The organism is Gemmatimonadota bacterium (assembly GCA_009841265.1).
In the GTDB taxonomy this organism is placed as follows: Bacteria; JAAXHH01; JAAXHH01; order JAAXHH01; family JAAXHH01; genus JAAXHH01.
In genome coordinates this window covers 749,730-807,400 of sequence record VXMB01000009.1, presented here as the reverse complement: position 1 = coordinate 807,400, position 57,671 = coordinate 749,730, and the positions used below count along the sequence as shown (strand labels likewise).

Sequence of the window (57,671 nt, the reverse complement as noted above, 5' to 3'; positions counted from 1 at the left end):
TTGCGGATACCTCGGCGACCCGGGCCGCGAATGCACCTGTCCGCCGCCCCGGATACACCAGTACATGTCCCGGATCTCGGGTCCGCTGCTCGACCGGATCGATTTACACGTCGAGGTGCCGCCGGTACCATACGGGGACCTCAGCGGCCGTTCCGGCGGTGAACCTTCCCGCCGCGTCAGAGACCGGATCAACCGGGCCAGGGAACGACAGTTGCCGCGTTTTGCCAACCATCCCGGCGCTTTTGGAAACGCACACATGACACCCCGCGAACTGCGTCAATACTGTGGATTGGACGGCAGGGCCCACGACCTGTTGCGAAACGCCATTGCCCGTCTGGGTCTTTCCGCCAGGGCCTACGATCGCGTCCTGAAAGTCGCCCGGACCATCAGCGACCTGGCCGGCGGGGAATCGATAAATGCCGAGCATGTGGCCGAAGCCATACAGTACCGGTCCCTGGACCGCGGCAAATGGATGGATCACTGAGCGGGTTTCTTCGTCCACAAACAACTTTGAATCCACCGTGACCTGTGCTATAGTAGATAAGATTTGTGAGACCTGAATGACGAGTCGACAATCCACCGAAATATCCAGGGAAAGGAATCCATGCTCAGAACCGGAACGGGGTTGGCCGGCCTTGCCGTCATGCTCCTTCTGATCGCGGGTTGTGGCGGTGCCGGGCAGGCGGACTCCACCGTGTCCTTTTCTCCGGAACGCTATGCGACCCTTGTGGATACCCTTTCGGAGCCCGGCGGGTTTTTCGACAGCGACAACCTCGTCTCCAATGAGGCCGGCTATCTCCACGTAAAGCATACGCTTAAGCGGCTCGGTGTCGAGGGCGGTGTCTACATCGGCGTGGGGCCGGACCAGAATTTCACCTACATCGCGCAGGTTCGCCCGCGGTACGCGTTCATTCTCGACATCCGCCGGGACAACCTCATCGAGCACCTGCTTTACAAGGCTATTTTCGCCCTGGCGGAATCACGGGCGGAATTCCTTTCCATCCTCTTCAGCAAACCCATATCGCGTGCCGGATTCACTGACGCCCAGCCCACGATCGAAGCGTTGGTGACATATTTCGATCGAACGGACGGAGACGAAGATCTGTTCCGCCGCAACCTGGAGCGCATCCGGGATTGGATTAACACTTTCGAGGTGTTGTCGGGAGATCGTGATGCCCGGCGCGTGTCCGAGCTGTACCGTTCATTCTTCGAGCGGCATCTGGACCTGAGGTGGGAGTACCGGTCGGACGGGGACCGGGGCATATCCTTCATTACCTACAGGACGTTCCTTCTGGGCCGGGACCTAAAGGGTGCTTACGGCAATTTCCTGGCTTCGGACGAAGACTACCGGTTCATCCGCGATATGCAGGCCCGCAACGCCATCATTCCCGTCACGGGAGACTTCGCGGGCGGCCATGCCCTCAGGGCCATTGGGGATTTCGTTCGGGGAAGGGGGGACCGCATCTCCGCGTTCTATCTTTCGAACGTAGAGTACTACCTCCAGCCCGAGGGCCGTCTCGACGAGTTCGCGGCAAACGTCCGGTATCTGCCCACGGACGGTCGAAGCGTATTGATTCGCGCCTACGTCAACCTGAGGCAGCGCGCCCATCCGCTGCGGGTGGAACGGGACCTGATGACCACCGTACTCCAGTACACGCGCTCGTTCAGCCAGCTTTTTGCCGACGGAGCCTACCGGTCCTACCTGGACCTGGGCGTAAAGAACTACATACAATAGGGGCGGGGCGTGCCAGGGTCAGAGCGTCCGCTCGACCGCTTCCACTGCTTCACCGAGCACCGTAGCGATCCGGACCACCTCGTCTTCGTTGACGGTGTAGGGCGGACTGATCGCGACGTGATCGCCGTAGACGCCGTCCACGGGTCCCGGCGCGCCCGGCATGATCAGTACGCCCCGATCGAAGGCTTCCCGGACCACCCGGCCCGTCACGCCCAGCGACGGATCGAAAAGCGCGCCCCGCGCCTTATCCGCCGCAAACTCGACTCCGCAGAGCAGGCCCTTCCCGCGCACCGTGCTCACCATGGGCAGTTCGGTCAGCGGCTGCAGGTGATCCAGCATCATCTCACCCATTTCGGCGCAACGCGCGACGAGATCATGACGTTCGACGTATTCCTGCACGGCCAGCGCGGTGGCGCAGGAAAGGGGATTGCCGCCGTAGGTATGGCCATGTACGAAGGCCGGCGCGGTTTCATAGATGGTCTCGTAAATCTCGTCCCGCGCTATCGTCGCGGCGATGGGCGTGTATCCGCTGCTCAGGCCCTTCCCGGTAGCCATCAGGTCCGGGACGACACCCCAGTGGTCGATCCCGAAGTCAACCCCGGTCCTTCCGTACCCGGTGACGACCTCATCGATGATCAAGAGAATCCGGTAGTGATCGCAGAGGTCCCTTACCTTGCTGAAGTAATCGTCCGGCGGCGCCAGTCCGGCCGCGGAGGTTCCCAGGATGGGCTCGACGATAAAGGCGGAAATGTACTCTGCGCCGACCTGGCGGATCACGCGTTCCAGTTCGTCGGTGCTGTGTTGCGCTATGTGAGGGAAATCAAGCAGGTACGGCGTGTAGTCTTTCCGCCAGGCCGACCGGCCCGACATGGACAGGGCGCCGATCGTATTGCCGTGCCAGCTCTGCCAGCATGAAATGACCTGGTACTTGGACGGGTTGCCGGACTCCAGATGGTATTTCCGTGCGATCTTCAGCGCCGCTTCCGTGGCCTCCGACCCGCCGGACACGAAAAACACCCGGCCCAATCCCTCCGGGGCCATATCGGTGATCTTCCGGGCCAGGTCGATCTGCGGCTGACTGATGAACTGGCCGTAGGCGAAGGCGACCTTCCGGGCCTGACCGGCCATGGCCTCCGCGATTTCCTCCACTCCGTGGCCTATGCTGACCACATGCACGCCGGCACAGGCATCCAGGTAGGCTCTGCCGTCGGTATCATAAAGGTAGCATCCGGTGCCGTGTGAAATCCTCGGCCAGTGGTCCTTCCGCGCACGGTGGAAGATTCGCTCCGTCGGTTCGCTTCGACCGTCCATGTACGCTCCAGGAACGCGCGTGCTTCCCGTAATTGGTGTGGGCGATCCGGACCGCCTACCTCAGGATGCGCTGGTCGCTGAGGTCCTTGCCCCCGACGGTCTCCATGATACTTGCGCCCGGGAAGGCGATTTTCTCCAGATCCGCCAGGGCGTTCACGATATGGTACTGCGTGGGCAGGTCCCGCCAATCCGCCCGGTGGAACCGCACCCTTCCCCGGACTGTTCGCTGCGCAGTCACCCTGCGGTTCGGAGTGGCGGACGGGGTCAGTACGGCGTATTCCGCGTCGACCTCGTCCCAATCTCCGGTCCGTGGTATATATTTGTAGTGCAGGGTTCCGGTTAGCTCGGTGTCCTCCGTCCCTGTCGCGACTGCCTCGGCTGGCTCCGCGGGTGCTTCGGCCGCTGCCGCGGGCGGCGTTTCCACTTCCGACAGGTTCATTTCCATGAAGCGGAATCCGAGCCAGTCCGCCGTGCAACGCGTCTCGCCGTTCAGCACGGATGGCGGCGGGATCGCGCAATATATCTTCGAGAAACCGAGCTGTTCCCTCCCGGTGAGAATCGGATCGGCCAGGTTCTCCCACAATACCGCGAGGAAAGGGCCGCGCGCCCGGTCCCGTTCCCCCCTGTACTCGGCCGGAAAACTCACGCCGAGGGTGTTGTAACCCCTCCCGGCCAGCCACTCGATTTCGGTCATATAAGAAACCGTCACAGTCACCACGGGATCACCGGCCAGCCGGAACCCAATCGGCAGCAGGGCTTCCAGCTGTTCCGGCCGGGTCAGGAAACTCACGGAATACGAGGTGGTCCGCGGCGAGTCCACACCGTCGAACCGGCGTCCATCGGGCCCCTGCCGTGGACCGGCGGCAGGTCCGAAATGGGTCGGCATCATGTGCATCCGGCCGGGCTGAAGCTTGTAGGGCATCGAAGTTCTCTCACTGAAACCGACGGTCCGCCGTCCGGTCCAGGTACGTACCGAGACGGATAAACACACGCCGGTCTATCTAATATGTGCTGGCGTTGCGATGGTCGGACTATATACAATCCATTCCAGGCCTGTCAAGAAGAGGTAATCGGCACACGGAGGCTGTCATGCGACACAGGATCCTGGGGAAGACCGGCATACGGGTCAGCGAGATCGGCATGGGCGGTCTGTTCGTTTCATCCCATGGCTCGGACCGGGCCGAGGGCATTCGGGCGGTGCGGCGGAGACTGGAACTCGGAATAAACTTCGTGGACACGGCGCCTTCGTACCGCGATTCAGAGGAAGTGATGGGGCTGGCTCTGGATGGGGTGACGCAACCCTTCATCCTTTCCACCAAGCTCGGCGGGCGGCCTCAACCCTTCGATCCCAGGGACCCGGTCCAGTTGCGCCGGTCCGTGGAGACCAGCCTGGAACTGTTGAAGAGAGACGCGATCGACATACTCATGATCCACGAACCGGACCGCCCCGGCCAGTATGACTGGTTTACGGACTGGGAACGGTTTCACGGTCCCGTTTGCGAGCTGATCGATGCGCTGAAGTCCGAAGGCGTGATCCGGTACACCGGTCTGGGCGGCACCACTGCGTATACGCTGCCCGCCATCATGGCGACCGGCGCGTATGACATCGTGCTTACGGCATTCAACTACAGCCTGCTCTGGCAGGAAGCGATCCACGCTGTGCTTCCCGAAGCCTTGAAGCAGCACATGGGGGTTGTCGTGGGATCTCCCTTGCAGCAGGGGGCGCTATCCGCGTGTTTCACGGAGCAGGTGGAGCGCGGGGCGCCCTGGTTGTCACCGCCCCGGCGCGAGCAGTTCAGACGGCTGTACGCCCTGGTGGAGGAGCTGGATATGCCGCTTCCGGAACTCGCGATCCGCTGGGTGTTGTCCAATCCCGCCGTCTCTACGGTCCTGTCGGGATCGAGGTCGGTCGAGGAGGTCGAGCAGAACGTCGGTTACGTGGCGTCGGGGCCGCTCCCGGTGGCAGTCCTGGACCGGGTGCAGGAGATCGCGGACCTGGTGCCCTTCCGGCCCTTCGAGGAACCCTTCGGCCTGCCTTTCACACGCGCTTACCGGGGGCCCGGCATGGCGCGGTAGACCGCAACGAACCGGTTGCGTTACCGGTCATCGGATCGATCGTCCATCATGCCCAGGACATTCCGCAGGTTCGCAGCAGCCGTGGCGTAGTCGTACTTCGCCGTAACGTGATCGGTCTCGGCCTGCTTCAGGACGAACTGGGCGTCGATGAGCTCGAGTTGGGTGCTGACGCCGCCCTCGTACTGTACCCGCGCGATGGACAGGCCGCGGCTGGCCAGTTCGACGGCCTCCTCGCCCGCCCTTACGCGTTCCGACGCCTCCAACACATTGAGCACGGCCTCGGTGGCGTCCACCTCGATCTGCTTCCCGAGCTGGCGTTCGACGTAACGCGACAGCTCATAGTCCGCCTGGGCCTGCATGATACGGCCCGAGTTCTGCCTCCCGTCGAAGACCGGAATCGATACGTTAATGAGCGTGTTCCAGCTTCGGGAGAAGTCGTTGAACCCGATCGACTTGAAACCGGGGTCGTTCACCTGGGCCTGCATCAGGTATCCCGCGGAAAGCGATACGTCGAGCCCGTTTTCTCCCCGGGCAAGCCGGATCGCCGCATCGTTCATCGTGGTCTGCAACCGGGCGGCTTTCAGGTCCGATCGGTTTGAAAGCGCCTGGTCCACGGCGGTTTCGATGTCCTCCGGCAAGCCGGATACATCAACGTCGAGGCTGCCGGTACACCGTATACGCGCCTGCCGGGGCAGCCCGATGAGGCGCTTGAGGTCCGCTTTTGCGATCGCGAGCCGGTTCCTGGCCTGGGTGACCGGCGGGAGGGCGTTGGTCACTTCCACCCGGGCCCTGAGTACGTCATAGTCCGATACCGTCCCGGCTTCGTAAAAACGTTGTACGCCTTCGTACTGGGCCTCGGCACGGTCATAGGCCGCCGTGGAGACCTCCAGCGTGGCTTCGGCCAATAGGACATCGTAGTACCCGTCGTGGATCTGGTGCACGATGTTTCCTCGCATCCGGTCCGTGTTGGATGCCGAAATCCGCTGGTAGTAACGCGCGATTCTCAGGCCGACGCCGACCTGTCCGCCCCGATAGATGGTCTGGGAAAGATCGAGTCCGAAGTTGATTACGTTGTCGGTACCGACTTTGAAGGTCTGGCCGCCGAAATTAAACTCCGGAAGGGCCCAGTTCCGTGTAATGGAACTGCTGAAGTCGAGCTTAGGCAGCGCTTCGGAATAGGCTTCCCTCACGCGCGCCCGGGCACGGTCTTCCTCCACCCTGGTACTCAACAGGGATTCGTTATTCCTGAGCGCAAGCTCGACGGCCCGGTCAAGCGTAAGCACGATCTCGTCGTCTTGCTGGGCGGACAACGGAAGTGCGACGCCGACCGCAATAGCGATCGACACCACTGCATTTATCACGGTGCGAATCATGCTATCCTCCAGCTTTACTCTCCGGCTTACGTTCATACCGCTGGTACGGGCTGATCAACGGCGACACCGCTATCCCGCCCGTTTTCTTCTTCTGCCTTCGCTGCCTTGTCACCCCGCTCGGCCCATCCCGACACGAAGTCGTACATGACGGGCACCACGATCAGGGTCAACACCGTGGCTATGGCCAGTCCGAAGATCACGGCTACGCCCATGGGACCCCACCACTGCGAGCTTTCTCCGCCGATCTCGAGCGAGAGCGTCATAAAATTGAAGCTGAACCCGGTGGTCAGGGGAATGAGGCCGAGGATGGTCGTGATCGCCGTCAAAAGGACCGGCCGTAGCCGGGTCACCCCGCCCTGGACGATCGCTTCCCTCCGCCGCAGACCGCGGTTTCGTAGTTTTCTGATGTAATCGATCAGCACGATGGCATTGTTTACGACGACACCGGCCAGGCTGATGACCCCGATTCCAGTCATAATGATGCCGAAGGGCGTGGCCGTCACGATCAGTCCCAACAGGACGCCGATCAGCGACAGCACCACGGACATCATGATGATGAAGGGCATGGTGACGGAATTGAACTGCGTGACGAGCACGAGCGTAATCATGATCAGGGCGATGAAAAAAGCCCTGGACAGGAATTCGGTCGCTTCGTCCTGTTCCACGTTCTCACCAGCGTACCGCAGGGCGTATCCCTCGGGCAGGTCGAGGTCCGCCAGGGTGGCCTGCACATCCGCGAGCACGTCGTTGGCGAGCCGGCCTTCCACGTCGCCTTCGATGGTCAGCACGCGTTCCTGGTCCTTCCGCCTGATGGACCCCACGCCGCCGTCCACACGGGTCCGCGCCAGGGTGCTCAACGAGACCAGTTCGTCTTCATGAATGATGTGTATGCGTTCCAGGTCGGCGAACGTGGCCCGCTCCGGTTCGGCGAACCGGACCACAATGTCGTATTCTTCCTCTCCGACCCGGTACTTGGAGGCTTCCGTGCCGTTGATGGCGGTGCGCACCGCCCGCGCGATCTCGGCGGTATTCATTTCCAGCAGGGCGGCCTGTTCACGGTCGATTTCGACTTTCAGCTCAGGTTTGCCCGAATCGTAGTCGTCCTTGAGATCCACCAGGCCCGGGATATTCTCGATGCGCAGCATCACCTGGTCGGCCAGCCGGCCGAGCACGGCGAAATCGTCCCCCACGATTTCGATATTGACGGGTGCCGCGGTGGGCGGACCGACATCGGGCGTTACGATTTCCACGTCGGCGCCGATGAGACGTTCCATCCGCCGCCGGATCATTTCCACCGTTTCGAAGGAAGACTGTTCCCTGTCCTGCCGTTCCAGCAGGTCGACGATGATCCGTGACCTGTGGGGCGTCCCGCCGCCGCCGCCCGATCCGGGATTCTGGGAGTCCGAGGCTGCCCCCACGCTGGCGACGTACTGGTTCATGTCGGGCACGTCCTGTATGAAATCTTCCGCCTGCCGGACCACGCCGTCGGAGACGTCCAGCTGGGTGCCGATCGCCGTGTTGACGTCGATGTAAGCCTGATTGGGTTCGGTCTCGGGGAAGAACTCCACGCCCTTGCCGATCAACCCGTAAAGCACGATCATCCCGAAGAGCACACCGCAGGTGACGAACATGACCGGCGCCCGGTGAGCCAGCGCCCACATGAGAAACCGGCTGTACCGCCCGCGCAGGGCTATCAGCCACTTCTGTTCCTTCCGGGCCGTGTTCACGTTGAGCAATACGGAGCAGACCGTGGGATTGATGATGAGGGCGACGAACAGCGAGGCCGACAGGGTGATGATCAGCGTGGCCGGGAGATAGCTCATGAAGTCGCCGATGATGCCCGGCCAGAACAGCATGGGGGCGAATGCGCACAGGGTGGTGAGGGTGGATGTGCAGACCGGCACGGCCACCTCGCCCACCCCTTCGCGGGCGGCGCGGACCAGGGGCCTGCCTTCCTCGCGGTGGCGGTAGATGTTCTCGACGATGACGATGGCGTTGTCCACCAGCATGCCGAGCGCCAGGATCAGGCTGAAGAGCACGATCATATTCAGTGTGTAGCCCAGGATATCGAGCACGATGAAGGAGATCAGCATGGACAGCGGAATCGCTATGGCCACGAAAAGGGCGTTGCGCACGCCCATGAACATGAACAGTACGCAGACGACGAGGATCAGGCCCGATATGATATTGTTCTCCAGGTCGCTGACCATGGAACGGATGTCCTTGGACTGGTCCGCCAGGACCGCCAGGTTTACTGTCTGCGGCAACCGCTCCCTTTCTTCGTCCAGCAGTCCCTTTACGGCGTCGGCGATCTGAATCAGGTTCTCACCGCTGCGTTTCTGCACGTTCAGGGTAACACAGGGCAGGCCGTCCAGCCTGGCGTAGGAAGTTTCTTCTTTGAATCCGAACCGGACCTCCGCCACGTCCGTGATGGCGATGGGTTGCCGGTTGCGGGTCTCGACCACCAGCGTCCCGATCTCCTCCGGCGTCGTGAATTCGCCCGGTACTCTGACGGCGTACCGCAGGGTACCGGTTTTGATCGATCCACCGGGCATGTTCAGGTTTTCCTGGCGTATGGTCTCGATGATATCATCAAGCTCCAGGCCGTAGTACACCAGCCGGTCCGGATCGACATTGACCTGGACTTCCCGTTCCAGCCCTCCCGCGACCGTTACGTCCAGCACACCCGGGATCTGCTCGATGCGCTGTTCCAGGTCTTCCGCGATGTCTTTCAGCGTTACAAGGCTGTGGGTCCCCGCAACGTTGATCACCAGGATGGGGATGTCGTCGAAGTTGATCTCCTGGATGGTGGATTCCTCCGCGTCTTCCGGGATTTCGGCCCGCGCGAGGTCTACCTCTTCACGAACCTTCTGGAGCGCATTGTTGATGTCGACGTCGGTTTCGAATTCGATGACCACCGTCGAGATCCCCTCGCTGGAGGTAGAGGAGATTTCTTTCACATTGGACAGTTCTTCGAGATGCTTCTCGATCGGCTGGGTAACGAGGTTCTCGATGTCCGCGGGCGCCACACCGAAATAAGGGGTGGCGACAAAGACGATCGGTATGGTGATCGATGGGGTTGATTCGCGCGGGAGGGACAGGTAGGACATGAAGCCGAGGAGTATGACGGCCCCGGTCAAGACGAAGATGCTGATTCGGTTTTTGATCGCCAGGTCAGAGACTTTCAAATGGAAATACTCCCGTGGACGCTCTCGGCAAACGCGGTCACCGTGCTACATCCCTTCGTTTCTGACCTGAATGGTTTCACCGTTTACCAGGTTCCGGTGGCCGACGACAATGAGGGTATCGCCCGTCGCAAGCCCATTCGTTACCAGCACCTGGTCGCCGGAAGTCGAACCGAGTTCAACCGGTACGGAACGGGCGACGTTCTGGTCTGCCAAAAACACGATCCGGCCCTGATCGGTGTCGATAACGGCGTCCTGGGGGATGACGATGCCTGCCGGTATGTTGTCTTTGACCACGCGGATGGTGACGGCCATTTCGGGCTTGAGCCGGTGCGCCGGATTGTCCAGCGTGATTTCCACGGGTACGGTTCGGCTGTCCGGGTCCAGCGTCGTTCCGATATAGGAGATGTCCGCTTCCAGGGTAACGTCCGGATAAGCGGGAAACGTCAGGGTAGCCCGCGTGCCGTCGGTGACGTGTTTCAAATGACGTTCAGGGACACCGGCCACGATCTTGACCCGGTCGATCTCCACAAGGTCCATGAACTCCCTTCCGGGCGTTGCCAGTTCGCCCACCTCGAGATTGCGGCTGTCCACCACCCCGGAGATCGGGGCCCGGATAACGGTCTTGCTGAGGTAGGTCTGGGCCTGTTGATGCCTTGCGAGATTTATGTCGTGGCGGTACTTGGTGTCGAGGTAAACGGACTCGGCCAGCGCTTTCTGCTCCAATAGCCGCTCCTGGTTGCGCAGGGTCAGGCCGCTGGCGTTTACGGCCGCTTCGGCCTCGTCCGCGGCCGCCTTGAGCAGCTCGTCGTCAAGCCTGGCCAGCACGGCGTTCTGCCGCACAGACTCGCCTTTCTCGACCTCAATGCGCCTTACCAGTCCGGTTGCTTCAATACTCACCACGACGCGCCGGACCGGCTTGACCTCGCCCACCAGTCTGAGATGATTGATGAATTCCCGGGGCTCGACCACCCGGGTCACCACGTTTACAGACCGCGTTTCCTCCACGGCGGACGCTTCGTTGGCGGCGCTGCCGCTTTCACTGCAGCCCGCGGCCGCCAGTATGCCGACCATGCATGCGGCCGAACCCACCCAGTGCCTGGCGCGGTTGATCATCGATGCCCGCTCCTTGTATATCTTTTGTATATCTAAGCATGTACCGTTTCCGACGGCCAACGTCGACTTGCCGGGACGGCCGAAATAACGTAATATCAGGACATCCTGTCAAGTACATCTATACAAAAGGGGACGGGGCATCATTCAATAAAACAGCGGTCCGCAGCGAGGTCGATACCATGGCCGGCGAACCACGCCGTGCACCGTCGACATGTTATGTGGAAAACGATCAACAACATCGCGTACCGGCTCTACTTCGCGTACCGGAACCGGATATCGCGCCGTGAAAACAGGCACTGGACGGTCCGGGTTGCACCAACGCGGGACCCGGAACCCAGACCCGTGCTATACGTGGCATGGGGACGGATCGGAGACGTGGTCCTGGCCACCGGGCATCTCAAGCGGATGCGGCGGTGGTTTCACCCCAGTCCGGTCTGGTTCCTGGGAAGGTCGCGCGTGAGGCCGCTCGTCGAGCCGCACGTGGACGCCTTCCTGCCGTTCCCCGAACCGGCCGCGCGCCTGACCGGGTCCGAAGGCGAACCGGCCGCACACCCGACCGGATCCGAAGGCGCCCCGGCCGCGTCGCTCGAAGGGATCGCAAACCGGTCGTTCCGGTGCGTCATCGCGGACATCCACACCTTCTACGGCGGGCTTTTCACCCTGGATGCCGTGCTTTCCGAGGTGCGGGCGGACCGCAAATTCGTCTACGAAGGATACCATCTCGGCGAAGACCTGGCGCCGGAACGGCCCTATCCGGCCGGGTACGAGGTCGTGCCGAAGTACGAGGACGGTGATGGCGGCGGAGAGGACAGCGCCCCAAGTCATTTACTGCATCACAACGCCCATTACCTCCGTCGCGTGCTGGGGCATTGTGGCGTGGAAACGGACGGCAGGGAAGCGTGGCGGCCGGATCTGGATCATGTCAGATCGGGCGCCGACGCATGCCATCGGTTCGGGGTCGAACCCGGGGAGTACGTGGCGTGGCAACCCCGCAGCGACAATCGGAGGAAGGACTACCCGCCGGCGCTATGGGCGGAGACGATCCGCGCATTCCCTGAATTGCAGTTTGTCGCGTTGGTCGAGCCCGGCAGGGCCGACGAAATGAGCCGGACTGCGTCGCAAGGCGTTCGCGTGATCGAAACAGATATATCCGGGGCGATGAAGTTGATACGGGAAGCACGCCTGTTTGTCGGGCTGGACTCGGGACTGAGCCATATCTCGACGGTCATGGGAACACCCACGGTATGTGTCTGTCCGGACAGCCACCTCGGATACTTCTTTCCCTATCCGGACAGCTACGGTTACAGGAACCTGCACACCGTCGTACATCCGGACTACCTGCCGTGCCGGGGTTGTTTCATGACCTGCCGGCACGAACCCCTCACGTCGACGGTCACCCGGGGCGCCCTCTGCCTTCGCACGTTGCCTTCCCGGCTGGTCATTGAGGCTATCCGGTCCGCATTGTAGTCCAGTCCACAATGTAGTTGCATGCCGCATTACAGCTCGGTGGACGATTTGAGTTCGACCCGGGCGGGGCGGACCAGTGCGATGAGATCCTCGATATCGAACTCGGCCAGCAGTCCGAAGCAGAAGAGAGGCGAGAGAGATTCGTATCGTCCGGGCTCATCGATCAGCCGGTGCAGGCTGGCAAGGCCGCGATGCAGTATGATTTCATCGACCGCTTGGCCGCAAAGGGACGCTGCCATCAGGGCGATCACCGAAGACACGGGACCTTGCGCCGCAAGCCCCAGCGGGGCCGCCACGCCCGGACGGGCCGGGTCCGGACGGGCCCGGCTCATGTGATGCATGACCGCCGCGAGCTGGGCGACCTGGAGACCCAGCATCCTGCCTCCGCTCGACGCCATCATCATCGTCCACTGATGTGGCGCCTTGCCCAGTCCGCAGGCGCCCTGCATGACCACTTCCACCTCCGTGGCCGTGACCTGGTCCCGCAGGGCTTCCTCTGCCAGGGCTTCCGTTCCCTGCCGCCCTTCATCCGCCAGGATCAGACGCTTCTTTCCGGTACCTTGGCCCGTGGGTACGGTGGTCACGGCGGGTAGTTCCCATCCGTCCCGCAAATGGTAACAGGCGTATTCCGGCCGGCGGCCGTTTCCTGTGCGCGAAGCCTGACCGGTCACGCGTTCAACGGTCAGGGGCCGGTAACGCAGCAAGGACGTCAGCCGTTCCCTGCCCGCCGCCTGCCACCGGGAGAACGCGGCGGGATCCTCCGGCGGCTTCCGGCGTTTCAGTCCACGGGCCAGGGACCGGGCCAGGGAGACGAAATCGGCGTTATCCGCCGGCGTTCCGACCCACAGTGCTTCTTCGGTGCGGACTTCGTCTTCCGAGGGAATCTCTACGTCGCGGGACAGCGCGCCAGGCCGGCCGTCCAGGAAATGCCGGTTCAAGAACCCGTAGAAGCGCTCCCGGTGTTCCCGCTCGTAGTTGTGGGTGCCCGGATCCAGGTTGTTATGGAATGCAAAGGCGTCCGGTCTTCCGAGCGAAGCGTACAGCGGCTGAACCGGTTCATAGACCGAGGGACGCGCCCTGGCGGTCTGGAAGCAACAATCGTCATATTCGTTATACATCAGCAGGGCCGGACGGGGCGCAAGCAGGGCCGTTAGCATGGGATAGTCGGCCGTCGCGGCGAGGTCCGATGCGTTCTGTTCGATGTCACCCCGGTCGGCCCGGTGGTTGACGCGGCTGTCCAGGCCAATGTAACCGGCATTGGGCGCGGCGAGGCGCACCCTCGTGTCCAGGGCGGCGAGCACGATCGTCTGCCAGCCTCCGCCGGACAGTCCGGTCACGGCGACACGCTCCGGGTCGACCTGCTCCAGGGCCAGCAGCACCTCCAGCGCGCGGCACATGACCAGGTAGAACACGGCAATGCCGGCCACACCACACAGATCCAGGTAGCTCGCGTTGTTGTGCTGGTAGCCCGGGCCCTGCAGTTCTCCGAAGCTCAGCCACTCCGGATTCAGCGCAAATACGCCCCGGCGGGCCAGGTTGACGCAACGTATCTGCTTGTAGTCTACCGCCTTGCCCGGCGGGCCCACATGCCCGTTCAGGTTCAACACGCCCGGCGCCGAATCCGTCGGTTCATCCGGTTCGTAAAGCAGAGCCGGGATGACCAGGCCGGGCTGACCGGACTGACCGGGCTGATCGGACTGACCGGGCAGCGCGCGGTAGGTCAGCTTGCGAATCCGGTACCCATTGCCCGTTTCGATCACGTCGCTCCACTCGACGTCGGGCGTGCCGTTTCGCCACGCATCGGGCACGCCCTTGAAAATCACTTCTTCCAGCACGGTCTGTCGCAACTTACCGGCCTCTTCCTCCCAGGTCGCAGCATCGGGAAGGTCAAATCGAGGGATACGGCTCAGCAAGTAAGCCTTCAGCGTGTCCACCGCGTGCGACGGCCGGTCCAGGTCATTCATCGTTGCGGCTCCTCGTGCATCGAATTGGATGAATCGGCAAGGTTTTCCGGTATTGTATCCATACTCACCTCCACTTCAAGCTCGATATCGCCCCCTCCGAACAGTACGCCTCGCGTGGGGGACACGTCCTGGTAATCCCGCCCCACCGCCACCCGTACGTGGCGTTCGTCGGCCAGCGTCGCATTCGTGGGATCGAATCCCGTCCAGCCGGGTCCGGGCAGCCGGCACTCCACCCAGGCGTGCGAGGTCGTTCCCCCGCCAGCCGCGGACTCGTCATGGAGATAACCGGATATGTATCGGGCGGGAATACCCCAGGTCCGCGCGACAGCGATCATGACGTGGGCGTAATCCTGGCATACGCCACGGCCGGTATCCAGGATGTGTTCGATCGTGGAAGAGATCGTGGTGCTCCCAGGCACGTACTCGAAGCGCTCGTAGAGTGCACCGGACAGCTGTTTCAGCGCGGCCAGCGGGTCGCCTGCGGGTGTTATGCCGCTCTGTTGCACGAACCTCTCCAGTGCGGGCGAAGGAAGGGCCAGGCCGCTGTGATCCATAAAGTCCCGTTGGTGGAACGAGTCGCGCCAGCCCCGGATGATCTCCCAGGCGCCTTCTTCGCACTCCTCGGGCGGTGCGTCCCGTGGCGTAACCTCCACCGTGGAGCGCGCGGTGATGGACAGCGACTGGTGAATGCGGTTCAGGTGAAGCTGGTGTCGCGTATTGCCGAAGGCGTCCGAGATCGGAAAAACCGAGCCTTCCGGTTCCGTCCCGATCCGGAATGCGGTGACACGCTGCCTGCGGTCCTCGAGCGGTCTGAGCGCCAGGGACATGGCGCAGTTTCGCACGGGGAAGCAATAGCGGTACTTCGTGACATGCTCGATCCGGTATCGCACGTTTTCGGCCATGGCGTCAGCGTACAGACAGGGATTCCAGGGGATAGGCGATGTAGACGTCCATAATTTGCTGATGAAGCTTCCGGCTGTCGCCGTTCACCTGTTCCAGCGTGGTGCGCCATGCCGAAACGTCGTTCCTGCCGTCCCGGACGACCGCGCAAAGGGAGGCACTGAGCGCCGCCGCTTCCCTGCCCGCACCGGGCGACGGACCCGGACCAATGGCGTCCAGCACGGAGGCGATCCCGTCGAGGGACCGGCGTACCGAACCCGGAAGCAGTTCGTCCGTTACGATCAGGTCGAGCACCTGTCCGGGCTGAACCACTACGCTGTAGGAATGCACGTAGGCGTCGAAGGCGCGGAACACGTGCAGCAGGTTCGCCCAGTCCGCGTCGAACGATTCGTCCTGCCCGTCCTGCGCCGCAATCTGCGACAACAGGATCGACGCGGAAAGCTGCACCCGTTCCATGTATCTGCCCAGCTGGATGAAATGCCACCCTTCATCGCGGTACATGGTCGCCTCGGCCACGCCGGTGAAGGTGGCTATATCCTTTGCCGTTCCCGCGTAGAAAGACTCCGGGGCCGTCTTCCATATCTCCTGGATAGTCAATCCCTGCAGGCGCAGGAAGGTCATGTTCAGCGACAGCCACATCTCGGCGCTGATGTAATTGCGGACCTGCCGCGCGTTTTCCCGGGCGTACGCGAAGCAGTTCCATATGGAATCCGGATTCGTGGATTCGAAAGTAAGGTGATCGGCCAGGGTATAGGAGTCGGCCAGCGCGTAGTCGTCGCTCCCGAAGGCTTCCAGCGTACCGGCGGGTGGGAACTGGTTCATGCTGTTGTACACGCGGTTCCATCCGAAGTGGATCTCGCGCAGCGGACGGTCCACCAGCGTTTCCACCTGCAGTTGCATCAGCCGGCTGAGGTGCGCGGCGCGTTCGAGATACCGGCCCATCCAGTACAGGCCCTGTGCGCTTCTGGACAGCATTCAGTCCCCCAGTACCCAGACGTCCTTGCCTCCGCCACCCTGGCTGGAGTTCACGACCAGGCTGCCCTCACGCAGCGCGACCCGGCAGAATGCACCCGGCACGATACGCGTCTCGCGGCCATGGAGCACGAAGGGCCGCAGGTCCACGTGCCGCGCCGCGGCACGGCCCCCGATCAGGCAGGGCGCGCGCGAAAGGTCCAGTACGGGCTGCGAAATGAAGTCCGCGGGGTTTTCCCGCAAATCACGGGCGCAGGCTTCCCGTTCATCAGGCGTCGATTCCGGCCCGACCAGCATGCCGTATCCCCCCGACTCGCCCACCCGCTTCACGACGAGGTCATGAAGGTTGTCCAGGGTGAATTCCAGGTCCTCCGGCCGGCGGCAGATATAGGTCTTCACGTTTTGCAGCAGCGGTTCTTCGGCCAGGTAATAGCGGATCATGTCGGGAACGTATGCGTATACGCTCTTGTCGTCCGCGACGCCCGTGCCCGGCGCGTTCACCAGGGTGACGTTCCCGGCCCGGTAGACGCCCATGAGGCCCGGGAGGCCCAGCAGGGAATCCGGCCGGAATACGAGCGGGTCCAGGAAATCGTCGTCCACCCGGCGGTAGATGACGTCAACCCGTTGGAGCCCCGAGGTGGTGCGCATGTACACATAACCGCCGTCGACCAGCAGATCCCGGCCCTCGACCAGGGTCGCCCCGATCTCGTGCGCCAGGTAGATGTGCTCGTAAAACGCCGCATTGTATACGCCGGGCGTCATCAGCACCACGCAAGGATCGTCGTCCCCGCGAGGCGCGAGTTCCTTCAGTGTTTCGCGGAGCATTCGCCCGTATTGCTCGACTTCCCGCACCCGGCAGCTGCGGTAGAGCCGGCGCAGGTTGGCCTTGACCGCTTTCCGGTTGGCGACCATGTAGGATACGCCGGAAGGCACGCGCAGGTTGTCCTCGAGCACGTGGAATCCTTCATTCGTGCGGACCAGGTCGGTGCCGCAGATCGCGACATGCGTCCCGTGCGGAACGGGCACCCCCCGCATTTCGACGCGGTACTGGGGACAGCCGCGCACCAGGTCGACCGGAACGACCCCGTCTTCGACAATGCGGGCGGGACCGTAAACGTCGCCGAGAAACCGGTTCAACGCCTTCAGCCGCTGGCCAAGTCCGGATTCGAGCTGCCGCCATTCTTCGGCGGGCAGGATCCGGGGCAGGCAGTCGACAGGCATGATGCGCTCGCCGGCTTCATCTCCGCCGTATACCGTAAACGTGATGCCTTCGCTGGAAAAGGAATGGGTGACCCGTTCCTGCATGCGAACGAGCTCTTCAACGGGAAGCCGGAGCAGTGATTCGTGCAGACTGCGGCAGTGAGCGCGCGGCGTACCGTCAGGGAGGAACATCTCGTCGTAGAAAGCGCTGTCCAGGTCGTATGCGTCGAAATCCATAACGAGGGTCTCCGATCATCGGACCAGCTCATGCTTTCCACCGGCTAATATGTTATATTGGACAATACGGCAGATCAAGGGGAAGTCTCACCGTGTGTTAAGCGTCCGGACGGCCTGGGCGCAACACTCGGCCGGATCGAACACGAATCTGTTTTCCGATCCAAACATTTCCTTTGCGCTTGTAAGTTCTCTCGGTATAATCACCTTATATGCGTATCTTCCGCGCGTATATCTTTTCACCGATACCCGTTGCTTCAGTCTGATCGTCCTGCATTCATGACCTGAGAAATAAGAACCCGAGGTTTCCGCGTCAGTCATAACAGCGGGAGATGTATTGATGGGCGTTACGCTGGTTAATTCCCTTACCGCGTATTTCGACTTCATCTGGATGTCCTTCCTGTTGCTGGGGCCGATGCTGATCCTGGGTCTGCTGCTTTCCGGGCTGATCCACGTGTTCATCTCCCGGGAAGCGATCCTCAAATGGCTTCAGGACGACAGCCTCCGGTCGGTCTCCGTCAGTTCCGCGGTCGGCGTGCCGGTCCCTCTCTGCAGCTGTTCCGTCGTCCCCGTCGTGGCCGAAATGCGCCGGAAGGGCGCTTCCCGGTCGTCCTGCATGGCCTTCCTGATCACCGCGCCGGAAACCGGAGCGGACTCCATCCTCGTCACCAACGCGTTTTTCGGGTTCATCGCCGCCGTGGTACGCCCCGCCATCAGTTTCATAACGGCCGTCGTGGCGGGCATTTTCTGCATCGGCCTGATCCGGGACGACAGCGGCGAAGTCAAGCCGGGCGAAGAAGATCACGAACACCATGACCACGATCATCATGACCACGATCATCACGGCCACGATCATCACGGCCACGACCACGACCATGACCACGCGGTCCACGATCCGTTGATATCGGACAAGGACGACTGCTACGTCAGTCCCGCCGCCATGAAGGTCCTGATGACGCGGTGGATCAAGAGTATCACCACCGTGGCCTCCACCTGGAAGTTCGGATCGTGGATAAAACCCGAATTCTACCGCGAAATAGTCGGGGAACAGGCGAAAAAGTCCAGCAAGACCGTCGAAGTGGACCGGGTAGCGGAGGAATACCCCGGTCTCGATTTCAAGAAGATCGTCAAACACATCATGCACTACGGCTTCGTGGAGATCGCCGACGATATCCTCTTCGCGCTGCTCGTTGGCATCGCACTGGGCGGCGTGCTCTTTCTCGTCATTCCGGCCGACCTGATGTCGAACGAGTATGCACGCTGGCTGTCCTACCCCGTCATGATCATCGTCGGCGTGCCCCTCTACATCTGCGCTTCGGCCAGCACCCCGATAGCAGCTGCGCTGGTGGCCCGAGGCGTGAGCCCCGGCGCCGCGCTGATTTTCCTGATGACCGGACCGGCTACTAACACGAGCACCATCGCCATCATCATGAGCCAGTTTGGTGCGCGTTTCGCGGCCATCTACGTGACCACCGTCATCGTGGTTACCGCCGTGATCGGCATCGCCATCGATTTCGTGCTGCTGGCGACGGGCTTCACGATTTCGGTCAACCTGCTCCCTTCCGAGTCCCCCGCGATCCAGTTCATACAGTGGGGCGGCGCGATCATATTAATCGCACTGATCCTCTGGCGGTACCGCGCGGGCGCCATGCGCAGAGGGTACGAAGACATGATGGTCAACGTCCGTCCGTTGTCCAGGCCCTGGCGCAACGCCTGGAAGCGGCTGACGCGGGACCGGTCCTTCCGGGGTACGGTCTCGCCCGCCACGCCGCTGGGCATGATGCTCTGGGGCCTGCTGCTGGTCCTGTTCCTCGGCAGCGGGTTCACGACCGTGCCGCCCGGGCACGTCGGATACGGCCTGTTGTTCGGACAGGTATACTGGAAAGACTTGCAGCCCGGGCTGCATTACCTGGCACCCCGCCCCCTGGTGTGGGTGGACAAGTGGCCGGTCAAGGAAGTGAAGTCCATCATGTCCGATACGCCGTACGAGTACGTGTCGGGCGACCTGAACATGCTCACGCTCACCCTGGACGTCCAGTACCGCGTGAAAGACCCGTACACTTACCATTACCGTACGGTCGACCCGGAAGAGATCATTGAAGACGCGGTCCGCGAGCACCTGCGCACTTTCATCAATGCCCGCGACCTTGATCGCCTGCTTACCGCATACCGGGCGGACATGGTCGACGAACTTACGAATCTCTTCGCCGTGGACGCCGAAATGCATGGAGACAGGACGATTCTCAGCACCATCGATCTCGTAAAGGTAAGCCTGCTGGACATCACTCCGGTCGCGGAAGCGATGAACTCGTTCCGGGAGATCTCCAGCGCCCAGGAAGACCGGGAGCGGATCATCGTCAACGCGCAGAGGTTCATGGTCTCCCTGGTGCCGCGTGCCTACGGCAACGCCGAGTATGAAAGAGAACAGGCCGATGGAGAGGCTTTCAGGAAGGTGGCGACCTCCGCGGCGGAAGCGGATGCCATCCTGGTCATTTCATCGGCGATGCAGACGGCGCCGGAAGTCCTCAGGAACATGCTCTGGCGCGAGAAGCTGGAAACCGCACTCGCGGGGAACCCCAAGATCATCGTGCCCAACCGACAGAGTTTCAACAAGGTCGCGATCTGGAAGAAGAGAACGGCGGAGGCCGCCGCCCCGGACGGCCACGACAGGAGGTAAAGGCAAATGACCGGTAAAGGACGTGGTATCCGGAGGGCCATTGTCGCGCTCGTGCTGGCGGCGATCGTCTACGACTGTTTCTACGTGATCAACGAGACCCAGCAAGGGGTCCTGACGAACTTCGGCCGGATTTCTCCTCCGGTGAAGCAGCCGGGACTGCACGTCAAGTGGCCCCGCCCGATCTCGAAAGTCTACAAGGTAGACCGAAGGCTGCAGACGTTGACCGATGTGTCCCATGAACTGATTACCGAAGACCAGAAGAATATCCTGATCAGCGGCTACCTGCTCTGGCGCATCGTGGATCCCATTCTCTACGTGGAGGCGATTCGTACCGGCGAAAACGCCACTGAAAGACTGCGGGACCTCTATCTGTCGAGCAGCGGGATCGTAATCAGCAACAAGGCCCGGGACGCCTTCATCAGCCTCGGGCTGGAACACGAAGACCTGCATGAAGCAGCCCGTGACATACTCGGCAACGTCGCGCCGATCGCCAGTGCGAACTACGGCATCGAGGTACTGAAAGCCGGGATCATCGAGTATACGCTTCCCGTGGAGAACCGCCCGGCCGTGATTCAGCGCATGATCTCGGAGCGCGCGCGCATCGCGGCCCGCTACCGGAGCGAGGGCGAAGAGATGGCCATACGCATCGAAGCGCTGGCGATCAACGAACACGAGAAGCTCATGGCGGAAGCCCACGCGGAAGCCACGGCCATTCTCGGCGAGGCCGAAGCGGAAGCGATGGCGCTGCTCGGCAGGGCCTATCGGAATGACCCGGCTTTCTACCGGTTCATCCGTGCACTCGACAGTTACGACCTGATCATCGACAAGAACACGACCCTCATGCTGCCGGCCGACAATGAGCTGTTCAGGTACCTGGACAGCCGAACGGTTCCCCGGTAAAACGAGCGCTTAAGTCCATGGCAAACGAAAACCGGCCACTACCCTATAGTACGCGCGTCATCTACGCCCTGTTCGACGCGGCCCGGACCTTCGGCTGGAACCGGCTGTTCTGGAGCCTGACCGCCCTGGCCGTCGCCGGCGTGCTGGCGAGCGGGTTCTACGTCGTCAAAAAAGAAGAACAGGGCGTCCTCGTGCGGTTCGGCAAGGTAGTGGACGTAAACATCGGCCCCGGTATCCACTATTGCGTGCCGTTCATCTACAAAACCCACATCCGCAAGGTAAAGCGCATCGTCCGCGTGCCCATCGTCAGCGAAGCAACGATGGGGGATACGCACGTCACGTTGTTGTCCGGCGACACGAACCTGGTCGAGTTGGACGTCGCCGTGCAGTACAAGATCGATAACCTGCGAAGTTACCTCTTCGCTGTTACGGACCCGACGATGCTGATGACCATGATCGTACGGGAGGAAATGGTCAACATCGTGGGACAGAACTTCATCGACCTGATCCTGACGTCCAACCGGAGTATCATCGAGCGCCACCTCCATGACTACCTTGCAGGACGCCTGGAGGCGATCGACATCGGCATCGAGCTGGTCGACCTGAACATCGTGGACATCCGTCCCATCGAGGAGACCGTGGAAGCGTTCCGGGACGTCAACGACGCCATTTCAGAACGCATGCAGTCCATCAGCAACGCCAATCAGCGCAGGGAGAAGCTCATCGCCCGGACGAAAGGACAGACGGAAGCGATCATCATGGATGCCCGGGCCACTGCGCGGGAACGGGTCCTCCAGGCCGAGAGCAGTGCCGGCGCATTCACCAGGCTGCTGGCCGAATACCGACGGCAGCCGGCCCAGGTCGGTATAACCCGGTACTGGCAGCGCATGCGCACGATCTTCGCCGAGGCGAACCTGGCGGCGGTCAATCCCGGCAACGACGCGAATATCGAGGTTAATCTCATCGACGACGGATCGGGACTGACGCCCGCCGACCTGGCTTTCGACTCACCGGGCGCGCTGGCCGCTACCGGCCCCGATTCCCTGGACCGGCCGGTTTTCTCGACGCTTCCACCGGATATCCACCGGTATGAGAACATCGACCGGGATGGATTCCTCATCGATGGAAGGTTCCACAGCCGCAACACGGAGCGGGATCATTTACCGGTGGCCGCGCCGCGATCGCTCATTTTCGACACGCCGTCTATTTTCAGCCACGGTCACGTGACGACCAGCAGCATAGACGAGGCGAGTCAGACCGGTGAGAAAGCGCTGGCCGAGACCATGCACGAGGAAGAAAGCGAAGAAGAAAAAACGGGTACCGAAGGGAGCCAAAGTGATCCACAGCAATAGCGTGATCTCTGGCAACAGACTGTACGGCCTTGTATCGGTGGCGGCCGCGCTCGTCATCGCTACGCTGGCGCACACATCGCAGGTCCGGGCGGAGACCGGCGTAACGTCCGATGCCATCGTGTTCGGCCAAAGCGCGTGCTTCACCGGTCCCAACCGCAACCTGGGCCTGTACTACCGGGCGGGCATCCTGTCGGCATTCGAAGAACTGAACCGCGCAGGCGGCATCAACGGAAGAACGCTCAGGCTGCTTTCGCTGGACGATGGGTATGAACCCGAGCAGGCCGCCGCCAACGCCGAGCGGTTTGCGGCGGAGAACGACGTGTTCGCGGTGATCGGCGGCGTGGGAACGCCGACCGCCAAGCGGATCGCTCCCCTGCTGCGCAGTGCCGACATCCCCTTTGTCGGACCCTTCACCGGTGCGGATTTTCTCCGCAATTTCGACCGGTTCCCCAACGTCGTCAACCTGCGGGCGGCGTACCTGGACGAAGTCGTGACCATGGTCGATTACATCGTAAACGACTTGGGCAAGAACCGGTTCGGCGTGATTTACCAGGACGATTCCTTCGGCCGATCGGTACTGAAGAACTTACAGATCGCCCTCGAAGCCCATGACCTCCCGATACTCGCCAAGACCGCCCATTCACGGAATACCCACGCGGTCCACGCGGGCCTGTTCATGATCTCAAAGGCAGACCTCGATGCCATATTGATCGTGGGGTCGTACGCCGCGAACTCCGAGATCATCAACCTGTCCCACTCGCTGGGTCACGACTACATCGTGGCGAATCTCTCATTCGTTCTTTCCCAGGAACTGAAAAAGATGGTGGAAAACCGCAGTGAAAGGATCCTGGTGACCGAGGTGATTCCGGATCCGAACAGCAACAGCAGCCGGATCGCACGACGGTTCAGAAACGCGTTGCGGCCGGAATACGGCCAGGCTGAATCCGTGGCGACACTGGTGAACGAGGTGGCCTTCGAAGGCTACATCCTGGGAAGATACGTCATCGACGTGCTCGAACGCATGGGCGGCGAATTGACAAGGGAGCATTTCCTGAGTGTCGCGCTGTCGCCCGAAAGAGTCATGCTGGACGACTGGAGCCTGGAATTTCCGCCGGGTACGAATGCCGGATCCACCTATATCCGGCTCACCAACCTGGGCGAATAACAAACTGCAAGCGAGGTACGGCCATTGAAGAAGGTAGATGAGTTCACCGTCGAGGAAATCGGCGAGGAGTGGCTGCGCGAGCTATACAAGGTCGTTGCGCTCCGACGCGGCACCATGTTCAGGATGATCACCGAATCGGCCCGCCTCCTTCTGTTCGGCAATGCGGGCGGCGCCGCGCTGATCATCGGCTTCATGAGCACGGCGACGGGCGACCAGGGATCCTCCTACCACTGGTTCAGCCTGTTTTCGCTGCTCGCCTTCGCCCTGGGCACCCTCGCCTCCGCCATGACGATGATCCTGGTGGCCGTGGTTTCCGTGAAGGAAGCCCACGGCGCCGAGAAAGGGCTGAAGCGATTCGTCGACGGTGAGATAAACCGGTCGCAGGTCATGTTTACCATCGAAGAACAGACCTTCCGCCTCGCGGATTCGGCCACCGTTTCCGGGGTCGTAAGCGCGTTGGGGTTCATGGTCGGCGGCCTGATCACCATTGCCCTGCTCATGATTTTCTTCTAGATGAACGATATCCCGTTGCTCCTCCTCGTATATTCGGCGGCGATCTTCGCCGTGTCCCTCCTCGGCGGCAAGCTCTCGGCCATCCTCACCATGACCCATACCCGGACGCAACTGGTCATGAGTCTCGTGGCGGGGTTTCTCCTGGGCGTCGCCATGTATCATCTCCTGTTGCACAGCCTGGAGGACATCCCCGGTCCGTATGCCGGTGAAATCGCCGTGGGTTGCGCGGTGCTGGGCGTCATCATGATCATCGTACTGCTGCGGATCTTCCGGTTTCATCATCACGAATTCGACCAGGAAGCGGTCCCGGGTACGGAGAACCAGGGCCATCACGAACACCCCGGCCACCACGACCACCAGGGCGCGATGGAGGTCAACCCCCGAAGCGTGTTCGGCGTCGCCACGGGCCTCGGCCTGCATACCATCACCGAGGGGATCGCCCTCGGCGCCAGCATGCGCGTCGGCTTGATGCACGACGGGGGCACGATGCTCGCGGGACTGGGCGTGTTTCTGGCCATCATGATGCATAAGCCCCTGGACGCGTACTCCATCATCGGGCTGATGCGGGTGTCCGGTTACGAGAACCGGGCCTGCACGCTGACCAACATCGGATTCGCCCTGCTCTGTCCGCTCGTCACCGTATTCACCTTTTTTGGCGTCGGTCTCCTGAGTCAACTCGACGAAATGCATGTCATAGGGTACGTCATGGCCTTCGCCGCCGGTGTTTTCCTGTGCATCTCCCTGAGCGACCTGCTCCCCGAGATCCAGTTTCACAGCCATGACCGCGGCATTCTCATCCTGGCCTTCCTGATCGGCATCGGTCTCGCGTACGCTCTTTTCCACTTCGAATCCGAGACCATGCACGGGCTGGACACGTTGCATTCCCACTAGCATCACCCCGCACCGCGAGCATCGCCCATGTCGACCTCCACCCAGGGAACGGATTTCGGCGTGGATACCGAAACCCGTGTATTCCACGTCGAGGGCATGACCTGCAGCGCGTGCTCGGCGCGGGTAGAGAAGGTCCTCTCCCAGGTCCCCGGTGTCGCTGCCGCCCACGTAAACCTCGCCCTCGAACGAGCGACACTGACGGTTGCGCCCGGCGTGGAAGGCAACGCGCTGTCCGGCCCCGTGGCCGCCGCGGGGTACCGACTGACCGTCGTTCAGGACGACCGGCACGAGCCCGAAGAGGATCCCGGACGGTCACGTCGGGACCGTGTCGCCATGGTCGTCGCGATCTGCGTGACGATTCCCTTCCTGCTGCAGATGCTGGCCGGGCTGCTGCGGAACTGGACCGGTTTCGACGGGCACATGCCGGTATACGCGGAAGCGACGCTCGCGACTGTGCTGCAGATCGGCATCGGCGCCCGTTACTACCGGAGCGCTTTCCACGCGCTGCGCGGCGGTGGCGCGAACATGGACGTCCTGGTGGCCCTGGGAACCACTTCGGCCTATGCGTACAGCGCCTACCTTGTTTACCGCCTGGGCGCCGGCGCGGCGGGCCAACTCTACTTCGAAGCCTCCGTGATCATCATTACCCTCGTACTCATCGGCAAGCACATCGAAAGCCGGGCGCGCCGCAGCGCGAGCCGGGCGATTCGGGAACTGCTGGCGATCCGGCCAATTACCGCGCGGGTACGCACGGCGGACGGCTCGGAGCGGGATACGCCGGTACATGCCCTGCAGCCCGGCGACGTCGTCATCTGCCGTCCGGGCGACCGGGTGGCTGCGGACGGCATCGTGCTCCGGGGCGAGGCCGAAGTCGACGAAGCGCTCATCACCGGTGAGAGTGTCCCGGCGCCTAAACACCCGGCCGACACCGTGATCGCTGGATCGATGAACATCAACGGCTTCCTGGAGATCGAAGCCCGGGCCGTAGGGAGCGATTCGACGCTGGGTCGTGTGATTCGCCTGGTCGAAAGCGCACAGGCTGCCAAGCCGGCCATCCAGCGTTTGGTGGATCGCGTAAGCGCCGTATTCGTACCGGCAGTCGTCGGCCTGGCCCTGATCACCTTCTCCGCGTGGGTCCTTTCGGGGGCCGGTCTGGAATCCGCGTTGATCAATGCCGTCTCCGTCCTCGTCATCGCCTGTCCCTGCGCGCTGGGTCTGGCGACGCCGACGGCCATCGTGGCCGGTGCGGGCGTGGCAGCCCGGGCGGGCATCCTGGTCAGGGACATCGAATCCCTGGAACAGGCCAATGGCTTGACGCACGTCGTTTTCGACAAGACGGGCACCCTGACCGAAGGCCGTCCCGTCATCGCATCCGTTACGCCCCAGACCGAGCGGAACGAAGACGATCTGCTTCGCGTCGCCGCGTCGCTGCAGCAGGGCAGCGAGCATCCCCTGGCCACCGCGTTTCTGCGCACGGCCGCGGAACGGGACATCGCCCTGGCCGACGTAAACGGATTCAGGAGCGTGGTGGCGAAAGGGGTCCAGGGAGAAATCGAAAGCGAAGGCTACCTGCTTGGAAACCGGAGACTTTTCGATGAGTGCTGTCCGGGTATCGAGCCTCCCGATGCACAGGATAGCGGGGGTTTCAGCGGGGGTTCTACCCTGGTCTGGCTGGCGTCCCGAAACGATGCCGGATGCGCGTTCCTCGCACGTTTCGAACTCATCGACGCGTTGCGGCCCGATGCGGCCTTGGCGGTAGAAGGACTCAGGGAGCTGGGGGTCGAGCCCCTCCTGGTATCCGGAGACGCGGAGGCCGTCGTGGAGCGTATTGGACGGCAGGCCGGCATAGACGAGACCTACGGCGCTGCTACGCCGGAAGAAAAGGAGCGTATCGTAAGCCGTTTGATGGAGAGCGGCGCCAAAGTTTGCATGGTCGGAGACGGAATCAACGACGCGCCCGCCCTCGCACGTGCGTCCGTGGGGATCGCCATGGGCTCCGGTACGGACGTGGCCATGGAAACGGCCGCGATCACGCTGATGAGACCCGATCCAACCCTGGTGGCCGGGGCGATCGACGTGAGCCGGAAGACAATCCGGAAAATCAGGCAGAATCTGTTCTGGGCGTTTATCTACAACGTGATCGGACTGCCCCTAGCGGCGCTTGGTTTCCTCGTCCCGGCATTCGCCGCGGCGATGATGGCGTGCTCCAGCGTCAGCGTAGTCCTGAACTCGTTGACGCTCCGTTCCTGGCGTCCCCGAACCCGGTAGGGATTATCGGGTCATCGAACTTGTTCAGGCTGATGGGTCGGTAGGGGATGCGGCGGGGGTTTCCGGCGCGGTCTCGACCGCGGCCACAGGTAGCCTGATGGCCATTTCGGTGTACTGGCCCGGATCAGAATCCACCACGATCGAACCACCGTGTTCGCGGACGATATCGTTCGACAGGGCCAGACCGAGACCGGTACCCTGATCTGTGGGCTTGGTGGTGAAGAAGGGGTTGAAGATCTTGTCGATCACGTGGGGCGGTATCCCCTTGCCGTTGTCCTTTATCCGGACGACGATCTGATCTTCCTCGCGGCGGGTGGATAACCAGATTCCGGGGACGTAACCGGATTCCGTGTCCGGGTCCTCCCGCTTCTCGTTGGTGGCGTGACAGGCGTTGTTCACCATGTTCAGGAATACCCGGGCCATTTCCTGGGAGACGATCTCGATCTCGCCCAGATCGGACCCGAAGTCTTCGTGGATTTCAAGCTGGAAGTCCGCGTTCGATGCCCGTGCGGCGTGGTAGGCGAGGCGGGCGTGTTCTTCCAGCAGGGCATTTACGTCGGTCGACTGCTTCTCTCCCGAACCGCGGCCCATCTGGAGCATATCGCGTACAATCCGGTTGGCCCGTTCGCCATGCTCCCGGATCCGACGCAGGTTTTCCGTAAGGTCGCCGCCGATCTCGCGGATCAGTCCGTCCTGCTCCTCGTCGATCGTACCGCCGGCCGCCGGGAGTTCTTCCTTCATTTCCTCGAGGAGTTCTTCCGAGGACTCCGCGAAGTTCTTGACGAAGTTCAGCGGGTTCTGGATCTCGTGCGCCACGCCCGCGGTGAGCTCGCCGAGGGCCGCCAGTTTCTCCCGCATGACGATCTGATCCTGCGCCTTCTGGAGTTCCGCCAGCGTGCTTTCCAGCTCGTCGTTCTTTCCGCGCAGTTCCTCGGCCAGTTTCTCCACGAGGTTCAGCCTTTGCGCTTCGATGGAGTGAAGCCTGAAGACTTCCAGCGCGGCAGCCATGTCCGCCACCTCGTCGCGGCCGTCCAGTTCGACTTTCTGCTTCAGATCACCCCCCGCCATGCGCCGCATGTGTTCCGATAGAAACTCCAGCCGGCGCAGCAGCACCTTTCCGACGAACAGCCACGCGATCAGCAAGGCGCCGGTCAGGCTGACCGCGTTCAGGGCGAGGAGCAGCTGCCTGCCCACCTGGATCGTCTCCGTCGACGCAATCGTGGCGGCCTGTGTACTTTCCTGCGCCGAATTCACGAGGCTTTCCACCTCGGCCACCAGTTCGACGGACAGATCCCGGTTGTTCTCGATCAAGGCCCGTTGCTGGGCGATCAGGTCCAGGTCCTCGCCGCGAATCTCGAAGATCTTGCCCTGGCCGCTGCCCAGTTCGAAGAGCTGGGTGAATACCGGTTCGAGCCGTTGCCGCAGGGGCGTCGCGCCCAGGCCGGCGAGGCTTCTCTCCACGCCGCCATCGGCCGACTCGAAGCGCTCCAGCAGGGGTTCCAGTCGATCGGCATCGGACAGGTTGAAGACGTTGGAAAGGATCCGGGTACTGACAGTCGCCTCGGCCTGCAGATCGGCCAGGTGTCTGTACCGTTGCAGTTCCTCTTCGGAGAGGTATTCCTCGCGGGGCGCTACCGGTTGATCGATATCCCGGTATCCCGTTACCGTGTAGAACAACTGGTTGTCGATCGCCGGGACCAGAATGCTCGTCAGCTCGAATTGCAGCCGTTCCAGTTCAAGACGAAGCTGCCGGCCCTGCTCCTGGAGCTCGAAGCGCCTGGCCACGGACTCCTCGATCATTGCGATATTCGACATCAGCGTGTTGCCGGCCTCACTGATGCGTTGAAAGCGTTCGTCTTCCATGCCGTAGCCGGCGATGGCTTCCAGCTGCACCGCGAAACTCTCACGTTCTTCGGAGATGCTCGCGGTTACGGATTCGAGAGCTTCGGGGGTTTGAGCAGCCGTCAAGCGCGGCGCGGCCGCCGCAAGCGTTCCGCTCCGCTGGGCGACGCCGAAAGCCGCCGCGATCTCGGGTACGGCGACTTCGTTTACTTCGCGCTGGGCCTCGCCGACCTCGTTGAAGGCGAACCACGCCACCATACTGGTCATCATGGTAAGCGCTACCGCCGCCCCGATGCCCAGATACAGCTGCCCGGATATACGGGATGGGCCCTTGTCGTACAGCCACAGCAGCCACTGCTTGATCATGGCATCACGTCCCGGAGGGTACGGATGGGATGGTAACGGCCGTCCTGGCCGATCACCGTGAGGAAGACCGCGTCGGAACCCTGGTTGTCCCCTTCGCCGAATTCAAGACGAAGACCGCCCAGGTCGATCGTTCCCGCCCGATTCAGGCTCTCCGTGAGGCAGGAACGCCTTACGTTGGGGCCGCAGCCCTCGAGGGCGGTGATGGTCAGCTTGCCGGCGAGGTATCCTTCGAAGGAAACGAACCCGGGGGTCGTGCCCGGCGCGTGCGCGGAGAGCGCTCTGCGATACTGGACGGCGATGGCGATGTTTCCGGCAGCGGGAAAGGGCACCACCTGAGAGACCAGGACACCGCGGCCGTCAGGACCCAGCTCACCGGCCAGCGCATTGCTCCCTACGAATGAAATCGTTGCGAATACGGGATTGAAACCCACGTGCCGCGCCCACGCAATGAGCGTGGCCACCGGTTGATAAGCGCCGATCACCACGACAGCATCCGGTTTTCCCTGCTGCAGATCGAGCAGGCCGGCCTTGATCGCGGTGGTGTTCCTGGGATATACGCCGATCGCCACGGGATCGAGTTGCCGGCGTTCCAGCGCGCGCCGAACGCCGCGGTATCCGACCCGGCCAAAGGAATCGTTCTGGTACATCACGCCGATGCGCGTGATTCCGAGGTCGCGCGAAAGCCGGTCGACGATTTCCTCGGTCTCCTGGAAATAGGAGGCGCGCAGGTTTATGACGCCCGTATCGGTGTTGTCTCGTAAAAAAATCGCGCCGGTGAATGGCGCGATATAGGGTACGCCTGCCTCCGCGGTTATGGGAACGGCCGAACGGGAGGTGGGCGTGCCGACGGCGCCGATCAGCGCGAAAACCCCTTCCTCCTCGATCAGTTTCCGGGTATTCGCGATCGCGGCTTCCGGCTCATAGGCGTCATCGAGCGTGATTAGCTCGAGCAGTCTTCCGTGTACGCCGCCCCGGCGGTTCGCTTCCTGAAAGGCCGCCTCGATCCCGAGGTTCATGTTCCGCCCGAGTTCGCGGGCCGGACCGCTGAAAGCCGCGGACTGGCCGAAGAGTATGCGTTCGGCCGTCACACCGGGCTCGGTCGCCGCATCGGGCTCGGTCGCCGCTTCGGGCTCGGTCGCCGCTTCGGGCTCGGTCGTCACACCGGGTTCTTCGACCTGGGAGGCGTTCGCGCCGCTGTTTTCAAAGGATAAAGCGGGAGAGAACGCCGTCGCACAAAGGGCGAGCATGATGACCGCCCAGTGGTCGCGCGTTCGTCTCATCCGCTTTCCTTCCGTTTTACGATCGTGAGTATGTTCCGGTTGTCTTCTCGGCGGTAGCTCAGTTCATCCATCATGGTCCGGACAAGGTAGATGCCGAGGCCGCCCACGGGCCGATCATCCAGTCCGGAGTCGACATCCGGCTCGGGCGAGTCGGTCAGGGGATTGAAAGGCCGCCCTTCGTCCCGCAATTCGATCGTCAGCGCGTCGGTATCCGAATCCAGCACGATTTCGAATTCGTGGTCGGACTCGCCGGCGTGGCCGTGTGTAACGATGTTCACGCCCAGCTCCTCGAGGACCAGCTTGACCTGGTAGACCATGCCCGGCGGCCACTCTTCGGACTCGCCGAGTTCATCCACCGCTTCGTAGATGCGCTCCAGCTGGTCGAGTTTCGTGGGCAGGCTTAGGGACAGTCTTCTGCTCATGATCAGGCCTGGCGTTGAAGCACGGTAACACAGGTTATGTCATCGGATTGCGGCGTTTCTCCGGCGAATTCATGGACCGCCTTGAACACTGCCTTGTTGGCGGCTTCCGTACTGTCGGGAGGGGCATCGGAGAAAACCGCCTGAAGGCGGTCCATGCCGAATTCCTCCCCGTCGGCGTTCATGGCTTCGGTTACGCCGTCGGTATAAAGCAACAGGAGATCGCCCGGCGAGAGCACTACGGAGGACTGGCCGAAATTGACCCCCGGGAAAACCCCGAGCGCCAAGCCGTCCGTGCCGGGTAGAAGCGTCGACGAGCCATCGGGGTGCACCACCAGCGGAGGATTGTGCCCACCATTGGAATAGTCCACCTGTCCGGTCTGGGGGTTGAATACCGCGTAGAAGGTCGTGACGAACATGGCCGCTTCGTTTTCCTCGGTAAGCAGGTCGTTGACCTCCTTGAGCACGGCGCCGGGTTCAATGGCGCCGATCGCCGAGCCCTTCAGCAGGGTCCGGCTGGACATCATGAACAGGGCGGCGGGAACGCCTTTGTCGGAAACATCTGCGATGGCCAGGGCAATCTTGCCTCCGGGCAGGCCGAAAACGTCGAAAAAATCGCCGCCGACCTCACGGGCCGGTTCCATATTCGCATAAATCTCGCAATGATCTGAATCGGGGAACTCGGTGGGCAGGATCGACTGCTGCATCTTGCTGGCCACGTTCAGTTCGTTCTGTAGCCGTACAAGCTTGTCCCGCGACTCCAGGGCTTCTCGCCATTCCTCCATGTTCTTCAGCGTGCGCTCAATCGTCACCCGCAGGTCCTGGAAATCGATCGGCTTGGTAATGAAATCGAAGGCGCCCCGGTTCATGGCCGTGCGAATGTTCTTCATGTCCCCGTAGGCGGATACTACCACGGCGCGGATGTCGGGGGCAATGTTCGGTATCTGCGCCAGCAGCGTTAGACCGTCCATCCGGGGCATGTTGATATCGGAGAGGACCATGTCTATATCGGGCACTTCGTTCAGGCGTTCCAGGGCTTCTACGCCATTCTGGGCGAAATACAGCGTATACAGGCCGGAACGCACGTCACGGCGCATGCGCTGCCGCATCAGGTGTTCGAGATCCGGCTCGTCGTCCACTACAAGGATTTTGTACGGAGTCTGCGTCATTTCACCCCCGGAAACCGCCGCGGCCGTTTCCCGTTTCACAGTTCAACAGGACGCCTGTACGCCGCGTCGCGAAGCATAAACGGGAAGAGGCGCCTACCGGCCGATCTTATCCACCGCTTCGGCCTGGGAATCGTGAATGGATATGATCTTGTCGAAACCGCTGATTTCGAAGACTTCCCGGATCGGATCCGAAAGCGAACACAATGCGAACGCGGCATTCCGCTTCTGGAGTAGTCGCGCGATCAGCAGGATGACCCTCAGGCCCGCACTGCTTATGTAGGACAAGGTACTGAAATCCAGCAGCACCTTGCTGTCGTCTTCACCGATGGCGCCGTTGAGCGCGTCTTCGAATTCCCGCGCGTTGGCGCCGTCGATTCGACCTTCAACCTTCGCAATAAGTACTTCGTTTGCTCGGTCGACACTGATCTCCATGAAACCAACCCCCTTTACAGGTTTAAAATACTGCCTTGTTCGGCAAAATCAGCAATCTGTACTCCATAGGTTTTCCCTGGTTTCTGTGCATCTGGTCCGGCCTGGACCGGCCTGGTCCTGCCTGGACCGGTCACGCATCCGCTTAACCCGATGCCAGGATCGGATGCAGCGGTCCTCCGAACGGTTCGCCCGGTTTCATGGTCTGGTCGCCGCCCGCGTCCCATCGGCCGTTGTAGTTCACGTACTCCGGTATGTAGATGATCGCCAGCGCTCTCCGGGGTGATGAGGTGCGATTCGGCGTAGCGTAATGGAACGTGCATCCATGATGAAAAGTCACGCCGCCCGCTTCCATGTCCATCACGACGGGTTCGACATCGACTTCGACGTCCGTACTCTCGATATCTTTCAGTACGCTGGCGCCTTCCGTGCTCAGCGGCACCGGTGCCAACCGGCCGTACTTGTGCGATCCGGGTATGAACTGCATGCAACCGTTGTCCACCGCTACATCGTCCACGGCGATCCATGCCGATAGCGCGCCGACCTGATCCATGGGCCAGTACGGTGCGTCCTGGTGCCAGTTTGTTGCCTTGCTCTGTTCACCGCCGGGCTTGATCAGTCCATGGTCATGGTAGATGGCCAGGCGCTTGCACTTCGATATCTTCCGGGCGATCTCCGCCAGCCGCGCGTCAAACGAGTACTTCCGGATGACCTCGTAGTCTACCCACAGGTTGACCATCTGGTTGAAAACGCGGTTATAATCGTCGTCCGTCTCGCCTCCACCACCCAGTATCCGTGCTCTCTTTTTCTCGATCGTCTTGTCCAGCGCGTCGGCCAGTTCCGCGATTTCCCGCTTCGAGAAAAACCCCGGAATCTGGAGATAGCCATTCTCCTGAAAGAACTCAACCTCTTCGGCGCCAATGTGATTTGGATTCATAACGCTGTAGAACCCGGGGACTTGATCGCATAACTCATATATAGTCCAAGCCTATACAAATCAACAACAATAAACATTTCAGTGCAGAATTTCGCACGAATAACGTAAATTAACTTACGAGCAAGAAATTTCAACCCCTTTTCACAACTCAAGGGTTTTATTCGGTATTACGGCGCCTGACCGGAAACGGTACAGCGCCCGGCCGGAAACTGTACGGCGCCTGGCCGAAATCGACACACCCACCATCGTTCAACCCGGATGAGCGCACCATGTCGACGGACCGATACCGGATCGGCGTCCAGGACTATATCGACTATCACCGCGATGGCTACCTCGTCGTCCGCGGACTCGTGCCCGGAGCGGAGGTGGAAGATATACGCCGCCATACCGAAGCACTGATGCAGGGAAGGATAACCATCGAAGGGGTCGATCCGCCGCCGCCCGGGTTGACGTCCGAACAGATGGGACAGCACTGGCTGCGCATACACATGCTTCACCGGAAGCACGCGCTGCATGAGCGATTTCTGCTGCAACCCCGCATCCTGGACGTGCTCGAAGCCCTGATCGGTCCGGACGTGCTGGCGCTCCAGACCATGTTGTTCCTGAAGCCGCCCGGCCGCGAAGGCCAGGGTTTTCACCAGGATTCGTACTACATTCCCACCTATCCCGACACGCTGATAGGATCCTGGCTGGCCGTGGATCCCGCGGACGAAGACAACGGCTGTGTGACGGTCATCCCGGGATCGCATCATGAACCGATTTATCCGGACGAAAACAAGCTAGGCCAGAATCACACCGACGGCGCCATAGGGGATCTCGGGGTAATCGAGGGCGCCAGCGCGACGGACGAGTCCGTGAACGGGCTGGCCCCTGTCGCCGGGAAATACGCCGACCGCGAAGTGGCCGCCCTGATGGCGCCGGGCGATGTCCTGTTCATTCACGGCCATCTCCTGCACCGCTCGCACGAGAACCGGACCGGGACGCGGTTCCGCCGGGCATTCGTGGGCCATTACTGCAACGCGAGGTCCTGGGTGCCGTGGAACCATGGCGCTGACTTCGAGGGGCCGACCGCGAATCACCTCCACATCCTCGCACGGGGCAACTCCCACCTGCCCTTCGCCATGCCGAAATTCGGCACACAATGCGACGCGCTCAATCCCAGGGAAACGGCCAGGGGCATGCGGCCCGCGCGCATGATGGGCGACATGCCCGCGTCGACCGTAAAGGGCGTCATGGTATCGCGTTGACGGATCCGACATCGGCTCGTTGAGGCAGAGCGATTACGCGCCGAATAGGTTCCGCGCCCGGTGGATGGCTCCGATCATGGTATCGATTTCTTCGGAGGTGTTGTAGAAATAGAGGCTTGCCCGCGCCGTGGCGCCGTAGGGCGTCCCGAGCCGGCGCATGAGGGGTTGCGCGCAGTGGTGCCCGGCGCGGATGGCGATGCCCTGGCGGTCCAGCACCGTCGACAGGTCGCTGGGGTGCATGTCGTCCAGGTTGAAGGAGATCGCCCCTCCCCGGCCCGGCGCGTGACCGTAGACCGTCAGGCCGTCGATTTCCTCGAGCCGTTCGATCGTGTAGTCTGTCAACGCCCTTTCGTGGGTGTGTATGTGCTCCATCCCGACGGCGGAGAGGTAGTCCACCACGTCGCCGAAGACGATGGCGTGGGCGATATTGGGGGTGCCCGCCTCGAATTTCTCCGGGACGTCCGCGCTGGTGAATCCATCGAGCCGGACTTCATCGATCATCGAACCCCCGCCCATGTAGGGATCCATCGCTTCGAGCAGTTCCTGCCTTCCGTATAGTCCGCCGATGCCGGTCGGACCGCACATCTTGTGGCCGGAAAACGCGAAGAAATCGCAGCCCAGACGTGCCACGTCCACGGGCATGTGCGGCACGCTCTGCGCGGCGTCCACGAAGACCAGCGCGCCGGCGGCGTGGGCCCGTTCCACGATGGCCTCGACCGGATTGACTGTGCCCAGCACATTCGACATGTGTGCGATGGACACGATGCGCGTCCGCTCAGTGATCAGGCCGTCCGCCTGGTCCATGTCGAGCGACCCGTCTTCACGGATATCGAAATACCGGAGCACGGCGCCGGTTTCCCGCGCCAGCATCTGCCAGGGCACGATGTTGCTGTGGTGCTCCATGACCGAAAGCAGAATTTCGTCGCCCGTCCCGACGTTCTTCCGGCCCCAGGCGCTTGCCACGAGGTTTATGCCCTCGGTCGTGTTCCGCACGAAGACCAGGTTGCGGGCCGGTACGTTGATGAAGCGCGCTACCCGTTCGCGGGCGGCCTCGTAGGCGTTGGTCGCCTCTTCGCTGAGCGTGTGGAGTCCGCGGTGCACGTTGGCGTTCAGCCGTGTGTAGTAGTCGTCCAGGGCGTCGAGCACGGCCCGGGGTTTCTGCGAAGTGGCGCTGTTGTCCAGGTAGACCAGCGGCTTGCCGTGCACCTTCCGGTCCAGGATGGGGAAATCCCCGCGGTAACGCAGGGCGTGTTCGTCAGACAGGCGCACCGCGTCATCCAGCTTGCGTGGCGTTTCTAACAGGGCTTCTTCCATGATCTCCTAACCATATGCGATCAGTAGTCTATGCCGAGTTCGAGCTTGGCGTCTTCGGTCATCATGTCGATATGCCAGGGCGGCTCCCAGACGATTTCGATCAGGGCGTCCGACACCTCGTCCAGGTCCTTGACCTTGGTCTCCACCTCGGCGGGCAGCGACTGGGCCGCCGGGCAGTTCGGCGAAGTGAGCGTCATCTTGATGTTGGTCATACCGTCCTGCTGCACGTCGATTTCGTAGATGAGTCCCATTTCGTAGATGTTGACCGGGATCTCGGGGTCGTAGCACGTTTTCAATACGTCCACAATCCGTTCTTTAACGGCATCCGTATCCATTCGTCAGCCCCTGTGCGCGTGTAATGTATCCGCTATCTTTCCGTCCGGCCCCGAGCCGCCGAAAGATCCCGGATAGTGGTTTCGAAAAGCGTATCCAGCGAGGTACGTACGGCGTCGATCCCGAGACGCCGGATCAGGTCGGCCGCGAACCCGTAGGTAAGGAGGTGGCAAGCGCTGTCATGGGACAGGCCGCGGGTACGCAAGTAGAAGATCTGGTCTTCGTCGAGCTGGCCCACGGTGGCGCCGTGGGTGCATTTCACCTGGTCCGCGTAGATCTCGAGTTGCGGCTTGGTGTGTATCATCGCGTCTGACGAGAGCATCAGGTTCTTGTTCAGCTGCTTGGCGTCCGTTTCCTGGGCGTCCTGGTGCACGAACACCTTGCCGTTGAACACGCCGCGGGACCGGCCCGCGAGGATGCCCTTGTACACTTCGTAGCTGTCGCAGTTCGGCACGGCGTGATCGATGGCGGTGTGGTTGTCCACATGCTGGCCGCCCGCGACCAGGAACAGCCCGTTCATGCGCACCACCGCGTGCTCGCCCGCGAGCCGGGCGTTCGTGTCGTTCCGGGTCAACGCGCCGCCCATGCTCATGTTGAAGGTGGAGATCCGGCCGTTCCCCTCCAGGTGGAGCTGGGTGGTGGACAGATGGGCGGCTCCTTCGCCTTCCCGGTTGATCCGGTAATGGTCCACGTTGCCGTCCCGCCCCACGGAGATCTCCGTTACGGCGTTGGTGAGGTAGGCTTGATCCGTCATGCCGGAATAACTCTCGACCACCTTGAGGCTTGCCCCGTCGCCCGCCGCAATGAGCGTTCGCGGCTGCGTGGCCAGGGGCGCGTCGTGCCCCGTCGTTACGTAGTGCACGTGCACCGGGATTTCCAGCGCTCCTCCGCGCGGTACGTGGACGAACAGGCCGTTTTCGATCAGGGCCGTGTTCAGCGCCGTCAGCCCGGTGCCTTCGTAATCGGCATAGCGCGCGAGGTGCGGATGGACGAGCTCCGGATGCTCCACGAGCGCATCGGCAAGGCTGCTTACCACGACACCCCGTGGCAAGTCCGGCCCGTGCGACAACGCGGGTGCGTGCACGCCGTTTACGAAAACGAGCCGGTGCCAGCCGTCCTGGCCGAACTCGTAAGGCGCGAGTGCTTCCTCGTCCAGCTTCGTTTCCGCTGGACCGCCTGGACCGCCTGGTCCGTCCTGGTAGGAGGTATCCGCGATCTGCCGGAGATCGGTGTATATCCAGTCTTCCTTGAGCGGAAAGGAAAGCTCGCGGGCGACCGGCATGCCGAGTTCCCGGAAGCGCTTCATGGCGTCCGAACGGATCCTGTGCAGCCAGAGCGGTGCATCCAGGGACCGGATGCGGTCGTAAGCGTCGTAAAACGTGGTGTATCTACTGGTCGTCGCCTGCTTCAGTGATTCCGTCATTTCGTGGTTCCATGCTCCCTGGATAAATTCAACCCGCGGCTTCCACTTCTTCCCGTATCCACTCGTAGCCCTTTTCTTCCAGCTCAAAGGCCAGTTCTTTCCTGCCCGATTTCACAATACGGCCCTGGTACATGACATGGACGTAGTCCGGCACGACGTAGTCCAGCAGCCGCTGGTAGTGGGTGATGACGATCATCGCGTTGTCCGCGGTGCGCTGCTGGTTGATCCCGTGGGCTACGATGCGCATGGCATCGATGTCCAGCCCGGAATCCGTCTCGTCCAGGATGGAGAGAGTCGGTTCGAGCACGGCCATGTGGAAGATCTCGTTGCGTTTCTTCTCGCCGCCGGAGAAGTCCTCGTTCACCGGCCGCCGGGCCAATTCGGGGTCCATGTCGACCTGCTTCATCTTCTCGTCCAGCAGCCGCCGGAACGCGCCGGCGCTAATCTCCGGCTCGCCTCGGTACTTCAGGCGTTCGTTCATCGCCGCCCGGAGGAAGTAGGCGTTGCTTACGCCGGGGATCTCCACCGGGTACTGAAAGGCCAGGAACATGCCCTCGTTGGCCCGCTCCTCGGGGGTGAGCTCGAAGAGATCCTTGTCCTGGAACCGCACCGTGCCTCCGGTTTCTTCGTATTCCTCGTGGCCGGCAAGGATCTTGCCCAGCGTGCTCTTCCCGGAGCCGTTGGGTCCCATGATCGCATGGACCTCGCCCCGGTCTACGGTCAGGTCGATCCCGTTGATGATGTCCTGGTCCTTGATCCCGCCACGTAGATTCCTGATTTCGAGTAATGCCATCTCGCTTGCTTTCTCCTCTTGTGATCCGCGGTTTTGGGCTTGGCCGTCCTGGACCTGGCCGTCCTGGACCTCGCCGCCCGTCCTCGTCAACCCACGCTGCCTTCCAGGCTGATCCCCAGCAGCTTCTTCGCCTCCACGGCGAATTCCATCGGCAGTTCCTGGAATACTTCCTTGCAGAACCCGTTGATGATCATGGAAATGGCGTCTTCGGTGGATATGCCCCGGGTCTTGCAATAGAAAAGCTGGTCCTCGCTAATCCGGGCCGTCGACGCTTCGTGTTCCACGTTCGCCGAGTTGTTTCCCACGTCGATATAGGGAAAGGTATGGGCGCCGCAGCGGTCGCCGATCAGCATCGAATCGCACTGCGTGTAGTTCCGCGCCCCGTCCGCCTTCTTCAGGACCTGGATCCTTCCCCGGTAGACATTCTGCCCGTTGCCGGCGGATATCCCCTTGGAAACCACGGTGCTGCGCGAGTTCTTGCCCACGTGGATCATTTTGGTACCCGTGTCGGCCACCTGCTTGTTGCGGGTCAGCGCTACGGAATAGAACTCTCCGATGGAATGGTCGCCCTGCAGGATCACGCTGGGATACTTCCATGTGATGGCCGATCCCGTTTCCACCTGGGTCCAGGAGATCTTGCTGTTATCCCCCTTGCAGGCCCCGCGCTTGGTCACGAAGTTGTAGACGCCGCCCTTGCCCTGTTCGTCGCCCGGATACCAGTTCTGCACCGTGGAATACTTGATCTGCGCGTCTTTCAGGGCGACCAGTTCCACGACCGCCGCATGCAGCTGGTTCTCGTCCCGCATGGGCGCGGTGCAGCCCTCCAGGTAGCTCGCGTAGGAACCTTCGTCGGCGACGATCAGGGTGCGCTCGAACTGGCCGGTTCCGGCTGTGTTGATGCGGAAGTAGGTGGAGAGTTCCATGGGACATCGGACGCCGGGCGGGATGTAGCAGAAGGAACCGTCGCTGAAGACGGCCGAGTTCATCGTCGCGAAATAGTTGTCGCGGTACGGCACCACGGTGCCCAGGTACTTCTCCACCAGGTCGGGGTGTTCCTGCGCCGCCTCGGAAAAGGAACAGAAGATGATGCCGAGCTCGGCCAGCTTGTCCTTGAAGGTCGTGTGGACCGACACGCTGTCGAAGACCGCGTCCACGGCCACGCCCGCCAGCACCTTCTGCTCTTCCAGCGGGATGCCGAGCTTGTCGTAGGTCGCCAGCAGTTCGGGATCCACCTCGTCGAGACTGTTGTACTGCGGCGTGTTCTTCGGCGCGGCATAGTAGACGATGTCCTGGTAGTCGACCGGCGGATAGGCCATGTACTGCCAATTGGGCTCCTTCATCGTGAGCCAGTGCCGGTAGGCCTTCAGGCGCCACTCCAGCAGAAACTCGGGCTCCTTCTTCTTGGCGGATATGAACCGGATGATATCCTCGTTGAGCCCCGGCGGCGCCGTTTCCATCTCAATATCGGTCACCCAGCCTTCTTTGTATTCCTGCTGGGCTAGAGTTTCGATGGCTTCCATTGTGTCTCCTTGAAACGTTGTAGAACCTGTCGTGCCGAACCTGTCTTACTGAACCTGCCGTGCTAACGGCCTATCTGGATCATATCGCCCATCGCCTGGTCCCGCATGGTATCCTGAGAGACCTGTTCCACCACCTCGAGGACCTGGTGTTCAGTCTGCAGCAGGTCCATGAGGGTAATGTGATCGAGCACACCGGACATGTACCGGGCCAGGACCGTCCACACCGGCCGGATTGCGCAGGCGTTGAGGTGCGCGCACGCCTCCAGATGGCCGGAGAAATGATCGCACATGTGGCTGTCCGGGCTGGTAATCACGATCCCCTCTTCCGAACTCAAGGCGCGCATGACCTCGCCCAGCGTTATGCTTCGCGGTTCCCTGGCCAGTGCGTAACCTCCCCGGATCCCCCGCACGCTTCGGACGAGTTCCGCCCGCCTGAGGATCATCAGCAGCTTGGATACGTAATCCAGGGAAATGCCTTCCGACTCGGCAATCTGCCGTCCCGTAACCGGGTCGCGGGAATGGTATCGCGCCAGCTGTAGAATGCACCGGAGGCCGTATTCTTCCTGGGCGGTCACTTTCATGAAAACGTCTCCTTCACGGTCCGATTTGACGTCAAAATGCCTATGTGAATATAGCAAACCTGACTTTTATGTCAAGTATTTAATCCAGTGCGTATCGATGCGATTGTCGCGTGCGGATTTTGCTGTGCTGAACCGTGCCGGACGCTCAAGGAGTGAAGCCGCCTTTACCTGCTCGATCTCCTTGACATCGATGGCAGCCGGCGTTACCGTCGGTCCCATATCCGCATTGCCAAATCCGCTTTACCGACCGAACGCTCAAACGAAGGAAGCAAACCATACATGCCCGATAAACTCGATGTGCGCCTGCTCCCCGGCACTCGGACCGTCGACGCGGTGGCGGGACAAGGTTATTTTCCGGTCATTGCCCGCCTGGGCGGCGATGAACTGCTCATGGCCTACCGCGGCGGCGCCGCGCACATGGGCCTGGGCGGACGGCTGGACGTGGGACGCTCCACAGACGGAGGGCTGACCTGGTCCGCGCCTGTGACGGTAGCCGACAGCGAACGAGACGACCGCAACCCCGCACTCGGCATGGCGCCGGACGGCACGCTCGTGCTTGCCTACCACTGGCAGGGCTCCTATGACGAAGAGGGCGCCTGGAAACCGGAAATGGGCCGGGCCGATACCCGGGTCGTTTTCTCTACGGACGGCGGCCGGACCTGGACCGGCGACGAGCTCATCGATTACACTCCGATCAACGGGGCCTCGCCCTTCGGCAAGATCTTCACCGGCGGCGGTGTCATGCACATGCTGATCTACGGCGGTTCGCCGTGTTGCGAGCCCGGGGAGGGCACGGTCCGGGTCGGCCCCGCGACGACGCCGACGTACATACTCCGGTCGACGGACAACGGCCGTTCATGGGGGGAACCGACCCTGGTGGCGCTGGGACTGAACGAATCGGACGCAGCCATCCTGCCCGACGGCCGCTGGCTGTTCGTCGCCCGATCCGAGGAACGCGCGGAGCAGGCGCTGTATTCCTGTGTGTCGGAGGACGGCGGGTACACCTGGCGCGGGATCGGCCGGGTCACGGACGCAAAGGAACACCCGCCGGACCTCACCCTGTTGTCCAACGGCTGGCTGCTGCTCGTCTTCGGGCGCCGGCATCCGCCCTACGGCGTGGAGGGCCTGATCAGCCGGGACGGCGGGACGACCTGGGATGGCCAAAGACTGGTGCTCGACGATACCCTGCCCGGCGGCGACATCGGCTATCCCTCCACGGCCCGCCTCGAAGACGGCCGGCTGGTCACGGCCTACTATACGGCGGGGACGCCGGACCGGCAGTGGGAGATGTTCCGTGCATCGGAAGTCGCATGCAAGGTCGTATCTTATGATGAATCCAGCCTGATTCACCACTGGAACAAAGACGCCTAACAACCTGTCCTGTAATGGGTTATAGCTCAGGAGCTTCGTGTGGAAGTCCTCGATTCCGGCGTGATCGGCGACGGCCAGGCGATCCCCGATCACCGTAGGAACTGCGCCTTCACCACCCTCAACCGGCTGCAAGAAGGCACGTTGCTCGTGTCGGGACGGTGGGGGTCGGCACGCGACTCGGTGGACGGGCACGCCTGTATATGGGCATCGCCGGATAACGGCCGGACTTGGGATCTTCGTTATGACGGATACGGGAAGGGATCCTGGGACGGCACACCGGGCGAACTGAAGGGGCTGACCAGTACGGAGCTTGTACCGGGCAGGCTCACGGCCACGGCCCTGTGGGTCGACCGTTCCGACCCGGATCTACCCTTCATCCACCCGGTAACGCAGGGCCTGCTGCCCATGCGCATCATGCACGTCGAGTCGGCGGACGGAGGCTGCACCTGGGGCCCGCCACGGCCCATGGATACGTCGCCCCACCTCGCCGCGTCACCCTGTTCGCATGCCGTTATCCAATTGCCCGGCGGCGTCCTTGCCCAGCCTTACGAACAGTGGAAGGAATACGAGGATCCGACACCCGGCCGGCCCGCGGCGCGGCTGCGCTTCTCCCGGGACGGCGGCCGGACCTGGCCGGAGTTCGTCACCGTAGCCCGCCATACGGACAACGCGCTGGCCTACTGGGACCAGCGGCTGGCCATTCACCCCGTTGACGGGCGCCTCGCCGCCACGTTCTGGACCCATGATTTCAGGATGGGGTCGGACATCGACATCCATATCGCTTACGGAACCCCGGATGGACGGTCATGGACCATTCCTCGGGGTACCGGCCTGCCCGGCCAGCACTGCCAGCCCCTGTCCCTGGGCGGGGACCGGCTGCTGGCCGCCTATCCGCGGCGCCGGGATTTCCCCGGCATTGTATTTTCCATCAGCGAGAATTTCGGGGAGCACTGGGACCGCGATCGGGATCTCCTGGTCTACGACAGCACCGTCGGCACAGAATCCGGCGCCGGCGGCGGGCGATCCCAGTCGGAACTGTGGGGCGACATGGAACGCTGGCGTTTCGGGCATCCCCGGATGGTTCGGTTGCCGGGCAACGAGGTATTCGTCGTCTACTACGCCGGCGATGATGCCCTCAAGACCGCTCGGTGGGCACGGGTGGTTGTTTAGACGGGTTTAGCCCCGCACATCCCGCCACGGCCGGGCCATGATCTGTTCGAAACCCACCGGATCGATGTCCACACCGAGTCCCGGTCCCTGGGGCACCGCCACGCAACCGTCCTCGTCCAGCACGAAAGGCTCGGCGAAGTAGCCCTTGCCGATGAACGTCCTTCCCCCCTCGCGCCAGCAGTTCACTTCGTTGTGTTCCTGGACGAGGAAATTCGACGCGCAGGCGTCGACCTGGATGGACGCGGCCAGGGCCAGGGGGCTCAACGGGCAGTGCAGGGCGAGTTTCGCGTAGGCGCTTTCACCCATCACCGCGATCTTGTGACACTCGGTGATGCCGCCGGCGTGGCACAGGTCCGGCTGCATCACGGAAAGGGCGTTCTTGCGCAGGGCATCGTAAAAAATCCACTTGCCCATCCACCTTTCCCCTGCGGCGATGGGGATTTCGCTGTTGCGCGCGATGTCCGCGAGCACGTCGACCCGTTCCACGGGCATGGGTTCCTCGATGAACAGCGGACGATGGGGCGTGAGCGCGGAAATCATCTGTTTCGCCATCACGGGGTGGGGATTGTGGATGTCCACGGCCACCTCCACGTCGGGACCGGCGCCCTTCCGCACGGCGGCGTAGGCTTCGGCGATCCGGTCGACTTCGGCGGTAGGCTCCAGCCCGGTGCCCATGCCCACGTGCAGTTTCATACATCGGAATCCCCATTCTTCTATAATTACCCGGGCCGCTTCCTCGTGGCCCTCCGGGAAATTCCAGTCCGGTTCCCGGGAAGGATCCCAACCCGCGTCGTAGGGCTGACCGGGCTCGACGCACCAGGGCAGTTGCCCTCCCACGGCGCGGTACATTCGAATCCGGTCCTGGCAAGCCCCGCCAAGCATGCCGTGGACCGGCAGTCCCGCGGCCTTGCCCGCGAGATCCCATAGCGCCATGTCGATCCCGCTGATTGCGCTCATCTTCACCGGACCGCCCACGTAGCCGGAACCGCCCTCGTACATGGTATGCCAGAGCGATTCGACGCGGCAGGGGTCTTTCCCGACAAGTAGCGGCTCCAGGCGCCGCACCTCGGCAATGACGCTTTCAGGGTGGTTTTCCAGGTAGGGTTCGCCCCACCCGAACAACTCGGTGTCCGTGTGGATCTTCAGCCATACCCAGCTTGGTGGAACGCGCAGAATTTCAAAATGGGTGATTCGCATGTTCGGTTCTCCTACCGGCCGTAGACCGTCTGGATCGTGGCGCGGATGTAGCCGTTTGCAAAGGCACGACCGGCCCATCCGGCCCGCGCCTGGGGAAACCCTGGAGTGTGGTCCATGCCGAAAGGCCCTTCGTACCCGTTGTCGCGGTAGGTTTCCATAGCCCGGCGCATGTCCACTTCGCCTTCGTCGATGAAGACTTCGGCGAACCTCGGTAATTTACCCCGCACGTTCCGGAAGTGGACCAGGGCGATCTTGTTCCGGGAGGCCATCTCGGCAATGATATCGAAAACCCGCTGAGGACCGGCCAGTTCGGTCATGCAGCCCTGGCAGAAGAGCATCCTGTGATGATCGCTGGGCACCGCGTCGAAGATGCGTCCGAACTGCTCCAGCGTGGAACAGATCTGCGCGACGCCGCCCAGTGGTTCGGGAATTGGCGGATCGTCCGGGTGAAGCGCCAGGTTGACGCCGGCCTTCTCGGCCGCCGGGACCGCGGCGCGCATGAAGGAGACCATGTTGTCCCACATCACCGCCTCGGAGACGGGCGGATCGTGGGGCGGAGGACGGTGCCGGTCGAATTCGGCATAGTCGAAGGTACTGTACACCGCGCCGCCGCGGCCGATGTCGGAGGTGGTCCGGAAATTGCCCATCGGCTTGAAATTCCAGGCCAGGGTCGGTATACCCGCTTTTCCCAGGCTTTCGATGAGCCGCAGGAATGCGCACAGTTCCTCGTCCCGGTCCGCTGTGGCCAGGGTGATCCCCTCCAGGACCGGCATGAATACGGTCTGCAGCTTCAATCCGTGAGACTCCGTCCTCTCCCGGGCCCGTTCGAACAGTTCCGTGCTGTCCTTGCCGGCTCTCACGTGCCGTTCAGCCTCGGATTCGCCCCCCGTCCTGAGGTCCAGCTGGATCATGTCCACGCTTATCGCGCGATAGAAGCTGAGCGTTTCCTCATCGAAATCGGTCCAGTTTACGACATCGTGCAGATACATCGGGTTCCTCCAATGCGGTCGTGGCGGACTGGGTACCGGGCCTACCCAGCCTGAACGTCGGGCCTGTTCAGCCTGAACTCGGGGATGGCGGTCTGATGTCAAGATAGACCGGCCGGAAGTTCCGGCAACCGCGAAATGGCCAATGAATGTCCATATCCCCAATTTGGACTATCAAAAAGGGACATCGCACATTATAATCGTGGTTGCCCGGACCGTGTAAGGACGGTTCAGGCGGGACAGGCACGTCCACAGATCCTCATTACTCCAATGAACATTATCCACATGGATGGCCGCTAATAACCACGACAGGAGAAGCACATGGCGGAGAGCAATCTGAAACAACGCATCGGTGCGGGCGATCAGGTCATTGGCGCCAATGTCGGCATGACCCATACCCGGGACCAGTTGAAAAAGATCGTCGAATCCGGAGCGTTTGATTTTCTCTGGGTGGATGGACAGCACAGCGCCTTCAGCGAGGAACGGCTGGTGGAATTCTGCGACCGGGCCGATACACTGGATGCCGACGTCATGTTCCGTATTAAGCACACCTATCACAGCTACCTGGTCGGCAACCTGCTCGACCTCGGTCCCGCGGGGATCGAAGTACCCCAGGTTGAAACGGAAGCGACGGTCGAGGAAGCGGTCAACTTCTTCTACTATCCACAGCAGGGCACGCGAAGCTGGGGAGGCGGGGCGCGGCGCAAAGTGGGCGAAGTCGGGGACGACCGGCTGCAGTACGCCGCGTGGTGGAACAACTACGGCGTGCTGATGATGCAGCTTGAATCCATACCTGCGGTGACCGCCGCGCGGAAACTGGCCAGGGCGGGCGTGGACTGCCTGTCCTTCGGCCCGAACGACCTCATGTACAGTATCGAAGCCCACCCGCAGCACCCCTTCCGGGACGTGGACGACTGCGTTCGGCACGTGGTCGACCAGCTTGGCGATTCGGAAACGATGGTGTGCTTCAGGAACCACGCCCCAAAAGATCGGGGGAAGTACGTCGATATGGGCGTGACCGTGTTCCTGGAAAGCCCGGTCCTGTAGGTGTTCTTATTTTATTCCGAGGTCTAGTCTGACTCACCAAAGTCTGGTTCACCAAGTCTAGAGACTGCGAGTCTTATTCCTAGACCGATTAACACGATTACGATCGCAACTTTCATGGACGTGATCCAAGAAAGTGAACCAACGATCATCTCTTGACTCACAAAACCAGGAAGAAGCTCGGGAACGACCCAGGGCCAGAGGAACCACACAGCCAGCACTGTAACCCAATAGACCCATAAAGCTAGTCCAAGCTTGATTAACAGTGCGACAGGTAAAAGAGCAAAAACCCACTTCTTGTTCATAGTCAACCTCTCATTGACCCTTTCCTCCAATACCTTCGTTTAGCGGAAATGGGTAAAACCTGACTAATGTGACAATGATGGTAGGTGTGTGATGGTATCCGTTAGACGTGATTTACAATTATGTTGTTTCATAAACAGTTTCAATCATCAGATCATTGTCGAGACTAACCGGTAAGTTTGAGCAATCACTTACTACTCGAAATCCAGCGCCTGAGCGTCGTACATTCGGGCGAAGATACCGCCGCGTTCCACGAGTTCACGCGGCGTGCCCGATTCGACCAGTTTTCCTCCGTCGATGACCAGGATACGGTCGGCATGGCGAATCGTGGACAGGCGATGGGCTATGGCGATCGTGGTTCGTCCGATTCTTGCCTCTTCAACGGCCGTCCTGATCTTCTCCTCGGCCAAGGCATCCAGGGCGGAAGTGGCCTCGTCGAGAATCAGTATCCGCGAACGTTCACGCATGAAAGCCCGTGCCAGGGCGATGCGTTGTTTCTCGCCGCCCGAAAGCGCGACACCGCCCTCTCCCGCGATCGTTTCGAGGCCCTTCGGCTGGCCATCGATGAACGCTTCCAATGCCGAAGCACGCACGGCCTGTTCAACCGCCTCCGGACGATAGCCGGTATCCGGATAAGCGATGTTTTCGGCGAGCGTGGCGTTCCAGATGAATACGTCCTGGGAGACCACGGCGATCTGGTTCCGTAGCGATTCGAGGGACATCTCGCGAATGTCCCGTCCGGCGACGGCGATCCGACCGCTTTCCGGTTCCTGCAATCGGGTCAGCAGATCGATGATCGTGGTCTTTCCCCCACCGCTGGGCCCCACGATACCGACGAATTCACCGCCGTTCACCCTGAACGACAGGTCCTTCAGCTCATAGCCCCGTTCGTAACTGAAACTAACGTTGACGAACTCGATGTTCGGCGGTTCGACTCCGGCCGGCGGTTCGACTCCGGCCGGTTGAGGGCTGAAGGATCCTCGCAGACCCGGTTCCAGGGGAAGATCGAACAGCTCATTCAGACTTTCGACCGAGACCTTGATCAGCCGCGTTCCGGTATAGGTGGTGAGCACCGTCCGCAGCGCGGCGTACGCCCGCGGCGCATAGGCCATGATTGCCACCAGGCTGCCGATGGTGACCGCCCCGTCCATGGCCTGGAACGCACCGTATCCCAGCAGCACGCCGAGTACCAGGCCGTTGATGACCTCGTTCGGAAAGGTGAGCATGATATCGTGAAGGGCCGCTCCGCGTATCCTGATTCGGTTGAATCTATCCATGTGCTCGGCCCACCGCTTCATGGCGTGTCCCTCTCCGCTGAACATGCGTATCGTCCGGAAGGCGTTGAATACTTCGTAAAGAAAGCTCTCCGATACCTTGCCCTGGTCGTTTACCTCGCGGTCCATTTCCTTCGAATACCGGGTCAGGTACCGGGTCACGAGATAGGTCGCCGGCAACGCGGCACAGAACACGGCCGCCAGCTCGGCGTTCAGTACGAACATCACGACCAGGACACCGGCCAGCACGATCGTGCTTGAAACCACAGGCAGCAGTTCCTGCTTTATGTACATGTCGCCGATCTTGCCGGCATCACGAGTCACGCGATAGACCATGCTGCCTCTTGGGACCTGCTCTATGGCATCGAGCCTCGCGTGCAGCAGATGGTTCAGGACCGTCTTACGCAGGGCCACCGTTACCGCATAACCTATACGCACCCTGAGGTGTCCCTCGAAGTAGGAGATGCCGATCGCTATCAGGGGGGTCGCCACCATCCCCGCCAGCAGCCACCACAGGAGACCGGTATCCGATTCGGGAATCACACGGTCGAACAGCATTTTGTAGAACAGGGGCTGGACCAGCATGACGGCCGATCCCGCAAGCATCATGAGGATCACCGCGATAACGGTATACTTGCGCTGGTACAGGGTCTGCCGGATGATCTCGGCGGTGCGTGGCACCGATTCACGGTTTCGGTGGATTCGGCGGCCTGTCCGTTCGTCTGACGCCATGACGATGAACTCCTTTGGTCTACGACCTCCAACCGCCCGCGAGCTGCCGCATATTCTGTGGTATACTTACGGGCGATCCTGCAAAGACCCTATAAACAGGCAAAGCCCCCGGCAGAATGTACCACCGGGGGCTGGTCCTGTTTGCTTCCATATCGATCGCCTGTCTAACCCTGGCTCGAGCCTCCGAGGATATCCTCGAGTTCATTCACGAAGACCTCGAGTTCATCGGGCTTGCCGATGGTCACCCGCAGGTGGTTGCCAAGGAGATCGACCTCACGGGTGCGGTATCCGGAACCACTCCGGACCATGACGCCGCGCCTGAACAGTGCGCCGGACATCCGGCGGCTGTCGCGCCCGATGTTCACGATCATGTAATTGCCGTGACTCGGCGTGTATTCCAGTCCCAGACGGTCGAACTCGGCGGACAGGTAGTCCTTGCCGTCGTTCACGACCTTCAGCGTGCGGTCGACGAATTCAACATCGTCAATGGCCGCAAGCGCCGCGTGCATGCCCAGCGTGCTCAGTCCGCCCCCGAAGAATCCCATGTGTGCCATCAGCATATTCATCATGCGCTGACCGCCGACGGCGTAACCAATGCGCATGCCGGCCAGGCCGTAGATCTTGGAGAAGGTACGGGCGACCACCACGTTTTCCCGCTCCAGGGCGAGTTTGACGGCATCCTGGTAGTTCGGGTCGCGTACGAAGTGGATATAGGCTTCGTCGATGAGCACGATGGCCTGCTCGGGCGCCGCATCCACCAGGGACACCAGTTCGTCGTAGGGCACGATCGTTCCGGTAGGATTGTTGGGATTGGTGACGACGATCAGGGACGTTTTCGGGGTGATGGCCGCTTTCATGGCGCTGAGGTCGTGCACGAAGTCACCCGTGGTCGGCACGCGGACGACACTGACGTCCTTCCCCATCATCTGAAAACTCTGAAAGCCCCGCGCGACCGATCCATATCCAGGCACCGCCTCGATGCATTCCCCGCCGTCGCTTGCGGCCATGACGGCGAGCGCCTGAAGAATGGGACCGGAACCCGGCGTAACCATGACCCGGTTCAGCTCACGAAAACGCATGAACGACCGCATGTCTTCAAAACTCAGTTCGAAACCCTCTACACCCGGGACGTCGTGCATCTTGTTGAGGCGGACGGGCAGATCCACACCGAAATCGTACCGGTTGATCTTGTGCAGGTTCTCGGCGATGGCCGCCACAGCGCGCGGGGACGCGCCGAGGGGGTTCTCATTGGAGCCGATATTTACCCGGCCCGGCTCGACGCCGTATCCGCGGACGTCGCCGGCCTTCTTTCCGGTCGCCATCGCCTGAGCGATCTCCTGGACCGCCCAGGCGGAACCGGTGGCCACGGCGCCGGCACCAAAAAGGGCGCCCTTCATGAACCGCCGCCGCGTAAAGCCGTTCTTCAGTACACTCCCGAAACCCATGATCTTGCCTCCACAGTTAAAGTGATTTAAACACGTTCTAAAGCGCGAACCTGCTACCTGATATTCAGCCTGGCCATCTGGGTGACGATGTAATCCGCGCAGCGGAAGGCCAGCGCCTGAATCGTCAGCGTCGGATTGCTTTTGCCACTGGTGACGAAAGACGAACCATCCACGATGAACAGGTTGTCCACGTCGTGGGCCTGGTTGAACTTGTTCACCACCGACGTCGCCGGATCGTTGCCCATGCGGCAGGTGCCCATCAGATGGGCATCGCCGCGGGGTACGAAATTCGGTGAGGCCACGACCCCGTGGGCGCCGGCTGCATCAAGCAGTTCCCGGGCGCGTTCGCGGAAGAAGTCCCCGAGTTTATGTTCATTGGAATGCACATTGTAGGTCACGCGCGGGACGGGCAGGCCCCACTTGTCCTTGACGTCGGGGTCTAGGTCGATCGTATTGGACTCCTGGGACATGGACTGCATGCTGGTGAGGGCGACCATGTACCGGGTGTAGTTGTCCATGATCCACTTCTTGCGCCGGGCGCCCCACCTGCGCAGGCGCGGCATGTTCAGGTTGGCGAAGGAAATAGTCTCGCCGTCGCCCCGCGGTTCGACCACGCCCCCACCGAAGAATCCGTACTTGTCCGGGTCCGGGTCGTAGAAATCCTGAATGATCCGGGAATCCATGACGCCCTTGTACTCGTTCAGGTCCTTCTCGAAGAACCCCCGGGCGGACTGGTAGTAGTTGAACATCAGGTGCTTGCCCACCTTGCCGCTGCTGTTGGCCAGGCCGTCCGGAAAGAGATTGGATTTCGACATGAGCAGCAGACGCGGAGTATGGACGCCGTTGCAGCACACGATCACCGCGCGGGCTTCCAATCGGTGTTCGCGCAGGTCCTTGTCCAGGTAGATGACCCCTTCCGCCCTGCCGTCCTCGTCGACCACGATCTCCCGCACGCAGGCGTCGGCCCGGATCTGGCAGTTACCCGTACGCAGCGCCTGCGGAATCATGGTGACCAGCATGCTGGACCGCGCCTGGATGGTACAGACGTAGCTTTCGCAGAAACCACAGTTCATGACCGGCGATCTTCCGCCGTATTCCCGGGAGTTGATGGCCAGGGGCGCCGGGTAGGAATGCCAGCCGAGTTTCCGGGCGGCCAGGTCGGCCAGGGCGCCTGAGCTGGTCCGCGGCACGGGCGGCATGGGATAAGGCCGGCGGCGCGGCGGATCGAAGGGATTGGCGCCGGCCAGGCCCGAAATGCCGATCTCGTATTCGGCTTTCTCGTAGTAGTGTTCCAGGTCCCAATAGTCGATGGGCCAGTCCTGCACGTCGGCGCCGTCCAGGTCGCCGTAGAGGCTGCGCTCTTTGAAATCGTTCTCGTGCAGCCGCCATGAAATGCCCGTGTAGTGGAGCGTGCTGCCCCCCACCGTGCTCTGCATGTGGATTCCGTGATCCTCGGAGGCCTGATCGTCCGCCGACTGCCGGTACGTATTGGGCTGGTCGTGGCGGTAGATGTTGGGATGGTCCGGATTGTTGCTGGCGGGATGCATGGCCTGAAGCTCGTCCTGGTCGAAATGGCGGGTCTTAAGAAAAGATCCCATTTCCATGGCGACCACGCGCAGTCCTTTCGTGCTCAATTCCTTCGCCAGGACCGCGCCCGCGGCACCGGTGCCGATGATGATTACGTCCGGCCGTCGTATGTTGGGATTGGGTAGGGACATGGAGACTTCGGAGCTACTCCTCGCCTATGATCCGGCTCTTCATGGGACCGTCGTAGGGTTTCCATTCGGGATATTCGGTTTCCGGAATGGTCATGTCGAATTCGCTGAAGGGTGGATCGTAGCCGAACGGCGCGCGGCCCGGAAACCGGATCAGTTTCCAGCCGGTCTCACGGTAGTTGCCGCCGTAGGACGGATCGCTGAACATGCCCTCCATGGTATGGGTAACCACCATGCGCAGGAAGTCCCGGGCGCCCATGGGGGCGTCCTCCGGCCAGGTCCCGGGAGACCTCGGTCGGTCCATGCCCATCAGCGCCCGACGTTGTGTCCTGGCGTCCAGTTCCATGAACGGCGCTTCGTGCGCATTCAGGCAGTACTGGTCAAAGGCGGCCAGGCCCGATTCATACGTCTCCCTGTAATCGGACCGGTGTGCGCCCAGCGCCCGGTCGATATAGACGACTACCCGGGCTTCCGCCGCGCCCGGACCGTTGTCATCAGACGGCATGATCATCCGGGTCAGCGCGTCCACGGTGCGTCCCTGGTGCGCGTCCAGGTGCTGCCATTCGTGTTCGAAGGGCGGCGCCTCCTGGGCGTCCAGCGCGCCGGTACGGGACAGCACGCCCAGGGTGATCACGCCTCCGGTCGCCTGAGCGGTGCTGGCGATAAACGACCGGCGGGAAAAGCGCTTCTTCGTCATGGTTCCAAGGCTCGGGAATCCGGCATTTTTCAGGTCTGTACGCACATCAGGAATGTATACACGATACAGCACGGTTTATTCAAACTATCCGCTCCAAAAATAGGGCTGGATACCGGGTTGACAACAGAATTCGACTGCCCGTAAACCGGCGGGCAAAGAAGTTGACGGCGATACCCGCGAATCTATATTCATTTAGCATGGATATTTTGAAACCCCCGGCATTGAAACCGGGAGATACCATCGGGATCGTCGCACCGGCAAGCCGCTCGGCCCTGCCGAGTGCCCTGAAGAACGGCCGCCGGTCGATCGAAGCCCTCGGATTTCGCACGGTGAACGCACCGCACCTTTCGGATCGGCACGGATTCCTGGCCGGCAGGGACGCCGACCGCCTGGCCGACCTCCAGGCCATGTTCGCCGACCCGGAAATCAACGGTATCGCATGTCTTCGCGGGGGATACGGGTCCGTCCGCATGCTACCCGACCTGGAATACGACGTCATCCGCGCCCATCCGAAGGTCTTCGTCGGCTACAGCGACATCACGGCCCTCCACGGGGCGATTCAACGGCATACCGGACTGGTTACCTTCTGGGGACCCATGGTCTCATCCGACATGAGCCCCGTTTTTCAATCCTTTAATCGGGAAGCCTTTGTGAAGGCGGTTGCGGGAACCGACCCCATCGGAGAGATTCCGCACCCCGACGACTTGCCGCCGGTGCATGTCATACACGGCGGCCGGGCCAGCGGTCCGCTGATCGGGGGAACGCTTTCGCTGCTCGCGGCCGCGGTGGGAACACCTTATGAATTCGATTACGACGGCGCCGTCCTGTTCTTCGAAGACGTGGGCGAAGAGCCCCACCGGATAGACCGGATGCTCACGCAACTGCTACAGGCGGGCCGGCTGAACCGTGTCTCCGGCATCGTGATCGGCGAATGCGCCGGGTGCGGCAGTGCGCCGCACAACCCCGCGTTCCCCTACGGCAGTTTCAGTATCGAGGAAGTGTTCATCGACCGCCTGAAACCACTGGGGATTCCGGTCATCTACGGTCTGGGCATCGGCCACGGCACGTACAAGGCGACGCTGCCCCTTGGCGTGCGGGCCACCCTCGACGGGGATGCCTGCAACCTCACGATCGACGAATCGGGCGTCGTTTAGGCACATTGTCAGCCATACCGCCCGGTCCGGACGCCCGTCGTATCCCGGTTCGGCATGAGCAGGAACCTCCATGGGCATTCACATACTGCTGGACGTACCCCTGCCGGACTCGGTTATGGAACTCTTCGATGCCGGAGACCGTTTCCATATGCTCGACGACCTGGCCGACGGAGACGAACGGTGGCGCCTCGTCGACGCCTATCTCACCTATGGCCATCCCCCCACGGACGGGGAGATGATGGACCGCATGCCGAACCTGAAGGTCATCAGCAATTTCGGGGTAGGCGTCGACCATATCGACACGGAAGCGGCCCGCAAGCGTGGGATTCCCGTGGGGAACACGCCCCACATGCTCGACGGCGCCACGGCGGATATGACCTTTACGCTCCTGATGGCAGCGGCACGGCGCGTCGTCGTGGGCGACCGGTTCGCCCGCAGCCCCGGGTTCACGCATTACGACCCCAGCATTCTTCACGGATACGAAGTGCATGGGAGCACCATCGGCATCATCGGCATGGGCAGCATCGGGAAGCAGGTGGCCCGGCGGGCGAGCGGTTTCGACATGGAGATCGTCTATCACAACCGGAAGCCGGACCCGGATGACCGCCTTTACGGGGCCCGGTACGTCTCGCTGGAGTCGCTGCTCGAGGTCTCGGATTTCGTGACGCTGAACTGCCCGCTCACGGAGGAGACACGTGGGCTGATCAACGAAGCCGCGCTGCGGCGCATGAAAAAGACCGCCATCCTGATCAATCTGGCCCGGGGCGCCGTCGTGGATCATGACGCCCTTCACCATGCCCTGAGCAGCGGCTGGATCGCCGCGGCGGCGGTGGACGTCACCGAACCGGAACCCCTGCCGCGGGACCACCCCCTGCTCAAACTGGACAACCTGGTGATCGCGCCGCATCTGGGCAGCGCGACCACGCGGACACGCGACGCGATGGCTCGGAGGACGGTCGAGAACCTCAAGGCGGGACTCGCCGGACGGCCCCTCGTGAGCTCCGTCGTATGAGGCCCCATTGTATTCCTTCGCGCCGCTCGAGCGACGGGTCGCCATAATCGATCTGGGTTCCAACACGGCCCGGCTCATGATCGCCCAGTTCACGCAAGACCGGGTTTTCAAGATCACCGACGAAGTCAGCAGGCGGGTCCGCTTGGGTGAAGGCATCGCCGGGGGCAGGCGGCTTCGCTCAGCAGCGCGGTCCCGGGCGCTGGACGCCGTCCGCATGTTCAAGTCGTTCTGTGACGCCCAGGGCATAGACCATATACTGCCCGTGGCCACCGCGGCGGTGCGGGATGCCGGGAACGGCGCGTGCTTCCTCGAGGAGATCGCCCGCGGCACCGGGTTGAACTTCCGGCTGCTCAGCGGCGAAGAAGAGGCGTTCTACAGCACCGTGGGCGTGATCAACAGCCTGGGCCTGTTCGATGGGATCATCCTGGACGTCGGCGGCGGCAGCGCGGAGATCGGGTTGATCCTGGACGGCGCGTTCGCGAAAGGGGCATCCACGCCCTTCGGTACGGTCAGGACCACCGAGACCTACTTTCCCGGACCGGAGGTTACCACCCGACAGACGAAGCGGCTCGACGCGGACATCGACCAGGCGCTGGAGGACATCGACTGGCTCAAGGCACACGGGACGGTACCGATCGCCGGCGTAGGGGGCGTCGTCCGCGCCTTGGTCCGCATCGACCGGATGGAACGCAAGTACCCCCTCGGACTCGTGCACGGTTACGAACTGAAACGTCGACGGGTGGAAAAGCTGACCGAGCGCATCGCGACCATGCCCGTCTCCGAGCGGTCGCGGCGGATCCCCGGGTTGTAGAAGGAAAGAGAGGACATCATCCTGGCCGGCGCCATGATCGTGGCCTCAGTGATGCGGAAGACCGGCGCGCGGAAACTGACCGTGAGCGGCCAGGGCCTGCGCGAAGGGCTGTTCTTCGAAGAGGCGTTCAAGCCCTCGTCGAGACCGGACAGCATCGGCCGGTTGCGCCGGTTCACGATCCTTAACCTGGCGCGGCTATACGGTTACGAGGGCGCCCACACCGGCCACGTCGCCCGTTTGTCGCTCTCCATGTACGATCAGCTCCAGGAGGTGCATGGTTACGGCGAATGCGAACGGGAGTACCTGTGGGCCGCGGCCATGCTGCACGACATCGGCACGGTGATCGATTACTATGATCATCACAAGCATTCGGCCTATATCATCCTCAATGCCGGCCTGCCCGGATTCGACCACCGGGAAATCGTGATCATCGCCTGGCTCTGCCTCAATCACCGGCGCGGTAAGCCGGACTTCTCCCGGTACCAGACCCTGTTGAAGAAGGAAGAACGGACCATGGTGTACCGGCTGTCTTCGCTGCTCAGGCTGTCTGAATACCTGGATCGGAGCCGGTCGCAGATCGTCGAGGACGTCAGGCTGGAGACCGGCAGCAGGAAGGTGCGCATGAAGGTTGTTCCACGGGTCGGCCGGGACGTCACCGTCGAATTGTCGGAAGCAAGAAACCGCGTGCAACTCTTTGAAGAATGCTTCAGCAGGCGGCTCGCTATCGAGCTGGACGGGCGGACCAGGCGGGCCAGGAGATCCACAAGATGATACTGAGCGACGGACAAAAGCGGTTTTTCCACGATTTCGGCTACCTCGTCCTGCCGGGCCTCCTGCGCGAGGAGGTTCCCTGGATCATCGAGGAATTCGAACGGGTGTTCCGTGAGGCCGGGATCGTGCACGACGGAACCGCCCGGTCGAGTCTGGGACGCTTCATCGAACGCAGCGAACGACTCTGTACGTTGCTCGACCACCCCGGTGTCGACGGATTGCTGTCGGGCCTTCTGGGGGAGGACTACAACTATCTGGGCAGCGGCGGCGAGCTGTACGTCGGTGACGGCATGTGGCATCCGGACTGCCACGGGGACCCGGTTGTCCAGGTCAAATGGGCGATGTATCTCGATCCCCTGACCCCTGAGACCGGCGCTCTCCGATTCGTGGCGGGTTCCCATCGGCAGGGATGGCAGGGCAATCTCGATACCCATGTGCTTTGGGGCCTGGGAATGGAGGAAGTACCCTGCGTCGCCCCGCGTAACGAGCCCGGCGATGTCGTCGTGTTCAACCAGATGACCCTGCACAATGCTCTTGGCGGCGGAAACCGCCGTCGCATGCTGAACATGCTGGCCTGTTCGTCCTGCCGTACGGAGACCGAGCTCGCCTTTCTCCGGCGCAGGCTCCCGGCCGACCGGAGCGAACTGCGTTGGGACCTGATGCGCAGGACGGCGACGCCGGAGCGGATGCGCCACCTGGAACAGCCATGGCAGATACTGGCATAAAGGGAATCGACCGGAACCTGACCCGGTACGGCGATCCGGAGTTCAGCCGCTATTTACGGCGGGCGTTCCTGTCATCCGCGGGCTATGACGGCGAAGACCTCAACCGCCCGATCATCGGCATCGCCGACACGTCGTCGGATTACAACACGTGTCACCGGGATATGCCGGCTCTCGTGGAAGGCGTCCGGCGCGGGATCGCCCAGGCCGGCGGTCTCGCCCTGGTCTTCCCCACCATCTCGCTGGCCGAAACGCTGCTTTCGCCCACTTCCATGCTCTTTCGCAACCTGATGGCCATGGGCACAGAGGAAATGA

At 61.9% G+C, this 57,671-nt stretch carries 49 protein-coding genes (2 of these 49 cut by a window edge); 21 read left to right on the top strand and 28 right to left on the bottom strand.

Going from position 1 to position 57,671, the window contains the following annotated elements; genetic code table 11:
- Positions 1 to 484, top strand: the 3' end of a protein-coding gene (locus F4X08_08380) for a YifB family Mg chelatase-like AAA ATPase (protein ID MYD25816.1). The gene continues 1,058 nt to the left of window position 1, outside the view; 484 of the gene's 1,542 nt are visible here — the last part of the coding sequence; its start codon lies beyond the left edge, outside the window; its stop codon occupies positions 482 to 484.
- Positions 485 to 604: 120 nt separating this feature from the next.
- Entirely contained in the window at positions 605 to 1,735 is a 1,131-nt protein-coding gene (locus F4X08_08375; protein ID MYD25815.1) for a hypothetical protein, read from the top strand.
- An 18-nt stretch (positions 1,736 to 1,753) separates the two neighbouring features.
- Here the strand turns inward: F4X08_08375 and F4X08_08370 are convergent, their stop codons facing one another.
- Both F4X08_08370 and F4X08_08365 read right to left on the bottom strand, forming a co-directional pair.
- On the bottom strand, positions 1,754 to 3,046 hold the full coding sequence (locus F4X08_08370) for an aminotransferase class III-fold pyridoxal phosphate-dependent enzyme (protein ID MYD25814.1): 1,293 nt from the start codon (positions 3,044 to 3,046) through the stop codon (positions 1,754 to 1,756).
- A 55-nt stretch (positions 3,047 to 3,101) separates the two neighbouring features.
- On the bottom strand, positions 3,102 to 3,968 hold the full coding sequence (locus F4X08_08365) for a hypothetical protein (GenBank protein ID MYD25813.1): 867 nt from the start codon (positions 3,966 to 3,968) through the stop codon (positions 3,102 to 3,104).
- 167 nt (positions 3,969 to 4,135) lie between these two features.
- Between F4X08_08365 and F4X08_08360 the strand changes: the two genes are divergently transcribed.
- Positions 4,136 to 5,122: an aldo/keto reductase gene (locus tag F4X08_08360; protein MYD25812.1), complete on the top strand. Its 987-nt coding sequence runs from the start codon at positions 4,136 to 4,138 to the stop codon at positions 5,120 to 5,122.
- Positions 5,123 to 5,142: 20 nt separating this feature from the next.
- On the opposite strand, the gene F4X08_08355 is transcribed toward F4X08_08360, so the two are convergent.
- Genes F4X08_08355 through F4X08_08345 form a run of 3 tightly spaced genes read right to left on the bottom strand, consistent with a single transcriptional unit; the run spans position 5,143 to position 10,796 of the window.
- Entirely contained in the window at positions 5,143 to 6,531 is a 1,389-nt protein-coding gene (locus F4X08_08355) for a TolC family protein (GenBank protein ID MYD25811.1), read from the bottom strand.
- Positions 6,528 to 9,683 (bottom strand): efflux RND transporter permease subunit, encoded by a 3,156-nt coding sequence (locus F4X08_08350; GenBank protein MYD25810.1) that lies wholly within the window; start codon positions 9,681 to 9,683, stop codon positions 6,528 to 6,530. The genes F4X08_08355 and F4X08_08350 overlap by 4 nt, the downstream gene beginning before the upstream one ends.
- Positions 9,684 to 9,728: 45 nt before the next feature.
- Positions 9,729 to 10,796 (bottom strand): efflux RND transporter periplasmic adaptor subunit, encoded by a 1,068-nt coding sequence (locus F4X08_08345; protein MYD25809.1) that lies wholly within the window; start codon positions 10,794 to 10,796, stop codon positions 9,729 to 9,731.
- A 216-nt stretch (positions 10,797 to 11,012) separates the two neighbouring features.
- Here F4X08_08345 and F4X08_08340 point away from each other — a divergent pair, with 216 nt between their 5' ends.
- The gene (locus F4X08_08340; GenBank protein MYD25808.1) at positions 11,013 to 12,263 is read left to right on the top strand and encodes a glycosyltransferase family 9 protein; all 1,251 of its coding nucleotides are present in this window, start codon (positions 11,013 to 11,015) and stop codon (positions 12,261 to 12,263) included.
- Positions 12,264 to 12,292: 29 nt separating this feature from the next.
- Here the strand turns inward: F4X08_08340 and F4X08_08335 are convergent, their stop codons facing one another.
- From F4X08_08335 to F4X08_08320, 4 genes are read right to left on the bottom strand one after another with little or no spacing between them, the layout of a single operon-like run.
- Positions 12,293 to 14,227, bottom strand: a complete 1,935-nt coding sequence (locus F4X08_08335; GenBank protein ID MYD25807.1) for a hypothetical protein — start codon at positions 14,225 to 14,227, stop codon at positions 12,293 to 12,295.
- Complete coding sequence (locus tag F4X08_08330; GenBank protein MYD25806.1) at positions 14,224 to 15,129, bottom strand: transglutaminase family protein; 906 nt, start codon at positions 15,127 to 15,129, stop codon at positions 14,224 to 14,226. The genes F4X08_08335 and F4X08_08330 overlap by 4 nt, the downstream gene beginning before the upstream one ends.
- Before the next feature lie 4 nt (positions 15,130 to 15,133).
- Entirely contained in the window at positions 15,134 to 16,102 is a 969-nt protein-coding gene (locus F4X08_08325; GenBank protein MYD25805.1) for an alpha-E domain-containing protein, read from the bottom strand.
- Positions 16,103 to 17,536, bottom strand: coding sequence for a circularly permuted type 2 ATP-grasp protein (locus tag F4X08_08320; GenBank protein MYD25804.1), 1,434 nt, complete (start codon positions 17,534 to 17,536; stop codon positions 16,103 to 16,105). It lies immediately after the preceding gene.
- Between the two features lie 337 nt (positions 17,537 to 17,873).
- Between F4X08_08320 and F4X08_08315 the strand changes: the two genes are divergently transcribed.
- From F4X08_08315 to F4X08_08285, 7 genes are read left to right on the top strand one after another with little or no spacing between them, the layout of a single operon-like run.
- Complete coding sequence (locus F4X08_08315) at positions 17,874 to 20,210, top strand: hypothetical protein (protein MYD25803.1); 2,337 nt, start codon at positions 17,874 to 17,876, stop codon at positions 20,208 to 20,210.
- Positions 20,211 to 20,216: 6 nt separating this feature from the next.
- Positions 20,217 to 21,110 carry a protease modulator HflC gene (locus F4X08_08310; protein MYD25802.1) on the top strand — a complete coding sequence of 298 codons (894 nt, stop codon included), beginning with the start codon at positions 20,217 to 20,219 and terminating at the stop codon, positions 21,108 to 21,110.
- Positions 21,111 to 21,127: 17 nt separating this feature from the next.
- Positions 21,128 to 22,462, top strand: coding sequence for an FtsH protease activity modulator HflK (gene hflK, locus F4X08_08305; protein MYD25801.1), 1,335 nt, complete (start codon positions 21,128 to 21,130; stop codon positions 22,460 to 22,462).
- Positions 22,371 to 23,627 (top strand): ABC transporter substrate-binding protein, encoded by a 1,257-nt coding sequence (locus F4X08_08300; protein MYD25800.1) that lies wholly within the window; start codon positions 22,371 to 22,373, stop codon positions 23,625 to 23,627. The genes hflK and F4X08_08300 overlap by 92 nt, the downstream gene beginning before the upstream one ends.
- Positions 23,628 to 23,651: 24 nt before the next feature.
- The gene (locus tag F4X08_08295) at positions 23,652 to 24,140 is read left to right on the top strand and encodes a hypothetical protein (GenBank protein ID MYD25799.1); all 489 of its coding nucleotides are present in this window, start codon (positions 23,652 to 23,654) and stop codon (positions 24,138 to 24,140) included.
- Entirely contained in the window at positions 24,141 to 25,031 is an 891-nt protein-coding gene (locus F4X08_08290; GenBank protein ID MYD25798.1) for a hypothetical protein, read from the top strand.
- Between the two features lie 27 nt (positions 25,032 to 25,058).
- Positions 25,059 to 27,299 (top strand): copper-translocating P-type ATPase, encoded by a 2,241-nt coding sequence (locus F4X08_08285; GenBank protein ID MYD25797.1) that lies wholly within the window; start codon positions 25,059 to 25,061, stop codon positions 27,297 to 27,299.
- A 24-nt stretch (positions 27,300 to 27,323) separates the two neighbouring features.
- Here the strand turns inward: F4X08_08285 and F4X08_08280 are convergent, their stop codons facing one another.
- The 6 genes from F4X08_08280 to F4X08_08255 all read right to left on the bottom strand — a co-directional run bounded on the left by F4X08_08280 (position 27,324) and on the right by F4X08_08255 (position 33,741).
- On the bottom strand, positions 27,324 to 29,507 hold the full coding sequence (locus tag F4X08_08280; GenBank protein MYD25796.1) for a HAMP domain-containing protein: 2,184 nt from the start codon (positions 29,505 to 29,507) through the stop codon (positions 27,324 to 27,326).
- A complete protein-coding gene (locus F4X08_08275; protein MYD25795.1) occupies positions 29,504 to 30,754 on the bottom strand; it encodes an ABC transporter substrate-binding protein in 1,251 nt (416 codons plus the stop codon). The genes F4X08_08280 and F4X08_08275 overlap by 4 nt, the downstream gene beginning before the upstream one ends.
- Positions 30,755 to 30,783: 29 nt before the next feature.
- Positions 30,784 to 31,209 (bottom strand): ATP-binding protein, encoded by a 426-nt coding sequence (locus tag F4X08_08270; protein MYD25794.1) that lies wholly within the window; start codon positions 31,207 to 31,209, stop codon positions 30,784 to 30,786.
- Positions 31,210 to 31,211: 2 nt separating this feature from the next.
- A complete protein-coding gene (locus tag F4X08_08265) occupies positions 31,212 to 32,375 on the bottom strand; it encodes a SpoIIE family protein phosphatase (GenBank protein MYD25793.1) in 1,164 nt (387 codons plus the stop codon).
- A 93-nt stretch (positions 32,376 to 32,468) separates the two neighbouring features.
- Positions 32,469 to 32,807: an STAS domain-containing protein gene (locus tag F4X08_08260; GenBank protein MYD25792.1), complete on the bottom strand. Its 339-nt coding sequence runs from the start codon at positions 32,805 to 32,807 to the stop codon at positions 32,469 to 32,471.
- Between the two features lie 142 nt (positions 32,808 to 32,949).
- Entirely contained in the window at positions 32,950 to 33,741 is a 792-nt protein-coding gene (locus F4X08_08255) for a phytanoyl-CoA dioxygenase family protein (GenBank protein ID MYD25791.1), read from the bottom strand.
- 269 nt (positions 33,742 to 34,010) lie between these two features.
- Between F4X08_08255 and F4X08_08250 the strand changes: the two genes are divergently transcribed.
- On the top strand, positions 34,011 to 34,988 hold the full coding sequence (locus F4X08_08250) for a phytanoyl-CoA dioxygenase family protein (protein ID MYD25790.1): 978 nt from the start codon (positions 34,011 to 34,013) through the stop codon (positions 34,986 to 34,988).
- A 33-nt stretch (positions 34,989 to 35,021) separates the two neighbouring features.
- Here the strand turns inward: F4X08_08250 and F4X08_08245 are convergent, their stop codons facing one another.
- From F4X08_08245 to F4X08_08220, 6 genes are all read right to left on the bottom strand, one after another.
- A complete protein-coding gene (locus F4X08_08245; protein ID MYD25789.1) occupies positions 35,022 to 36,302 on the bottom strand; it encodes a cysteine desulfurase in 1,281 nt (426 codons plus the stop codon).
- 20 nt (positions 36,303 to 36,322) lie between these two features.
- The gene (locus tag F4X08_08240) at positions 36,323 to 36,637 is read right to left on the bottom strand and encodes a DUF59 domain-containing protein (protein MYD25788.1); all 315 of its coding nucleotides are present in this window, start codon (positions 36,635 to 36,637) and stop codon (positions 36,323 to 36,325) included.
- Between the two features lie 32 nt (positions 36,638 to 36,669).
- Positions 36,670 to 38,058 carry a Fe-S cluster assembly protein SufD gene (sufD, locus tag F4X08_08235; protein ID MYD25787.1) on the bottom strand — a complete coding sequence of 463 codons (1,389 nt, stop codon included), beginning with the start codon at positions 38,056 to 38,058 and terminating at the stop codon, positions 36,670 to 36,672.
- Between the two features lie 28 nt (positions 38,059 to 38,086).
- Positions 38,087 to 38,851 carry a Fe-S cluster assembly ATPase SufC gene (gene sufC / locus F4X08_08230; GenBank protein ID MYD25786.1) on the bottom strand — a complete coding sequence of 255 codons (765 nt, stop codon included), beginning with the start codon at positions 38,849 to 38,851 and terminating at the stop codon, positions 38,087 to 38,089.
- Positions 38,852 to 38,937: 86 nt separating this feature from the next.
- A complete protein-coding gene (gene sufB / locus F4X08_08225) occupies positions 38,938 to 40,371 on the bottom strand; it encodes a Fe-S cluster assembly protein SufB (protein ID MYD25785.1) in 1,434 nt (477 codons plus the stop codon).
- A 62-nt stretch (positions 40,372 to 40,433) separates the two neighbouring features.
- Entirely contained in the window at positions 40,434 to 40,952 is a 519-nt protein-coding gene (locus F4X08_08220; GenBank protein MYD25784.1) for an Rrf2 family transcriptional regulator, read from the bottom strand.
- 279 nt (positions 40,953 to 41,231) lie between these two features.
- On the opposite strand from F4X08_08220, the gene F4X08_08215 reads away from it, so the two are divergent.
- Both F4X08_08215 and F4X08_08210 read left to right on the top strand, forming a co-directional pair.
- Positions 41,232 to 42,323 (top strand): exo-alpha-sialidase, encoded by a 1,092-nt coding sequence (locus F4X08_08215; protein MYD25783.1) that lies wholly within the window; start codon positions 41,232 to 41,234, stop codon positions 42,321 to 42,323.
- Positions 42,324 to 42,362: 39 nt separating this feature from the next.
- Positions 42,363 to 43,493: an exo-alpha-sialidase gene (locus tag F4X08_08210; GenBank protein MYD25782.1), complete on the top strand. Its 1,131-nt coding sequence runs from the start codon at positions 42,363 to 42,365 to the stop codon at positions 43,491 to 43,493.
- A 6-nt stretch (positions 43,494 to 43,499) separates the two neighbouring features.
- Here F4X08_08210 and F4X08_08205 read toward each other — a convergent pair whose 3' ends face one another.
- Both F4X08_08205 and F4X08_08200 read right to left on the bottom strand, forming a co-directional pair.
- Positions 43,500 to 44,768 carry a D-galactonate dehydratase gene (locus tag F4X08_08205; GenBank protein MYD25781.1) on the bottom strand — a complete coding sequence of 423 codons (1,269 nt, stop codon included), beginning with the start codon at positions 44,766 to 44,768 and terminating at the stop codon, positions 43,500 to 43,502.
- Positions 44,702 to 45,679 carry a TIM barrel protein gene (locus F4X08_08200; GenBank protein ID MYD25780.1) on the bottom strand — a complete coding sequence of 326 codons (978 nt, stop codon included), beginning with the start codon at positions 45,677 to 45,679 and terminating at the stop codon, positions 44,702 to 44,704. The genes F4X08_08205 and F4X08_08200 overlap by 67 nt, the downstream gene beginning before the upstream one ends.
- Positions 45,680 to 45,997: 318 nt before the next feature.
- Here F4X08_08200 and F4X08_08195 point away from each other — a divergent pair, with 318 nt between their 5' ends.
- Positions 45,998 to 46,723 (top strand): hypothetical protein, encoded by a 726-nt coding sequence (locus F4X08_08195; GenBank protein MYD25779.1) that lies wholly within the window; start codon positions 45,998 to 46,000, stop codon positions 46,721 to 46,723.
- A gap of 23 nt (positions 46,724 to 46,746) precedes the next feature.
- On the opposite strand, the gene F4X08_08190 is transcribed toward F4X08_08195, so the two are convergent.
- The 5 genes from F4X08_08190 to F4X08_08170 all read right to left on the bottom strand — a co-directional run bounded on the left by F4X08_08190 (position 46,747) and on the right by F4X08_08170 (position 52,886).
- Positions 46,747 to 47,025, bottom strand: coding sequence for a hypothetical protein (locus F4X08_08190; protein ID MYD25778.1), 279 nt, complete (start codon positions 47,023 to 47,025; stop codon positions 46,747 to 46,749).
- A 192-nt stretch (positions 47,026 to 47,217) separates the two neighbouring features.
- Positions 47,218 to 49,029, bottom strand: coding sequence for an ABC transporter ATP-binding protein (locus tag F4X08_08185; GenBank protein ID MYD25777.1), 1,812 nt, complete (start codon positions 49,027 to 49,029; stop codon positions 47,218 to 47,220).
- 164 nt (positions 49,030 to 49,193) lie between these two features.
- Complete coding sequence (locus F4X08_08180; GenBank protein ID MYD25776.1) at positions 49,194 to 50,474, bottom strand: aminotransferase class I/II-fold pyridoxal phosphate-dependent enzyme; 1,281 nt, start codon at positions 50,472 to 50,474, stop codon at positions 49,194 to 49,196.
- Between the two features lie 53 nt (positions 50,475 to 50,527).
- Complete coding sequence (locus F4X08_08175; GenBank protein MYD25775.1) at positions 50,528 to 52,192, bottom strand: GMC family oxidoreductase; 1,665 nt, start codon at positions 52,190 to 52,192, stop codon at positions 50,528 to 50,530.
- 13 nt (positions 52,193 to 52,205) lie between these two features.
- The gene (locus F4X08_08170) at positions 52,206 to 52,886 is read right to left on the bottom strand and encodes a gluconate 2-dehydrogenase subunit 3 family protein (protein MYD25774.1); all 681 of its coding nucleotides are present in this window, start codon (positions 52,884 to 52,886) and stop codon (positions 52,206 to 52,208) included.
- A 197-nt stretch (positions 52,887 to 53,083) separates the two neighbouring features.
- Between F4X08_08170 and F4X08_08165 the strand changes: the two genes are divergently transcribed.
- The 6 genes from F4X08_08165 to F4X08_08140 form a co-directional block, all read left to right on the top strand.
- Entirely contained in the window at positions 53,084 to 54,040 is a 957-nt protein-coding gene (locus tag F4X08_08165) for an LD-carboxypeptidase (GenBank protein MYD25773.1), read from the top strand.
- A gap of 70 nt (positions 54,041 to 54,110) precedes the next feature.
- Positions 54,111 to 55,052, top strand: coding sequence for a D-glycerate dehydrogenase (locus tag F4X08_08160; protein ID MYD25772.1), 942 nt, complete (start codon positions 54,111 to 54,113; stop codon positions 55,050 to 55,052).
- Positions 55,053 to 55,059: 7 nt separating this feature from the next.
- Positions 55,060 to 55,863 carry a hypothetical protein gene (locus F4X08_08155; protein MYD25771.1) on the top strand — a complete coding sequence of 268 codons (804 nt, stop codon included), beginning with the start codon at positions 55,060 to 55,062 and terminating at the stop codon, positions 55,861 to 55,863.
- 33 nt (positions 55,864 to 55,896) lie between these two features.
- Entirely contained in the window at positions 55,897 to 56,634 is a 738-nt protein-coding gene (locus F4X08_08150; protein MYD25770.1) for an HD domain-containing protein, read from the top strand.
- Complete coding sequence (locus F4X08_08145) at positions 56,565 to 57,359, top strand: phytanoyl-CoA dioxygenase family protein (protein ID MYD25769.1); 795 nt, start codon at positions 56,565 to 56,567, stop codon at positions 57,357 to 57,359. The genes F4X08_08150 and F4X08_08145 overlap by 70 nt, the downstream gene beginning before the upstream one ends.
- Positions 57,341 to 57,671 carry the beginning of a dihydroxy-acid dehydratase gene (locus tag F4X08_08140; GenBank protein ID MYD25768.1) on the top strand. The gene runs 1,358 nt beyond the window's last position, so the window shows 331 of its 1,689 coding nt (coding positions 1–331); its start codon is at positions 57,341 to 57,343; its stop codon lies beyond the right edge, outside the window. Before F4X08_08145 ends, F4X08_08140 begins: the two co-directional genes overlap by 19 nt.

Bases quoted from the DNA above. Each gene is read 5' to 3' on its own strand.
- F4X08_08375 (MYD25815.1), top strand. From the start codon at position 605: ATGCTCAGAACCGGAACGGGGTTGGCCGGCCTTGCCGTCATGCTCCTT.
- F4X08_08370 (MYD25814.1), bottom strand. From the start codon at position 3,046: ATGGACGGTCGAAGCGAACCGACGGAGCGAATCTTCCACCGTGCGCGG.
- F4X08_08365 (MYD25813.1), bottom strand. From the start codon at position 3,968: ATGCCCTACAAGCTTCAGCCCGGCCGGATGCACATGATGCCGACCCAT.
- F4X08_08360 (MYD25812.1), top strand. From the start codon at position 4,136: ATGCGACACAGGATCCTGGGGAAGACCGGCATACGGGTCAGCGAGATC.
- F4X08_08355 (MYD25811.1), bottom strand. From the start codon at position 6,531: ATGAACGTAAGCCGGAGAGTAAAGCTGGAGGATAGCATGATTCGCACC.
- F4X08_08345 (MYD25809.1), bottom strand. From the start codon at position 10,796: ATGATCAACCGCGCCAGGCACTGGGTGGGTTCGGCCGCATGCATGGTC.
- F4X08_08340 (MYD25808.1), top strand. From the start codon at position 11,013: ATGTGGAAAACGATCAACAACATCGCGTACCGGCTCTACTTCGCGTAC.
- F4X08_08335 (MYD25807.1), bottom strand. From the start codon at position 14,227: ATGAATGACCTGGACCGGCCGTCGCACGCGGTGGACACGCTGAAGGCT.
- F4X08_08330 (MYD25806.1), bottom strand. From the start codon at position 15,129: ATGGCCGAAAACGTGCGATACCGGATCGAGCATGTCACGAAGTACCGC.
- F4X08_08325 (MYD25805.1), bottom strand. From the start codon at position 16,102: ATGCTGTCCAGAAGCGCACAGGGCCTGTACTGGATGGGCCGGTATCTC.
- F4X08_08320 (MYD25804.1), bottom strand. From the start codon at position 17,536: ATGGATTTCGACGCATACGACCTGGACAGCGCTTTCTACGACGAGATG.
- F4X08_08315 (MYD25803.1), top strand. From the start codon at position 17,874: ATGGGCGTTACGCTGGTTAATTCCCTTACCGCGTATTTCGACTTCATC.
- F4X08_08310 (MYD25802.1), top strand. From the start codon at position 20,217: ATGACCGGTAAAGGACGTGGTATCCGGAGGGCCATTGTCGCGCTCGTG.
- hflK (MYD25801.1), top strand. From the start codon at position 21,128: ATGGCAAACGAAAACCGGCCACTACCCTATAGTACGCGCGTCATCTAC.
- F4X08_08290 (MYD25798.1), top strand. From the start codon at position 24,141: ATGAACGATATCCCGTTGCTCCTCCTCGTATATTCGGCGGCGATCTTC.
- F4X08_08285 (MYD25797.1), top strand. From the start codon at position 25,059: ATGTCGACCTCCACCCAGGGAACGGATTTCGGCGTGGATACCGAAACC.
- F4X08_08280 (MYD25796.1), bottom strand. From the start codon at position 29,507: ATGATCAAGCAGTGGCTGCTGTGGCTGTACGACAAGGGCCCATCCCGT.
- F4X08_08275 (MYD25795.1), bottom strand. From the start codon at position 30,754: ATGCTCGCCCTTTGTGCGACGGCGTTCTCTCCCGCTTTATCCTTTGAA.
- F4X08_08270 (MYD25794.1), bottom strand. From the start codon at position 31,209: ATGAGCAGAAGACTGTCCCTAAGCCTGCCCACGAAACTCGACCAGCTG.
- F4X08_08265 (MYD25793.1), bottom strand. From the start codon at position 32,375: ATGACGCAGACTCCGTACAAAATCCTTGTAGTGGACGACGAGCCGGAT.
- F4X08_08260 (MYD25792.1), bottom strand. From the start codon at position 32,807: ATGGAGATCAGTGTCGACCGAGCAAACGAAGTACTTATTGCGAAGGTT.
- F4X08_08255 (MYD25791.1), bottom strand. From the start codon at position 33,741: ATGAATCCAAATCACATTGGCGCCGAAGAGGTTGAGTTCTTTCAGGAG.
- F4X08_08250 (MYD25790.1), top strand. From the start codon at position 34,011: ATGTCGACGGACCGATACCGGATCGGCGTCCAGGACTATATCGACTAT.
- F4X08_08245 (MYD25789.1), bottom strand. From the start codon at position 36,302: ATGGAAGAAGCCCTGTTAGAAACGCCACGCAAGCTGGATGACGCGGTG.
- F4X08_08240 (MYD25788.1), bottom strand. From the start codon at position 36,637: ATGGATACGGATGCCGTTAAAGAACGGATTGTGGACGTATTGAAAACG.
- sufD (MYD25787.1), bottom strand. From the start codon at position 38,058: ATGACGGAATCACTGAAGCAGGCGACGACCAGTAGATACACCACGTTT.
- sufC (MYD25786.1), bottom strand. From the start codon at position 38,851: ATGGCATTACTCGAAATCAGGAATCTACGTGGCGGGATCAAGGACCAG.
- sufB (MYD25785.1), bottom strand. From the start codon at position 40,371: ATGGAAGCCATCGAAACTCTAGCCCAGCAGGAATACAAAGAAGGCTGG.
- F4X08_08220 (MYD25784.1), bottom strand. From the start codon at position 40,952: ATGAAAGTGACCGCCCAGGAAGAATACGGCCTCCGGTGCATTCTACAG.
- F4X08_08215 (MYD25783.1), top strand. From the start codon at position 41,232: ATGCCCGATAAACTCGATGTGCGCCTGCTCCCCGGCACTCGGACCGTC.
- F4X08_08205 (MYD25781.1), bottom strand. From the start codon at position 44,768: ATGGGCCGGTCGTGCCTTTGCAAACGGCTACATCCGCGCCACGATCCA.
- F4X08_08200 (MYD25780.1), bottom strand. From the start codon at position 45,679: ATGTATCTGCACGATGTCGTAAACTGGACCGATTTCGATGAGGAAACG.
- F4X08_08195 (MYD25779.1), top strand. From the start codon at position 45,998: ATGGCGGAGAGCAATCTGAAACAACGCATCGGTGCGGGCGATCAGGTC.
- F4X08_08190 (MYD25778.1), bottom strand. From the start codon at position 47,025: ATGAACAAGAAGTGGGTTTTTGCTCTTTTACCTGTCGCACTGTTAATC.
- F4X08_08185 (MYD25777.1), bottom strand. From the start codon at position 49,029: ATGGCGTCAGACGAACGGACAGGCCGCCGAATCCACCGAAACCGTGAA.
- F4X08_08180 (MYD25776.1), bottom strand. From the start codon at position 50,474: ATGGGTTTCGGGAGTGTACTGAAGAACGGCTTTACGCGGCGGCGGTTC.
- F4X08_08175 (MYD25775.1), bottom strand. From the start codon at position 52,192: ATGTCCCTACCCAATCCCAACATACGACGGCCGGACGTAATCATCATC.
- F4X08_08170 (MYD25774.1), bottom strand. From the start codon at position 52,886: ATGACGAAGAAGCGCTTTTCCCGCCGGTCGTTTATCGCCAGCACCGCT.
- F4X08_08165 (MYD25773.1), top strand. From the start codon at position 53,084: ATGGATATTTTGAAACCCCCGGCATTGAAACCGGGAGATACCATCGGG.
- F4X08_08160 (MYD25772.1), top strand. From the start codon at position 54,111: ATGGGCATTCACATACTGCTGGACGTACCCCTGCCGGACTCGGTTATG.
- F4X08_08150 (MYD25770.1), top strand. From the start codon at position 55,897: ATGATCGTGGCCTCAGTGATGCGGAAGACCGGCGCGCGGAAACTGACC.
- F4X08_08145 (MYD25769.1), top strand. From the start codon at position 56,565: ATGCTTCAGCAGGCGGCTCGCTATCGAGCTGGACGGGCGGACCAGGCG.